The sequence below is a fragment of the Anaeromassilibacillus sp. SJQ-1 genome (assembly GCF_046693725.1).
GTDB lineage: Bacteria > Bacillota > Clostridia > Oscillospirales > Acutalibacteraceae > Anaeromassilibacillus.
The window spans coordinates 107,002-162,486 of record NZ_JBKEIV010000010.1 but is presented as its reverse complement, the minus strand read 5'-3'; the positions used below and the strand labels follow the sequence as shown (position 1 = coordinate 162,486).

Genomic DNA, 55,485 nt, shown 5'->3' with positions numbered 1-55,485 from the left:
TCTGCAATGAATTTGATGAGGTCATCCGATTTGTTCACATTGTACTCTGCAACGTATCTGGACATAGTCTCCCTCCCATTTTTAGATATTAGCATTATATCTGATAATTTATAATTTGTCAAATAATTTCTTGTGAATTTGCACATTTTTTATGTTGATAGGTGGGGGTTTACACCGAAAAATGAAAAAGTATAGCATCGGTTATCTTTTTTAACTGTTACATTTTACAGGTAGGATGGCGACTTTTTTTACAAATCGACGTATAATTTGAAAAAAATGGGACAATACTCCCGACATCAAACATAAAGAGGGATGTTCCATGAAAAGACTTGAAAAGGCGATTTGTCTTGCCATGATTTTTACGGTGTTGTTTTCCTTTACAGGATTTGCTGCACAGTGTGAAGATATCCCAGAGCATGTTCTACGGCTGCATGTTCTGGCAAACTCGGATTCGAAAGAGGACCAGACGTTAAAGCTCCAAGTGCGTGACCGCATTTTACAGGAAAGCGCTGGGATGCTCGATGATGTTCAGAACAAGGAGGATGCGGAACAGTGCATTCGAGAAAAGCTGCCGGAGTTACAGCGAGCTGCTGCGGATGAAATTGCAGCGCGTGGATATGACTATCCGGTTACAGTGGAATTGGAACGCACCTATTTCCCAACAAGAGAATATGAACAGGTTACATTGCCAGCGGGAATGTATGAGGCTCTACGGGTTTGTATCGGGAACGCAGAAGGGCATAATTGGTGGTGTGTGATCTTTCCTCCTATGTGCCTTCCAGCCGCAGAGGAATCGCAGGAGTTGGAAGATGTCTTGGACGCCCAACAGCTTCAGATTGTAGAGGGACAAAACCGGTATATCATCAAATTCAAAACCTTAGAGTACTATGAACAAATAAAAGCATGGCTGGCCGGCTTTTAAAAAATGTACACAGGAAGGGAACCCGTGTAGGGTTCCTTTTTTTATATGCGGAATTATTCTTGCGTAGAAAGAACGTATAATGAATAGGAACGAACGATCGGAGGGGTTCATATTGCTACATTTACTTCTTGGACGTGCAGGAAGTGGAAAGACCACATATCTGCGCAATTTGTTAAAGGAAACACCTGTAACCCGACAGCCGATTTTGCTTGTACCAGAACAGGGGTCCTTCCAGAATGAACGGGCAATGTTGCGCCTTTTGGGACCAAAAGATGCACAACGTGTTTGGGTGCTCAGTTTTTCTCGACTGGCGGATCGGGCGTTTCGCACATATGGAGGTGTGGCGGGCCGGCGTCTGGATGACGGTGGACGCAGTATCTTTATGAGCCTGGCGCTGGAACAAGTGAAGGACCAGTTGGATTTTTACCGGAAAAGTGCAGAGGATACAGAACTGGTTCGCTTGCTTCTGGAAGCAGCAGCAGAATTAAAGATGTGTGGGATTCATCCGAAAGATCTGTCCGATGCGGCGGAGATACCGGCAAGTCCATTGTCCAGTACACTGCGGCAGAAGGCGAAAGAGCTCGCCTTGATCTTCGCGGCATATGATGCCCTGGTAGCGCAAAGTTATGTGGACCCCCTGGATGATCTTACCCGATTAAAGGCCCTGCTGGAAGAGCATGCCTTTTTCAAAAATTGTGTGGTGGCGCTCGATTCTTTTCAGAGCTTTACGGTTCAAGAATATCAAATCCTTGCTTCCATGCTGGAACAGGCGGACGAAGTGTACGTCTCCCTGTGTGTCGATCAGCTGGATGATCCGGAACGGGGGATGGGATTGTTCTCGCTTGTGCGCCATACGGGAAACACGTTGATCCGGATGGCCAAAGAGCGAGGGGTTAAAGTGGCTGCCCCGGAGCTTCTGGAGCCAGGAAAGCGATTCCGGTCAAAAGGGCTTTCTGCTCTGGAAGCGAATGTATTCCGGACGACTCGCCGTGCTTCGTGCCCCGCCTCAGGAGCGGTTCTCTATGAAGCGAAAGACTTGTATGATGAAGCGGAATATGTAGCAGCTACGATTCGCAATTTGGTGATGGAGCGCGGATACCGTTATCGAGACTTTGCAGTCATCGTTCGTACGCCAGAGCAGTATAGGGGAATCCTGGATGTGGCTTTGGAACATCGGAATATCCCATATTTTATGGACAAGCCACAGGCGATAGACGCTGAACCACTGATGCGGTTGGTTCTTTCTGCCTTTCAGGTGGTGCGGTCAGGTTTTGCCTCTGGGGATGTATTTACGTTTTTGAAAAACCGGCCTGGTGGGGCTGTCCACAGAGCAAATTTCCGAACTGGAAAACTATACATATCTTTGGAATCTCTCCGGACGAAAGTGGAAAGAAGAATGGACGGATCATCCACAGGGATTTGCAGAGGAATGGACCGATCATGACCAGCAGCAGTTGGAATCTTTGAATCAGAACCGGAGAACGATCGTAGAACCGCTGCTCCGTTTTTCAAAGCGTGTGGTAGAGGCGGACGGAGAAGGAATGGCTTTGGCGGTGTACCGGCTTTTGTCCGATCTACAGGCTGCCGAACATCTGAAAGCATTGGCGGGTCGGCTTGCTGCAAATGGTAGGACAGAACTCGCGGAACGACAGCTTCGCCTGTGGGACATACTGATGGCGATTCTCGACCAAAGCGCTCTGGTGCTCAAGGGATGTTGCCTACAGTACACGCGGTATGCGGAGTTACTGCGCTTTGGTGATCCTAGCGAATGACATTGCGAGCATTCCAGAGGGGTTGGATGAGGTGACCGTTGGCGCAGCGGACCGTATCCGAACAGAAGAACCCAAGGTGGTTTTTCTTTTAGGGGCGACCCAGGGGGATTTTCCCCTTTCTCCCAGTGCGAACTGTGTATTTAGCAACGGAGAACGTCGGGAATTGATTGCCTTGGGGTTGCCGCTGAACGATACCTTAGAGGGGATTGCTGTGCAGGAGCGGTTTTTGGCCTATGCGGCTATGAGTGCAGCTTCTGAACGCCTTTATATCAGCTTCCCGGCTGCTGGAATAGAGGGGGAACCGAAGCACGCATCTCCGATTGTCACAGAATCACTGGCAATTTTGCAGGATTTGCCGGTATATACTCCTTACAGTATTCCTCAGACGTGGATGGCCAATGCAGAACAGCCTGCGTTTGCTTTAGCGGCTCAAAACTGGAACGATAATACGCCGCTCTCCGCTACGATGCGGAAGCTCTTCACCGAACGCCGGGAATACGAGGCGCGTATAGCAGCCTTGGACCGCGCTGCAAAGAAACGGGTGGTTACCTTTGCAGATGAGCGAAAGGCGCAAAAGTTATTTGGCGTAAATATGAATGTTTCAGCAACTCAAATTGAAACGTTCTATCTCTGCCGGTTTCAATATTTTTGCCGGTATGGGTTGCGGGCAAAGGAACGCCGTACCGCCGAGATGGACGCCTTGGAATATGGAAGCTTGATGCACTATTTACTGGAACATCTCTTCCGCGATACAGGTGCTCAAAAGCTCCACGCAATGAAACAACAAGAACTCGAAAGAAGAGATTGGCAGCCTTTTGGAACAGTATCTGGAGTACCCGCTTGGGGGGATGCAGAATAAAACGCCGCGGTTTACCTATCTTTTTGCGCGGTTATCCGAGGCCGCATTGGTGATCGTTGCCCACATTGCAGAGGAACTTTGCCAGAGCCGGTTTGAGCCGGTCGATTTTGAATTGCCGATCGGCGGCGATGGAATCCCTCCGCTTGGCGATCTCTGTCGGATGGAGGAATGGTATCTATCAATGGAAAAGTGGACCGGGTGGATCTGTTTGATCGGGACGGCGTGCAGTATCTGCGTGTGGTGGATGATAAAAAACTGGAAGAGAGAAGAGTTCAAACTGTCCGATGTGATCTATGGCGTCAACATGCAGATGCTGATTTATCTGGCTACTCTCAGTGAAAATGCAGAAGCACGTTATGGTGGCAAACTTGCACCTGCGGGAATCCTTTATGTCCCAGCTTCCCGGCCGAACCTTTCTGCCGCGCGCGATGTTTCTAAAGAAAAAATCCAGAGGGAAGAAGCCAAAAAGCTTACGCATGAACGGCTTGCTGATCGATGACCCAGACATCTCTGACCGCGATGGAGCCCGATGCTGCTGGGACCTATATCCCGGTAGTCCTGAAAAATGGCGTGCCTGCGAGGCGGGATAGCGTGGTATCTCCGCGGGAAATGAATGCCATTCTGCGCCGGGTGCGGGACTTAGCAGCTTCTATGGCGGAAGAACTTCACCGCGGCCATTTGGCAGCTGTGCCCCTCAAGGGGGATACGGACGCCTGCAACTGGTGTCCCTATTTTGCGGTTTGTTGCAGGGAACAGGAGGATACAGCAAGACAGATGAACAAATGGGATCGCGATGCTGTGATCGCAGAATTGACGGAGAGGGAGGAAGAACCGGATGGGGCCGAAATTGGACCCCCAGCCGAGCGGGACGCCATTGAGGCGCGCGGCGGAACCCTATCGGTTTCTGCTGCTGCTGGTTCGGGGAAAACCGCTGTTTTGGTGCAGCGCGTGATGGAGCGGTTCGACGGATGAGCAGCATCCCACAGATGCAGACCGCCTTTTGGTGGTTACCTTTACAAAGGCGGCAGCGGCCGAAATGCGCGACCGTATAGCTGCACAAATTTCCCGTCTGTTGGAAGAGGACCCATATAATGTTCGCCTACAGCGCCAACAGATTTTATTGGCGCGGGCACAGATCAGCACCATACACAGTTTTTGCAGCGAACTGGTGCGAGAAAACTTTTATAAGCTCGATGTATCGCCGGATTTCCGCATCTTAGACGATGCGGAAATGACGTTGCTGCGGCACGATGCGATCACTCAGGTGTTGGACGAATATTATGCGTTGGGAGACGCGCTATTCTTTCAGTTAGTGGATGCTTTTTCTGCTGGACGCGATGATGCACAGCTCGTATCGACTGTGGAAACACTCTATGAATTTGTTCGTTCGCATCCGTTTCCAGAGCGCTGGTTGCGTGAGAAAGCCGCGCTTTACCGGGAGGAACTCCCTGCCTCTCAGACGGTTTGGGGGGAAACCGCTCTGCATTATGCGCAGGATGCCATAACATATGCGGTCGCGTTGACGCAAAATGCGTTGTCTTTGATGGAACAGGAGGCGGCCATCCAGAAAGCCTATCACGATGCATATGCTTCGGATTTGGCCGGATTGCTTGCATTGCAGACGTACGTACAAGAGAAGAATTGGAACGGACTTGCTTTTGCATGCCGGAATTTTTCCTATGAGAAGCTGAAACCTTTGCGTGGCTATGGAGATGACCCGCTCGAATGAGTTGACCGCATCCCGCAAAGAAGTCAAAGCGACCGTCGAAAAACTGACGGGGTTATTCCATGAGAGCGAGGAGGAATGTGCAGAGGACATCGCACAATTGGCTCCATTGGTAGCCAAACTATTTGAAGTCACCCTTCGCTTCGGGGAAGCACTTGACCGGATGAAGCAGGAGCGCCGTGCAGCCGACTTTGGGGATTTGGAGCATTGGGCGCTAAGGCTTTTGGTCCGCGATACGCCGGAAGGTGTGGTCCGTACTTCGGATGCCGAGGAGTTGGCTGCCCGCTTCGATGAGATCATGGTGGACGAGTACCAAGATACCAACGAGGCACAGGATATGATTTTTCGCGCAGTTTCCCGGGAGGAATCCAATCTCTTTTTTGTAGGCGATGTTAAGCAGAGCATTTACAGTTTCCGGCAAGCCATGCCGCAAATTTTTCTGCGCCGTCGGGCTGCTTACCCGCCCTATGACCGAACATTGGACGCCTATCCGGCAAGCATTGCCCTGGATCGGAATTTCCGGAGCCGGGTGGGGGTCACAGGCGCAGTCAATTTTGTTTTTCGCCAACTGATGAGCGTCCAAACAGGCGACCTTGATTATGGAGAAGGGGAAGAGTTAGTTCCCGGTGCAGCGTATCCACCTTCCTCTGGGGCGGATACAGAATTGACGGTCCTCGACCTCTCCAAAGGGGACGAAGAGGAGATGGTGCGCGCAGAGAGCCGTTATATTGCACAACGGATTCATCGAATGTTGGCGGAAGGCTTGCAGGTCACAGAGGACGGCGTTCAACGTCCGGCAGGGTATCACGATTTTTGTATCCTGCTGCGCAGTGCAAACCGCTATGCCAAAGAATACGCCAAGGAATTGCAGCGATTGGGGATTCCCGCTTGGGCGGATACCGGCGGGGGATTCTTTGCCGCTCCAGAGGTGGCCGTAGCGGTGTCGTTGTTGCGCGTCATCGACAATCCCATTCAGGATATTCCACTTTTGGCGGTACTGATGAGCCCTATCTATGGATTCACTCCGGATGATCTGGCGGATATTCGTGCGAAGGAGCGAAAAGAACCGCTCTACGTTGCCCTGGTACGGGCGTCTCAGGACGGGAATGGGCGTGCGGAGCAAGTTCTGCGGGATATTGAAGAATATCGCACGTTGGCCGCTACACTGCCTTCGGACCGTTTGATTCATCTTGTTTACGAAAAGAGCGGATATCCCGATCTGGTACAGGCGATGCCCAATGGGACGCTTCGATTGGCGAATGTACGCCTACTGATGGAATACGCAAAAAAATATGAGAGTTCTGGCTTCAATGGTCTGTCCGGTTTTGTGCGTATGCTGGATCGCTTGGAGCAGCAAGATGCAGACCTCGCCTCGGCGTCCTCTGTGAGTGGAGCCGAAGTCGTACAGATTATGAGCATTCATCGAAGCAAAGGTCTGGAATTTCCCGTGTGTATTTTGGCTGGATGTTCTCGCCGTTTCAATAAGGAGCGCGGCGATGTATTGCTGCATCCGGAATTGGGGTTGGGGGTAAAACTGAGGGACTCGGAAACCGGTGCACGGATGACCACGCTTCCGCGGGAAGCAGCTGCTTTGGAGATCGACCGCGGAGAGATGAGCGAGGAGTTGCGCGTATTGTATGTGGCAATGACACGCGCAAAAGAAAAGCTTCTTCTGTTGACTACGGTCAAGGATGCAGAAAAGACACTGGGAAAGTTGGCCTCCCGTTTGACGGAAGAACCGAGGCTACAGCCCTATGTGGTGCGCAGTGCTTCCTGCATTTCCGACTGGCTGCTCCTATGTGCGATGCGCCATCCGGATGGAGGAGTATTGCGCGAGATGGCTGCCGCTTTGCCGGGGATTACATTGCCCTGCGATACTCCATGGAAAATCGGTGTGGTTTATCCGGAAGTACAGGAAGAATCTTTGCCCATTGAGGAGGAAGGGCAAGCGCTTCCGGACATAACCCTTCAGAAAGATTTGGAACAGAAACTAAACTATGTTTATCCATACGATGGATTGCGCGGTGTGCCAACCAAGGTGGCTGCCAGCGATTTGGCGGCAGAACCGTTTTCCTTTCAATATGCTGCTACGGCACGGCCAGCCTTTTTAAGCGAACAGGGGTTGACTCCCGCAGAGCGCGGGACAGCCTTGCATCATTTTATGCAGTTCTGCGACTTTGCGGTGGCGCGTGTTGATCCTGCACAAGAGAAGGACCGTTTGGTAAAGCAGGGATTCCTTTCTCGGGAAGAGGGGGAGGCTGTAGAGATCAGACGTGTACAAGCATTTTTTGCTTCCTCTTTGGCACAGAGAATGTTCCAAGCAGACCAGATCCTGCGGGAATACCGATTTACAGTGGAAATTACTGCGGGCGAGGTACAGCCCGGATTGCCCCAAACGCTCGCAAATGAAGCGGTTGTAATGCAGGGGGCAGTGGACTGTGCTTTTGAGGAGGACGGCAAATGGGTGGTGGTAGACTTTAAGACCGACCATGCCAAGGATGAAGAAGCCCTTTGGAAGCGATATGCGGCCCAGCTCGCCCTGTACCGCCGGGCACTTGTGGCTTGCACCGGCATTCCGGTCAAGGAATGCCTGCTGTACTCGTTCTTCTTAAACCGGGAGATTCGTGGAAAGGAGTTGCCTGAATATGCAATTAAAGCTTTTGAATGAGGAGTTCGCCGTCTGTAAACTTGCTCGTGCGGAACAAGTTCCGTGGGAGGCCCAATTTGTGTTTGTGGGAAAGACAGATGAAGAACTGTCGCTAGTCTGTCCAGTAGAGTCGGTCCCAATGGAGTGCCTCCAACAGGAGAGGGGATGGCGGTGTTTCCGCGTGGAAGGCCCCTTGAATTTTACACTGGTTGGCATCCTTTCAAAGATAACCGGGGTGTTGGCGGAGAGACAAATCCCGGTGTTTGCCGTATCGACATTTGATACGGATTATCTCTTGGTGCGTACCGACCACCTCTGCCAAGCCAGGAAAGCGTTGGAATTGGCGGGATATACCTTTGTTTAACAGGATGTTTTTTCGTACGTGACCAGCATTTTCTACATTTCTACAAAAGTGGTTTGACCGTATGGATGCAGGGAATATCGGAAAAATGAAAAACGGGGAGACAGCGTGTAGCTATCTCCCCGTTGGCGCACGAGTGCGTAAGACCTATTATTTAAACTTTACGGCTGTACCGTATGCGATGACCTCAGCAGCGCCCTGCATGACAGCTGCTGAAGCATAGCGGATATTGATGACCGCGTCCGCTCCCAATTGCTCTGCTTCTTCCACCATACGTTTCGTGGCCAGTGCGCGGGCTTCATTCATCATATCCGTATAGGCTTTTAGTTCACCGCCGATGATGGTTTTAAAACTCTGCGTGATGTCGCGTCCGATGTTCTTTGACTGGATGGTACTTCCTTTTACAAGACTGAGCATTTCCAGTTCTTTGCCCGTGATATAATCAGTATTTACTAAGATCATTTTCTTCACCGCTCCTTATTTCTTTGATTCGTTGAACCAACACATATACCGATACGCCGATCCATGCAGCGGACACGAGGATTCCGATTCCCTTCCAAAACCAAGGGATAGGCAGTAGGGCACAACCAATCAACCAGACTGCAAACCAGGCGACTAAAAGGACAGTAATCAGAATCGGTGCCAGCATCTTTTTCCACATGGCGCTCATCCCTTTCGCGCTCATAGTAGTACAGGGAACCGATAAAATAGTTTTAATAAAGAATATTACACAATTTTTATCTTCTACCCAAATGGATGAAATAATCCTTGACAAATGAAGGATGGAATGATAAAGTTAATAGGTAAAAACAAAGCGGGGCATTGCCCACACCTGTGTGGTTCCGTCCGTCATGGGTCAATACGTACACAGAAGCGGTTTGTAACTGTGGTATTGATGCGCGAGCGGAGGAATTCTGCCCGCGTTTTTTGTTGAATTGCAGATAACGTGATTTGGAGGTGCTTAACCATTAGCAACAAGGAACTACAGATTAACGAAGAAATTCGTGACAGAGAAGTGCGTGTCATCGGTTCGGATGGCAACCAGCTTGGGGTGATGCCCACTGCAAAGGCGCTGGAGATGGCGTTCGGACAAAATTTGGACCTTGTAAAAATTGCACCGCAGGCAACGCCCCCGGTATGCAAGATTATCGATTACGGAAAGTACCGGTTTGAACAGACGAAACGTGAGAAGGAAGCCAGAAAGAACCAGCGTGTCGTCGAGATCAAGGAAATCCGCCTGTCCCTCAATATCGACACCCACGACTTTGAGACGAAGGTTGGCCATGCCACCCGATTCTTGAAGGAAGGCAATAAGGTCAAGGTTTCCATCCGCTTCCGCGGCCGTGAGATGGGGCATCCCGAGCAGGGCCACGAGATTATGCGGCGGTTTGCAGAGGCGCTCAGCGAGATTGCCAATGTGGAGAAACCGTCGAAGCTGGAAGGACGCAACATGCTGATGTTCCTTGCATCCAAACCCGCTAAATAATCATTTTTAAGGAGGAGCATACCATGCCCAAGATTAAAACACACAGCGGCGCGAAAAAGCGCTTCAAGCTTTCTAAGAACGGAAAGGTCATCCGCGCCCACGCCAATAAATCTCACATTTTGAACAAGAAGACCACCAAGCGTAAGAGAGGCCTGCGTCAGACCACTGTGGCGGATAAGACGAATGTACGCCAGGTGAAGCGCCTGGTGCCTTATAAATAAGCACAGGCAACGCTTCGTTTTTCACAAAATTATAACCATTACTGGAGGTATATAAAATGGCACGTGTAAAAGGCGCGTTGATGACACGCAAAAGAAGAAAAAAGACTTTGAAGCTCGCAAAGGGCTACTTTGGTGCAAAGAGCAAGCACTTTAAAATGGCCAAACAGGCCGTTATGAAATCCGGCAACTATGCATACATCGGCCGCAAGCAGAGAAAGAGAGATTTTCGCCGCCTGTGGATCACCCGCATCTCCGCCGCCTGCCGCATGAACGATATCAGCTATTCGGTGTTCATGAACGGGCTGAAGAAGGCAAACATCGCCCTCAACCGCAAGATGCTCGCTGAAATCGCTGTGAGCGACGAGGCCGCATTCAAGGCGCTGGTCGAGAAGGCAAAAGCAGCAAGATAAAAAAGCTGGAATTGCGCCCGGAACAGAAACCGGGCGCAACTTTTCGTTATAGGTGAATTTATGCCGGATGTGATTACAAGCCGAAAAAATGAATGGGTGCGCTATGCCGCAAAGCTTGCCTCCTCCGCGGAATTTCGCCGGAGCGAGGGCCTTTTTATACTAGAGGGCGCTCGTCTGTGCGCCGATGCGGCGGACAGCGGCATAGTGATTCAAACACTGTTTTACACAGAACAGGCGGCACAGCGTTATAAGCCTTACCTTGAGCGGATCATGCCCCTTGCGGCACACCGCTGTTTCATTGTCCCGCATGTGGCAGAGCTGTTAGCAGAGACAAAGACGACGCAGGGAATTTTTTGCGTGTGCCAAAAACGGCCGGGGACCGTAGGGCTGGAAGATCTTCCAGTAAAAGGCCATCTGTTGGCTGTGGAGAATCTGCAGGACCCGGGCAATATGGGGGCGGTATTGCGTACAGCGGAGGCCTTGGGTTTAGCCGGTGTGTTATTGGCAGGGACTTGTTGCGACGTATACAGCCCAAAGGTATTGCGTGCCAGTATGGGAGCGGTGTTTCGTCTGCCCTTTCGCTTCGTGGAAAGTTTGGCAGGTGCGGCGCCGGTTCTTCGGAACCGCGGATTCGCATTATATACTGCGGTGCCAGATCGCACAGCAAAGCCAGTAACCGAGCTTTCCTTTGAAAAGCCTGTTATCATCGCTGTGGGCAATGAGGGGAACGGACTGGATGCAGATACTGTGGCGGCCTGGGACCAAGCTGTGACGATTCCCATGCGAGGGCGTGCGGAGTCGCTCAATGCAGCGGCTTCTGCGGCGATCCTGATGTGGGAAATGATGCGAATTTGAAAGGAGAAAGGACAGGATGGCTATCGACCAGCGTGCCTATTGGGTTTGGTTGCAGCATGCCTTACAAGCGGGCAGCAGTAAGACGCGCCACATCCTGGAATCCTTTGAGAATTTGGAGGCATTCCATCGTGCGGGGTTACGGGAATGGAGCTTAATGGGAATTTTTACCCAGCGTGAATTGGCTGCGTTGCGGACCTACACGTTACAAGATGCGTTGGCGCAGATCGACCTTTGCCAGAAGTTGGGGCAGCATATTTTGACGCCAGAAGACCGGGACTATCCCTTTTTGCTCCGGCAAATCCACAACCCGCCAGCTGTTTTATATGTACAGGGAAGGCTTCCAGATTTTTTGGAATTTCCGTCCGTTTCCATTGTGGGAACACGTAAGGCGACGCTGGTAGGAAAGCGTGTTGCCCATAGTTTGGGATATGGACTGGCCAAAGGCGGCGCAATTGTTGTCAGTGGCGGCGCGTTGGGCATTGATACAGCAGCACATAAAGGCGCGCTTCTCGCAGGAGGGAAAACCGTTTGCGTTCTCGGATGCGGCATTTCCCATCCGTATTTATTGGCCAATGCCGATCTCCGCGATTCGATTGCGCAAAATGGTGCGCTGCTTTCGGAATATCCTCCCCATACGCCCGCTCTACGCAACCATTTTCCGGTGCGCAACCGCTTAATTTCTGGGCTTACTTTAGGGACAGTGGTAGTGGAAGCCACAGAAAAAAGCGGCTCACTGATTACCGCAAACGAAGCCATCCATCAAAACCGCGATGTTTTTGCCGTGCCCGGCTTGGTGGGGAGCCGCGCTTCTCAGGGGCCGAACAACCTTTTGCGTGAAGGAATGCGGGCAGTCAGCTGTGCGAATGATATTTTGCAGGAATATCTTTTCCGATTTCCAGGAAAAATCCACTTGGAGGAATCGACGGAAAGTGTTATGCTGATAGAGACCGCTCAAAAAGAACAGAAGACGGTACAGGGGAATACGAAAGACAGAGAAGAACCCGCCGGGCTTTCCCCTTATGCAGCGGCGTTGTTTCGTGTGCTCACCTGTGAGCCGCGTCCTTTTTTGGAGTTATGCCAGGAAGCTGACATCCCCACAGTTTGTGCGCTGCCAGCTGTCACAGAATTAGAGCTTGCGGGGATTATTCAAGGGTATTCCGGAAGGCGCTATTCCTTAAAAGAATCTTAGGCTTTATGAAAGCCTGCCCAATGGGTGTTTATGGAAAGGGCAGGTTTTCACAAGGTCTAAAAGACTTTGCATTTTTTAGAGATCAACATTGTTTTATGTGACATAGATATATAGGAAGGTTGTTGTGCGGGGAAATGGAGCGCCCGCAATGGTATGGCCTGAGCGCTATACGACATGAAAGAGGTGTATGGATAGATGTCGAAATTGGTGATTGTGGAATCGCCGGCAAAAGCGAAGACGATTAAGAAATATTTAGGTCCCGGGTATGATGTGATAGCGTCTATGGGACATGTGCGCGATTTACCGGAAAACCGGTTGAGCGTTGATATTAAAAAGGATTTTAAACCGAAGTATGAAGTGATTAAGGGCAAGGAAAAGCTGGTAGACGAATTAAAGGAAAAAGCGGAGAAAAGCGACTACGTGTTTCTGGCGACTGACCCGGACCGTGAGGGGGAGGCAATTTCTTGGCATTTGGCCTATCTGCTCGATTTAAAGACAGAGGACGAAAACCGTGTGACATTCAATGAGATTACAAAGACGGGTGTCACCAATGGGATGGAGCATCCCCGCAGCATCGATATGGATTTGGTCAATGCACAACAGGCGCGGCGTATTTTGGACCGGCTTGTAGGCTATAAACTCAGCCCATTTCTTTCCCAAAAGATTCGACGGGGCCTCTCTGGGGGGCGCGTACAGTCCGTGGCGGTCCGGCTGGTAGTGGACCGCGAGGAGGAGATCCGCAAATTTGTTCCAAAAGAGTATTGGACCATTGATGCGAAGATGATTCCCAAAGGTTCCCGTAAGGCTTTCCCTGCTACATTCTACGGCGATGAAAATGGAAAGATCGAGATTGAAAATAAAGAGCAGGCGGACCGTATTCTCGCAGAACTGGAAGGAGCGGACTATAAAATTTCCAAACTCAAAAAGGGAACGCGCCGCAAATCTCCGGCGCCGCCGTTTATCACCTCTACGTTGCAGCAAGAGGCTTCCCGCCGCCTGGGTTTTCAGGCCCGCCGCACCATGAAGGCTGCGCAGGAACTCTACGAAGGTGTAGAAATCGAAGGAATGGGAGCGGTCGGTTTGATTACCTATATGAGAACCGACTCTCTGCGTTTGTCGGAGGATGCGCTCAAGGATGCTGCCGACTATATTTTGGAGCGATGGGGAAGAAGTATCTGCCGGATACGCCGCGCCATTTTAAAACAAAAAAGAATGCGCAGGATGGGCATGAAGCCATTCGTCCGACAATGCCGAGTCTTTCTCCGGATCAGGTAAAGGAAAGTTTGAGTTCCGATCAATATAAGCTCTATAAACTGATCTGGGAGCGTTTCATTGCGTGCCAGATGGCCAACTGTTTGCAGAGTACGACCCAGGCAGAGATTTCTGCGAAAAACTATGTCTTCAAGGCGTCTGGATATACCGTCACATTTGATGGCTTTACAGTCCTTTATGAAGAGAAAAAGGACGAAGACTCTGAGGACAGCGGCGCTTTGCCGCCTCTGGAAAAGGATATGCCTTTGCGTTGTAAGGAAATCGCTGGAAACCAGCATTTTACCCAACCGCCGGCTCGGTATACAGAGGCGTCGCTGATTAAGGCACTGGAGGAAAATGGCATTGGCCGCCCATCCACCTATGCGACGACGATCTCGACGATCACAGGGCGGGAATATGTGATTCGGGATGGAAAGGCGCTCAAACCCACCGAATTGGGCGAGGTCATTACCAAGCTGATGAAAGAGCGTTTTCCGAAAATCGTGAATGTCAAATTTACCGCCCAGGTGGAAGAAGAACTGGATGAAGTTCAAAGCGGAAAAATCAATTGGGTTGAGACCCTGCATGATTTTTATGGGGACTTTGAAAAGACATTAAAAAAGGCCAAGGAAGAGATGCAGGGTGTCAAAATCCAGTTGAAAGAGGATGAAACCGATATAATTTGCGAGAAGTGCGGCCGTAAAATGGTGGTCAAGATGGGGCGCTACGGAAAATTTATCGCCTGTCCAGGATACCCGGAATGCAAAAACGTCAAGAAGTTGGTGCAGGAGACAGGAGCGGAATGCCCAAAATGTGGCGGTAAGGTGATTGTGAAGAAATCCAAAAAGGGCCGTATCTTCTATGGATGTGCAGAATATCCCAATTGTGATTTTATCTCTTGGGATGAACCGAGTATGGAAAAATGCCCCCGTTGTGGAAAAACGCTGTTAAAGAAAAAAGGCAAGCATCCCAAGTACTACTGTATTACTCCCGACTGTGGCTATGAGCGGGTGGAACATCCAGATGAGGAAAATAAAGACGAGGCTTAAAGGAGACATCGATGAAAATACGAGTGATCGGCGCTGGGCTGGCTGGTTGTGAAGCTGCGTGGCAGGTAGCCCGTGCAGGAGTGGAAGTGGAACTCTGGGAGATGAAGCCGCAAAAGTACTCCCCAGCGCACCACAGTCCTGGCTTCGCGGAATTGATCTGCTCGAATTCGTTGAAGGCAGAACGTGTGGACAGTGCAGCTGGCCTTCTCAAAGAGGAGATGCGGCGTCTGGATTCCCTTTTGATGCAATGCGCAGATCTCTGCCGTGTGCCGGCAGGCGGAGCGCTTGCCGTTGACCGGCATGCGTTTTCTGCGGCAGTGACCAAAGCGATACGGGGGAATCCGCTGATACAAATTTGTAATGAAGAGGTCACCGAGCTACCAACCGATGGCATTCATGTGGTCGCCACAGGGCCGTTGACGTCCGACGCGTTGGCGGGGCAAATCGCCGCCCTCTGTGGAGGATGTCTGAGTTTTTTTGATGCGGCAGCCCCTATCGTCACTGCCGAAAGCTTCGGGCCGGGAGCGGATTTTTGCCGCCTCACGCTATGGTAAGGGGGAGGACGATGCCTATTTAAATTGTCCGATGAATAAAGAGGAATACGAGCGTTTCTACGAGGCGTTGGTTCACGCGGAGCGGGCGCCAATCCATGACTTTGATGTGGCAGACCCAAAGGTTTACGAAGGATGTATGCCCATTGAAGTGATGGCACAGCGCGGACCGGATACCATTCGTTTTGGCCCGCTCAAGCCGGTCGGACTTCGCGATCCGGCCACAGGACACAGGCCTTGGGCGGTGGTGCAACTGCGGCGCGAGGATCGAGAGGGGACTCTTTACAATTTGGTCGGTTTTCAAACGAACCTCAAATTTGGAGAACAAAAACGGGTGTTTGGCCTGATTCCTGGCTTGGAACAGGCTGAATTTGTGCGCTATGGCGTGATGCACCGCAACACGTTTCTCAATTCCCCAATGGTATTGAACAGCGATTTTAGCCTGCGGTCCCACCCGAATCTATTCTTTGCGGGACAGATCACCGGTGTGGAAGGCTATATGGAGTCCGCTGCAAGCGGAATAATGGCTGGACGAAATGCGGTGCGTAGGCTACAGGGAAAGCATACGATCACGCTTCCGCCTGAAACGATGATCGGTGCGTTGAGCCGTTATGTACAAGATGGAGGGGACAGCGACTTTCAACCCATGGGGGCTAACTTTGGCGTGATTCCCCCGATCGTTCCACATATTCGGGACAAGCATTCCCGTTATGCTGCATTCTCAGAGCGTTCGTTACAAAGCTTAGATGCGTTTCTAAAACATATATAGAAAATTAGTAAAACAAAGTAATAGCCGCGACTGCGGCAGGAGGTAATCGCGATGAAGATTATAGTGGATGCTTTCGGCGGCGACAATGCGCCCTTGGAAATTTTGAAGGGTTGTGCGGAAGCTGTAAACGAGCTGGATATCGACATCCTGCTTACTGGTAGCGAAGCGGAGATCCGCCGTGTGGCGAACGAGAACAACATTTCGCTGAACCGCATGGAGATTGCAGATACCCCGGATGTGATTACCATGGAGGATCATGCGGGCGATATTCTGAAGGAAAAATCCAATAGTTCCATGGCTTTGGGATTGAAGCTTCTTGCAGAGGGCAAGGGCGACGGTTTTCTCTCGGGCGGCAACTCAGGAGCCCTTGTAGTCGGTACAACCATGATTGTCAAGCGTATTAAGAACATCAAGCGAGTGGCTTTTGCGCCAGTTTTGCCGAAGGAAAAGGGATTTTTCATGTTGATTGACAGCGGGGCCAATGTCGATTGTAAGCCGGAGATGTTGCGTCAATTCGGTGTGATGGGCTCAATTTACATGAACAAGGTAATGAACGTCTCCAATCCGCGTGTGGGCTTGGCCAATATCGGTACGGAGGAACATAAGGGCGGCGATTTGCAGCATGAGGCCTATGCGTTGTTGAAGAGTTCCGGGTTGAACTTTGTTGGGAATATTGAAGCGCGCGAGGTACCGCGCGATGCCGCCGATGTGGTTGTGACGGATGGTTTTACCGGGAACATGCTGCTCAAGATGTATGAGGGTGTGACCACGGTCATGATGCAGTTGTTCAAGGGAATTTTCTTCAAGAATTGGAAAAATAAGCTGGCGGCCTCCGTGCTTTTAGGGGATATTAAAGATCTCAAAAAGACCATGGATTATAACGAATACGGCGGGGCGCCGATCATGGGAGCAGCAAAGCCGGTGTTCAAGACCCACGGAAGTGCTAAGGCAAAGACCGTGAAAAATGCACTTCGTTTGACAAAGTCCTATATCGCTGGAAATGTTGTGGATGAAATCGCCGCTGCCGTGGCAGCCTATAAGGAGAGCCAGACGAAGGAGAATCAGGCGGACTAATTGGCAGGAGGCCGAGAGATGGACTATAGAGCATTTGAAGAAAAGTTAGGGCATCATTTTCACAATAAGAAGTATCTAGTCACAGCGTTGACCCACTCCTCCTATGCGAATGAAGCAAAAGGGAAAGAAGAAAGCAATGAGCGCTTGGAATTTTTAGGAGATTCTGTTTTAGGGTTTGTTGTGGCGGATTATTTGTTTAAAAACTACACGGAATTTCCAGAGGGCGATCTCACCAAAAACCGCGCTGCTTTGGTATGTGAAAAGGCATGCTGTGGATTTGCAAAACAGATTGATCTTGGAAATTACCTGCGGTTGAGCCATGGAGAACAGAATTCTGGCGGACGCACCCGTTCCTCCATTTTAGCGGATGCTTTCGAAGCCGTAATTGCAGCGATTTATCTGGATGCGGGGATGGAGGAAGCTCGCAGCTTTATCCTGCGTTTTGTGTTGCCCATGCTCAAAACCCAGAAGCCCAAAGCTTTTAAGGATTATAAAACCGCATTGCAGGAGATCATCCAACAGAATCCGGAAGAGCATCTGGAATATGTGCTCACAGGGGAAAGCGGTCCCGACCACGACAAGCATTTCACTGTAGAGGTACACCTCAACAGCAATGTGATTGGCAAAGGCGGCGGACGTAGTAAAAAAGAAGCGGAGCAGCAGGCTGCCCGCGAGGCATTGGAGCTGATGGGCTATTGAGACATGCCAATGTGGCGATTTTTGTACCGCACAACGGCTGCCCGCACCAGTGCAGCTTTTGTAACCAGCGGAGCATCACTGGCCAGCGGGAACAACCAACACCGGATGATGTACGTAGAGTGGTCCAAAAAGCCAAGGAATGCCTGAACGGCGAAGAGCAGGCGGAAATTGCCTTCTTTGGGGGAAGTTTTACGGCAATCGACCGGGGATACATGGTTGCCCTTTTAGAAGCAGCCGTACCGTTTGTGCGGGAGGGGTCCTTTATGGGAATTCGGATTTCAACCCGTCCGGATGCGATTGACCGTCAAATTCTCGCCCTGTTGAGGACATACGGCGTGACCTCGATCGAACTCGGTGCACAAAGTATGGACGATTGTGTGCTTGCCTGTAACGGAAGGGGGCATACAGCCGTACAAGTGGAGGAAGCCGCCGCATGTATCCGTTCGGAAGGATTTTCTCTGGGGCTACAGATGATGACCGGTCTTTATGGCGACACGCCTGCAGGAGCAAAACAGACAGCACACAGGCTTGCGGCCTTAGAGCCCGATACGATGCGAATCTATCCGACAATTGTGATGCGCGGTACGGACTTGGAAAGGAAATATCGCGCGGGTGACTATTTGCCCATGCCGTTAGAAGATGCAGTGAACCTTTGTGCGGAACTGTTGGAGGGGTTTGAGCGCCAGGGAATTCGTGTGATTCGTTTGGGATTGCACAGTACGCCCGAACTTGAGAGAGATCGTGTAGCAGGTCCGTGGCATCCAGCCTTTCGGGAGCTCTGTGAAAGCAGGCGCATCTTCAATGGCCTTTTAAGAGCGTTGGAAGAAAATCTTATTTACAATGCAACTATTAAAATCAAAGTAAATCCAAAATGGCGATCAAAAGTTGTCGGCCAAAAACGCGCAAATGTAATGGAGCTGCTTAAAAGAGGGTATACCGCTTATGTGGTGGAGGCCCCCACCGTGTTGGAAAATCAATTGGTTATTGCCTCTTCGAAGAAGGATGTGACAGTTTGCTTTTAAAATCGTTGGAAATACAAGGATTTAAGACGTTTTCCGGATAAAACGACCCTTCGGTTCGACCGCGGTATCACGGCGGTGGTGGGGCCGAATGGAAGCGGCAAAAGCAATATCAGCGATGCGGTAAGATGGGTGCTGGGAGAGCAATCCACCCGTACTCTGCGTTGTACCCGGATGGAAGACGTGATCTTCAACGGGACGCCAGCGAGAAAGCCCCAGGGGTTTGCCGAAGTGACGCTCACCATTGACAACGCCGACCGGCGTTTGGACTTTGACAGCGATACAGTAGCGGTGACGCGCCGGTATTACCGCTCCGGCGATAGCGAATATCTCATCAATAAAGTGGCTGTTCGTCTGCGCGATATCAATGAACTGTTCATGGATACCGGTTTGGGCCGTGATGGATATTCGATAATTGGGCAAGGGAAGATCGATAGCATCGTTGGCGCACGCAGTGAAGATCGGCGTGAAATCTTTGAAGAAGCAGCGGGTATTTCCCGCTTTCGCTATCGGAAAGAAGAATCCGAACGCCGTCTGAATCAGGCGGAGGAAAATCTGTTGCGCCTGCGGGACATTCTCGCCGAACTAGAAGACCGTGTTGGGCCTTTGAAGGAGCAAGCTGAAAAGGCGCAGCGTTATTTGGAATTTGCCTCTGAAAAACGTACACTCGAAATTGGCCTGTGGCTCAATACACTGGAACGTTCCGGACATGTCCTTCGGGAACACGACGACCGGATTGTGATTGCCAAAAGCCACTATGACGAATTGGAGACACAGCTGGCAGCGATTGAGCAGCAAATCGAGGAAGATTTTACGCAGGCAAATGCCTGTACTGCGCGCGTGGACGAGGCCCGTCAAGAGGCTGGCACACTTGGAAGAAGCAGCTGTTGCCAAAGATGGGGAGGCTTCCGTCCTTGCAAACGACATTTTACATAACCGCGAGAATATTGCCCGCATAGAACGAGAGATTGCGCAGTCTGACCAGTCTGGCAAGGACATGGAGGAGGAGATTGCGCGAAAATCTGCGGAAATTGCGGAAAAGACTGCGTTTATTGAGGCAAAAGAGGCGGAGAGCGCTGCCTGTATGAAGCGGTTGGAAGAGATCCGCAAAGGAATGGGAGAGACGGCGGCGAAAAATAGACGACTATTCCCGACAGATTCGTGCATTGTCCGCAGAATCGACACAACAAAAGTTGGCTTCCATGACAGCTGCGTCGACCATTGCGGAGATTCAGCTGCGGATGCAAACCGTCGACCAAACGCTTGCGGAAAAGCACGAACGTGCAGAGGCGTTAGAGCAAAGTGATGCGGATTTTACAAAGATGCTGGCGGATAGCCAGGAGCGCATACAAGCGCTCTCCAATGCGGTAAAAGGTTATGAACTGCGGCTCAATTCCCGCCGGCAACGCGCTGAAACGGCCAAACAGCAGAGTGAAAAGCTCAATTTAGATGCCAATGAATGTGCGCGCCGTGCACGCCTGTTGGAGGATTTGGAGCGCAATTTGGAAGGTTTTTCCCAGAGCGTCAAACTTGTGATGAAAGAGGCAAAGCATGGGACGCTTCCGGGAATTCATGGGCCGGTTTCCCGCCTAATTAAAGTGCCACGTGAATATGCGGTGGCAATTGAAACCGCTTTGGGCCCGGCCATGCAAAATGTCGTGGTGGGCAGCGAGCAGGATGCAAAGCGCGCCATCGGCTTTTTGAAACAGAGAGACGGCGGACGTGCGACCTTTCTGCCGCTATCCAATATCCATGGGAATGTGCTCAACGAACCGGGGTGGAGGATTGTCCAGGCGTAGTTGGAATTGCAGGAAAGCTTTGTACCTGTGACGAGCAATACAATGGGATTTTGCATTCCCTCCTGGGGCGGATTGTAGTGGCTGAAGATTTGGATGCTGCCACTGCGGTTGCTCGGCGCTATCGTTACCGTTTCCGCATCGTTACCTTGGATGGCCAGGTAGTCAATACAGGCGGTTCCTTGACCGGCGGTTCTTTGGCCCGAAATTCCGGTCTGTTGAGCCGCGCTTCGGATATTGAACGGATTCGTGCGCAAGCAGATCAGCTCCGTGAAAAAGCGGAGGAGGCCGCTGCTGCTTTGCGCTCTGCCAATGAGGAGGCCAGCGCAGCGGAGGCGGCTCTTGCCGGTGCGCGTGGGGAGTTGGCAACGGCACAGGAAGAGCGCATTCGCATAGAAGCAGAGCATGACCGTGCAAAGGCGGACCGGCGAAACGATTGCGGCAGATCTTGCATCCTTAGCGCAGGAAAAAGCGGTTGCTTCAGAACGTCTGGAGGAACAGCGCGCTGTGCAAAAACAGGCAGAGCAAAAGCTGGAAGAAATGACGATCGAGATTTCCGTGTTACAGGGAAAGATGAACGAGGTCAGTTCCAGCCGCAGTGAACAAAACCAAATCTGTGATGCTCTGTCCGTTGACGTACAGGAGTTGCGCATTGAAAGCCTTTCTGCGCAAAAGGACATTGAATCTCTGCGTGCTGCAATTGCAGACATCGAGCGCAGAAAGGAAGACCGTGTGGGTCACGTGGAGGCATTGCGCCAAGAAATGCAGCGGGTTTATGCTTCTATTGCCAGCTTGCAAGAGCGTATCGAGGACTTGAAACAAGAGGCGGCCTCTCTCCGGGAACAGGCAAAGGCCTCCATTGCGCGAATCGAAGAGCTCAATGCGCAAAGAATGGCCTTTGAAAAACGTCCGCGGAGTTGCGCGCCAAAGAGCGTGAACAGTCTGGCGCGCGGGAGAATGTTGGCCATGAATTGGCCCGTTTAGAGGAACGAAAGGCAAGCCTGCAAAAGGAATACGATGAAATTATCAGCCGCTTGTGGGAAGAATACGAATTGACCCGGCGGGAGGCAGAAGAAATCGCTGGACCCATTGATGATGAGGGGCAAGCGCAAAAGCGTTTGAATGAATTAAAGGGGAAGATCAAGTCTCTGGGAATCCGTCAATGTAGCGGCTGTGGAAGAGTACAAAGAGGTTAGCGAACGATATGCATTCCTGAATTCGCAAGTAGAGGATGTTGAGCAAAGCCGTGACGAGTTGAAGCGTTTAATCGGGGATTTTACCCGTCAGATGCGGGACCTCTTTATAGAACGGTTTCAACAGATCAACACGAACTTTTTGCAGACCTTCAAGGAATTATTCGGAGGTGGAACGGCGGGCCTCTCCCTGACCGATCCGGAGGATATTCTCCGGTCCGGCATAGAGATTTCGGTTCAGCCTCCCGGAAAAATTGTCACCCATTTGGAACTCTTATCCGGCGGGGAAAAAGCGTTGGTGGCGATTGCGCTCTATTTTGCGATTATGAAGGTGAGTCCTCCTCCGTTTTGTATGCTGGATGAGATTGAGGCTGCATTGGACGATGTCATATGTCGACCGTTTTGCGGCCTATCTACGGCGTATGACGGACAATACGCAGTTTATTGTCATCACACACCGCCGCGGAAGTATGGAAGAAGCGGATGTTTTGTATGGCGTTACCATGCAGGACGAGGGTGTGTCGAAGCTCTTGGAGTTGCGTGCGAGTGAAATTGAACAAAAACTGGGGATGGATGCTGCAAAGTAAGCAGCTGTCGTCCTTTGAATTTTTCAGATAGGCAGGTGTAATCATCATGGGTTTATTTTCAAAAATTAAAGAAGGCTTAAAAAAGACCAGGGAAAGCTTTAGCGCATCTTTGGATACGATGCTTGGCTCTTATACAGAAATCGATGAATCTCTCTTTGAACAGCTGGAAGAGTTGCTTGTCATGGCCGACACGGGCGTTCCAACAGCGGAACGTATCTGTGATGAGGTCAAGAAGCGCGTCAAGGAACAGAGGATTACCGATCCAACGCAAATTTTTGAGATGCTGCGGACGACGGTGGCAGAGATGATTGCCGGAGATGAGGAGCTGCATGTCCACACAAAACCTTCGGTGATTTTGGTAATTGGCGTAAACGGCGTGGGAAAAACCACCACAATTGGAAAGATTGCTTCTCGCCTGCGCCAAGAACGAAAACACGTTCTCTTGGCAGCTGCGGACACCTTCCGTGCAGCGGCAATTGAGCAATTGGAGGTCTGGGCAGATCGCAGTGGCAGCGACATTGTGAAGCATCCGGAGGGTTCGGACCCGGCGTCCGTGGTGTATGATGCAATTGCAGCGGCCAAGGCCCGTGGTACGGATGTGGTGATTTGTGATACAGCAGGGCGTCTGCACAATAAGAAAAATTTGATGGATGAATTGGCAAAAATCAACCGCATTATCGACCGTGAGTTGCCCGATGCGGACAAGGAAGTTTTATTGGTTTTGGATGCAACAACCGGCCAGAATGCCGTCAACCAGGCGCGAGAATTCCAAAACGTCGCCAACCTCACCGGGATTGTGCTGACCAAGCTGGACGGTACCGCGCGCGGCGGTGTTGTATTGGCCATTCGTGAGGAGCTCAAGTTGCCGGTGAAGTTTATCGGTGTGGGCGAGCAGGTGGATGATTTGCAGCCATTTGATGCAAGAGCGTTTTCAGAAGCTTTGTTTACACGATAAGGAGGGGCGGCTTGTGAAATATGTAATGGCGACGCACAATCCCAACAAATTGTTGGAGTTGCAGCGAATTTTGGAACCCCTGCATATTGAGGTGACAACAGCCGATTTGCAGGATGTGGAGGAAACCGGCGAGACTTTTGCAGAAAATGCATTTTTGAAGGCAAAGGCAGCCTGTGACCAGACCGGCCTTCCAGCCGTGGCGGATGATTCCGGGCTAGAGGTAGACGCCCTGCATGGAGCGCCGGGAGTGTACTCCGCACGCTATGCCGGACCGGATGCTACGGATGCACAGCGAATGGAGAAGTTGCTGGGGGAGTTGGAAGGGATTCCCGCCGGACAGCGAACAGCGCGATTTGTCAGTGCTATCTGCGTGGTTTATCCGGATGGAAAACGGATCGATGTAGAGGGAACCTGCGAGGGGAGCGTGGCTTTTGCGCCGCGCGGTACGGACGGTTTTGGCTATGATCCGATTTTCCTTGTGGGGGAGAAAACATATGCGGAGTTGACACCAGCGGAAAAGGATGCGGTCAGTCACCGTGGAAAGGCGCTGCGGGAACTAGCTGTACGATTGGAGACGCACCATGGCATTTGAATATTCCATCCACAAGGCCACACAGGAAGACCTGGAACATGTGGCAGAACTATACGATGCGATTTGCAATTATTTGGAATCGACATACAACTATCCCGGCTGGAAACGTGGAGAATATCCTGCGCGGTGGACGGCGGAAGAAGGCCTAAAAAATGGTGAGCTTTATATCTGCACCGATGGGGAAGCCGTTTTAGGAACCTGTATTCTCAATGGTGTACAGCCCGATGGGTATCAGGACATTTGTTGGCAAGAAGGGATTGCGCCCAATGAAGTATTGGTGGTGCACACCTTGGCCGTACATCCGGCTCATTTGCGCAAGGGAGTCTCCGGGCAGCTGCTGCGATTTGCGGAACAGTATGCGCGTGAGCATGGAAAACACAGCATCCGGTTGGACGTATATGAGCGGAATATCCCCGGCGTACAGTTATATGAACAGAACGGATATAGGGTAGCGGGAAAAACAGATTTACATCAGGGGAACAATGGCCCGCAGATTTCTCGTTGTTACGAAAAGATTGTATAAAAGGAAAAAGGAGAACCCGATATGTTGACCAGTAAACAGCGCGCTTATCTCCGCTCGTTGGCAGTGGACATCGATACGATTGTAATGGTAGGCAAGTCAGGGATGAGCCCGGAGCTGACTAAGCAGGCGGATGATGCCCTGACAGCAAGAGAACTCATCAAAGGGAAAGTACTTGAAACGGCTCCTGTGTCTTCGCGCGAAGCAGCAGAAGAGATTGCCGCAGAGGTACACGCCGACGTGGTACAGGTGATTGGCTCAAAGTTTGTTTTGTACCGTAAAAATGAAAAGGAACCGAAAATCACTCTTCCCAAACCGGCAAAAAAGTAATAAAATAGTGAGGAATAGAGCAGCATGAACCGGATTGCGATATTTGGCGGTACCTTTAACCCTATTCACAACGGCCACCTGCATATTGCACAGCAATTTGAAAAGCAATTGCATGTGCAGCGGCTGCTGTTTATTCCGACCTTTGTGCCTCCGCATAAGCAGATATCCGATTTAGCGCCGGCTGAGGATCGACTGGAAATGTGCCGTTTGGCCTGTTTAGGGACATCCTATGAGGTGAGCGACTTAGAAATCCGTCGTGGTGGGCCGAGCTATACAGCGGATACGCTCGCGGAGTTAAAACAGAATAACCCTGGGACAGAGCTCTATTTTATCACAGGGGAGGATATGTTTCTCACATTGGAGCAATGGTATCAGCCGGAGTTGATCTATTCATTGGCGACTATCTGTGCGGCACCGCGCAGTACAGATGGAGTGGATAAGCTTCATGCATATGCAAAGCGGCTTGCTGCGCATGGAGCGAGGGTGATTTTGCAGAATATCGATTATTTGCCGGTTTCCTCGACGATGGTCCGCGATGCGGTGCGTCAGGGGCGATCGATTGATGCGCTGGTCCCACCGAGGGTAGCACATTATATCCAGGAAAACGGCCTGTACCAGCGAAACTGAATCGAAAAGGAAGCGGTAAAATGAGCCATAAGGATTATAAAGCGGTCATCAAACCGTTTTTAAGTGAAAAGCGTTATCGCCATTCTTTGGCAGTTGCAGAAGAAGCGGTACACTTGGCAAAAAAATATGGGGCGGATGAGGAGAAAGCCTATACAGCGGGAATTCTGCACGACATCATGAAAGATATGGACCCAGAAGAACAGCTCAAGCGTATGACACGGTACGACATCATACTGACCGAGGTCGAGCGCAGCGGCCAGAAGCTTTGGCATGCCATGCTGGGAGCAGCCTATGTGGAGAATGAGCTGCACATCGACGACCCGGAGATTTTAAACGCCATTCGGTATCATACCACTGGCCGCGCCCATATGACGTTGTTAGAAAAGGTACTGTTTGTGGCTGATTTTACCTCTTCTGACCGGGACTATCCCGGCGTGGAGGACATTCGCAAAGCGGCCCGAAAGAGTTTGCTGGAGGCCATGCTGTCCGGCATGACTTATACCATCCAGGACTTGACGGAACGCCGTTTAGCAATTCATCCGGATACCATCGCTGCTTACAACGAGGCAGTGCTGGAAGCCCGGGCTATTTAACGCCGATTAAAGGGGAGAAGGATATGACATCATTGGAATTGGCCAAGGCGGCCGTTCAGATACTGGACAAGAAAAAGGGAATGGATCTCAAGCTGATTGGAATTCGGGATATTTCGGTTTTGGCAGACTACTTCGTGATTGCCACTGGTACAAGTAGCACCCACGTAAAGGCGCTGGCAGATGAAGTGGAATTTCAGTTGAAAGAGCAATATGGGGTTTCGACCGAGCACACAGAGGGCTATCGTTCCAATTCCTGGATTCTGTTGGATTACGGCAATGTGATCGTCCATGTCTTTACAGAGGAATCCCGTGCGTTCTACGATTTGGATCGTTTGTGGCAGGACGGCGAAATCGTAGATATTCAGGAGATCCTGAAGGCAAATGAAGAATAAATTTTGGGAGCGAAACAGATCATGAACAAATACGACCATAAGCCAATTGAGAAGAAGTGGCAGGACAAATGGGAAGAGGCGGGAGTTTTCCACGCTTCCAATACGGATACACATAAACCCAAGTATTATGCGTTGATCGAATTCCCATATCCGTCCGGGCAAGGACTTCATGTGGGACATCCGCGTTCTTATACCGCGTTGGATATTGTGTCGCGCAAGCGTCGCTTGCAGGGCTACAATGTTCTGTATCCGATCGGCTGGGATGCGTTTGGCCTGCCGACGGAGAATTATGCGATTAAGAATCACGTTCATCCGGCTATTGTAACGGAAAAGAACATTGCGCGGTTTAAGCAGCAGCTTCAGTCGCTCGGAATTTCGTTTGACTGGTCCCGCGAGATCAATACGACGGACCCGGATTATTACAAGTGGACACAGTGGATTTTTCTCCAGCTTTTCAAGCATGGATTGGCCTATAAAAAGGAAATGTCCGTCAACTGGTGTACCTCCTGCAAATGTGTATTGGCCAACGAAGAGGTGGTTGAGGGCGTCTGCGAGCGCTGTGGCAGCGAAGTGGTGCACAAGGTAAAATCCCAGTGGATGTTGAAAATCACAGAGTATGCACAGCGTTTGATCGACGACCTGGAACTCGTCGACTATCCGGAGCGCGTCAAGGCACAGCAGCGCAATTGGATTGGGCGCTCTACAGGCGCAGAGGTGGACTTTTCCACCACGGCTGGTGATAGACTGACCATCTACACGACACGCCCGGATACGCTTTACGGGGCAACTTATATGGTGATTTCTCCGGAACATCCGCTGATTGAGAAATGGGCGGATCGGATTCAAAATATGGAAGAGGTCCGCGCTTATCAGGCGGAGGCTGCTAAAAAGTCTGACTTTGAGCGAACCGAAGTCGCCAAGGAGAAGACGGGCGTACGTCTGGATGGCGTCATGGCGATCAATCCGGTCAATGAAAAGGAGATCCCGATCTTTATCTCCGACTATGTACTTGTCTCTTACGGCACGGGCGCGATCATGGCCGTACCGGGACACGATACCCGCGACTGGGATTTTGCCAAGAAATTTGGCCTGCCGATCATCGAGGTGGTCAAGGGCGGCGACGTGGAAAAGGAAGCCTTCACAGACTGCGCCACCGGTATCATGGTCAATTCCGGCATTCTGGACGGACTGACCGTCGAAGAGGCCAAGAAAAAGATCATTGCTTTTTTGGAGGAAAAGGGTATTGGCCATGCAAAGGTCAACTTCAAGCTGCGCGACTGGGTATTCTCCCGCCAGCGCTATTGGGGCGAGCCCATCCCGATTGTATATTGCGAGAAGTGCGGCTATGTACCGCTGCCGGAGAGCGAGCTTCCGCTGCGCCTGCCGGACGTAAAATCCTATGAGCCGACGGACAACGGCGAATCCCCGCTGGCCCATATGACGGACTGGGTGAACACAACCTGCCCGCATTGCGGCGGCCCGGCCAAACGCGAGACGGACACAATGCCGCAGTGGGCGGGGTCTTCCTGGTATTTCTTACGGTATATGGACCCGCATAACGACCAGGCATTGGCCAGCCCAGAGGCACTCCGGTACTGGTCCCCGGTTGACTGGTACAACGGCGGAATGGAACATACGACTTTGCACCTGCTGTACAGCCGTTTCTGGCACAAGTTCCTCTACGACATCAAGGTAGTCCCGACGCCGGAACCGTATGCCAAGCGCACCAGCCACGGGATGATTCTCGGGGAAAACGGAGAGAAAATGAGTAAGAGCCGTGGCAATGTAGTCAATCCGGACGATATTGTAAATGAATATGGCGCGGATACGATGCGTCTCTATGAGATGTTTATCGGTGACTTTGAAAAAGCAGCTCCGTGGAGCACGTCCAGTATCAAAGGATGCCGCCGCTTTATCGAGCGCTATTGGAACTTGCAGGGCGTTGTCTGTGATGGAGAGGGAATTCGGGCGAAGATGGAAACGCCTTTCCATCGTACGATCAAGAAAGTCAGCGAGGACATTGAAAACCTGAAGTTTAACACCGCAATTGCGGCGTTGATGAGTTTGCTCAACGACATTGCGGCAGAGAGTTCCATCACCCGCGAGGAGCTGCGTATCTTTACGTTGTTATTGAATCCTTTCGCACCGCATGTAACCGAAGAAGTCTGGAATGCCATGAATTTTGGCGGTATGGTTTGCGAGCAGGAATGGCCAGCCTATGACGAAGCGAAATGTACGGAGGATACGGTCGAGATTGCAGTGCAGATCAATGGCAAGGTGCGTGCGCGTTTGCGTATTGCCGCGGATTTGGCAAAGGACGATGTGTTTGCAGCGGTCAAGGCAGACGAGAAGGTGGCGGCTGAGATTGCCGGGAAAAATATCGTCAAGGAAATCTATGTGCCGGGCAAGCTGGTCAACATTGTAGCGAAGGGCTAATTGGACGATTTAGAATAATTGCGACTCTGTGTGGAGCATTCCATACAGAGTCGTTTTGTATTGTGGGATGTATAAAGGAGCTTGACAAAAGAATAAAATAGCTGAAAACACAGGTGCCAACTTACGTTAAAAACGCTGCCATTGGAGACGATAGGCGGCGTTTTTGCGTACGAGCAAGATACTGACTCATATCAGCTCATTTCGTGCACTTCCAAATATTTTTGCCCGGAAGGAATGGGTTAGGGCAGGTTTTCAAAACCGTGAGCGTATAACGCTTGTCCAGTTTACCGGTTAGCGAAAGAAAAAACGTACGAGAAAGACGTTGACAAGCGTATAAGACAGATGTATTATATAATTAATAATACATCTGTCTTATTGGAGGTGAAAATTTTGGAGACAAGGGTTGATAAAATCTCAGATACGGAGGCGGAAATTATGAAAGTGGTTTGGAACAAGGGGGGACCTACCACATACGCTGAAATCCGCTCTGCGTTGAGCGTGAAGTTTGATATAGGAAATCAGAGTATCCAGACATTACTAAAACGTCTGGTTCAGAAAAAAGTTTTGAAGCAGGAAAAGCGTGAGGTATATTACTATTCTACACTTGTTTCAGAAGCCGATTATGTAAAATCTAAGACTATGGCGCTGCTCGAAAAAGTCTTTGATGGTGACGCAAAGGGCTTGTTATCTGCCCTCGTTAGTTATAAGGAAGTTACCCCGGAAGATTTGGAGGACTTATATAGGTTTTGGCAGAAAGGTAGGGAGATAGATGAATGAGATATTTTTAATAATCCTTTCCCTTTCCATATCCGGCTCTTTAATAGCATTACTCTTACTTTTGCTAAGGCCAATTATTAAAGATCGTTTGAGTAAAATATGGCAGTATTATATTTTTTTGATTGTAATTATTCGGCTTTTGCTTCCATTTGGGCCAGAATTTAGCCTAATGAGAATGATTTTTAATCAGTTTGAAAGCCATATAACAACAACCGATGTCCCTACGTCTGCTTCAGATACGGTTCATTTTTTACGGTTGCCGGACGAAACACCACAAGAGCAAACAAATAATGAGTCTGTTTCCATGGTAACTGCTCAGGAAGATAGGAAAGAAACACTGTTAGGATGGTGGTGGCTTGCGTGGCTCGTTCCTGCCATTTTACTGTTGATCCGGAAGTTGGTCCGTTATTATCGTCAGACACGTTTTATCAAAAATAGTTCGGGTTTAATTGATGATATTCACTTGCTCAATATGTATCGCGAAACTTGCAAAATAATGGGTATCAAACACGCACCAAGCCTCGCAAAAAATGAACGGGTGCCCGCTCCTATGATTGTCGGAATCGTTCAGCCGATGGTTATTCTGCCAGACACAAGCCTAAAAGACACGGATATAAGACTTGTTATGCAACATGAGCTAACCCATTATAAACGGTTGGATATTGTGTATAAATGGCTTGTACAGATTGCACTTTGTATCCATTGGTTTAACCCTGTTGTATATTGGGTCAGTCGTGAGATTAACCGCAACTGCGAGTTATCTTGCGACGAAGCGGTTATTAAGTGTCTAGACAAAAAAAGTAGGTTTGATTACGGAGATATGTTGCTTAACGCAATCAAGATTGACAAAATGCCGTCCCATACAACAGTCTCCCTTCTGTTGAGCGATGATGCAAAACGAATCAAAGAAAGATTAAAAGCGATCATGACATATAAAAAACAGTCGCACAAATTGGTTATGGTTTCTGTGTTATTGGCAGTCTGTTTGCTTTTTGGTGCCGTTTGTGTAGGCTCATATACATCATCGGCGCCTAATTCTGTGCAACAAATACCGACTGATGTCGGTACCCCTAGTGCCAACAACATTACCGGAACACAGACTCAGACAACTCCTTTAGAAGTAGCGAAAAACCCAGCAATCATTGAGGAAATGGAAATGCGGTATTATGAGGACGACGATCCGGACGGTAGATGGCCTTATCTCCACTGGATCATTACCAACAATTCAGATAAGACAATAACCGATTACGAAATGGCCTGTCTTGCATATGACAAAGACGGAAATCCATTAGAACTTATTTGGCAACAAATTGCATTGACAGATGGAAACAAGGTTACTGGATTTACATCTCAAAGTGACGAATCATATGAATGGATCATTACAGAAGCGGAAAAACCATTACTACCGGGTGAAAAAGAAGATTTGAATGGTGGCTGGTCTTTATGGGATGGATGGAACCAGTCGGACGGATCCCATGAAGTAGCTTATGTGCTAGCGTGTATGAAGCAAATCACCTTTGATGACGGGACTGTATGGGAAAACCCGGAGTATCAGAATTGGTTGTCAACATATAAGGCACAAAGTATAGCGCCGGAAATCCTTCATACTTTTTATGGTGCATAATATTCCCATTGGTGATCTCAATGAAAGCGGTGGTTTTATTGGGCACCGCGATTGTACTGTTAATCAAGCGAATCGATAAGATAAAATGAGCCATTGGACGTCGAAAGAACATCGGCGTCCAATGGCTCTATTTTGGCAATTATCAATTATAAAGAGGATTGTTCATGATTTCTGCTACAAAGACGTTCACTTCAATAAAAAGGGACATATCGAATGACTAGAAAAAATATTACCAATTGCCCCACAAAGATCGCCGGAATTCCCCACATGAATTTGCGGTGTTGCGTCTTATGATGGATCAAACGCATGGTTGTATACATTCCCAGGGAACCGCCGAGGATGGATACCCACAAAAGCGTCGGCTTCTGGGACACGCCAACGATGCTGTTGGGCAGCGTGTTTGTCGCGGATTGTCAAAATGATAGCAATCAAATTGATGAAAACCAAATAGTATATAAAACCATATCTCATGGCTTTCCTCCTAAAAAAGTGCCACACTGGGGGCAGTACCGGCTGTTCCACTCCACATTGCATCCACAGTACGGACAACAATGTCGCCCATTTTGCCGCACAAAACGAAGTGTAGTAGGATCTGCCTGGGCATGTGGTTCCCGCTCTAGGCGCCGCCCTTCCTCCTTCGAAAGCTCATAGATGGAGCCACAATAGGGACAGGTCAAAAAATATCGCCTTCGAAATCGAAACAGCGGGATGAAAAAAAGTGTGAACTGATGGAAACTACAGGTGAGAATAGCCCGATACAGTTCCACAGCAGGGAAGTGTACAACACCGAATACCCAGATCGCGCAAACCGCTGACAACACCAAAAATAAAAAACATCCGCCACACCTCTTTTTCACCGCGCAAAATGCTATAGCTGTATCCTACATGATTTGCGCGTTTCTGTCAAACGCTTTGGGGTACAATGGAAATCGGAAGCGGTAGACCCCTTTCGGATGCGCCTCTGATTTTTATTCCTGCCTTTAATGATGAGGACTACACAATCCGGCAAGTTGTGCATCCGAACCTTTAAAAGAGAAAGGATGAACAATCGATGGTAATCAAGCTCTTTCACCGCCATAGCCTACTGGTGTGCATTGGACTTTTGGCAGGGGTTGTAGCTCTTTGCATGGCGGTCAACTTTTTTGGCAAAAAGGAGGATGTTCCAGCACAATCCCCTATGGGGCAATCAAGTCATGTTTCAGACCTTCAAGAGACTTCCTCTTCATCAGAAATCCCAGTAGAGCCCGCCTCAAAAGATGAAATGCGTGCAGTATGGGTTCCTTATATGAGCTTGGATATGAGCAAAGAGGTGGACAAAAGCGCCCAAGCCTTTCAAAAAAAATTTGATGCCATTGTAGAAGAAGCAAAACAGTGTGGAATGAATGCACTGGTTGTCCATGTGCGTCCATTTGGAGACGCCTTGTATCCATCGCAATATTATCCATGGTCACATATTGTCAGGCGGCACCCAGGGGAGGGACCCCGGTTATGATCCATTGGAATACATGGTGGAAGCTACACACAAGGCCGAGATGGAATTCCACGCGTGGCTCAACCCGATGCGTATTCAGTCCGGCGGAGACACTCCTTCGACGTTAGCTGAGAACAACAACTACAATGTTTGGCAAGGGGATTCCAGTAAAGCAGGCTGGACAGTTCAAACGGCATCGGGGTAAATATTACAACCCTGCTTATCCAGAAGTCCGAAAACTGGTGGCAGATGGTGCAAAGGAGATTGTAGAACATTACGATGTCGATGGCATTCAGTTTGATGACTACTTCTATCCCTCAGAGGACCCAGCATTTGATGAAGCAGCGTATAATGCTTATGTGGAATCCGTCTCCACTGGCGGAAAACCCCTGTCTCTGTTGGAATGGCGTCGGGCAAATGTGAATGCAATGGTATCCCTTACATATAGTGAAATCAAGGGAGTAAATCCGGACGTACAGTTTGGAATCTCACCGCAGGCCAATGTTTCAAATGATCTGAAAATGGGCGCGGACGTAGAAGCCTGGTGTTCGGTGCGCGGGTATGTGGATTATATCTGTCCGCAACTTTATGTCAATTTTGAGAATCCCGTACTTCCGTACGATGTAGCCGCAGAGCAATGGCGCGAGATGACAACCGCTTCCAATGTAAAATTGTATTTTGGATTGGCAGTGTATAAAGCTGGTTCAGATGCGGACGAAGGGACATGGAAAAAAGCGGACAATATCCTGGCACAGCAGGTTTCTCTAGGGCGCCAAGTGGAGTGCGATGGATTTATGTTCTATAGCTGGGAATATTTGAATCACGATCAGACCAAAGAAGAGGTTGAAAATGTCATGAAACAATTCGCCGGTTAAATCCCCTCAGTAAGCTTTCCATAACAACAGTCCCGATCGGCTTCGGTCAACCGGACGGGGAGAATTTGGCCTCGAAGATCTTTTGCGCTGGAAACCCTGACTGGAGTATAGTTGGCGGTGTAACCATCGTAGACGTTCACAGCGGTCTCCTGTTCGAAAAGCACGGGTGCGATGCATCCCAACTGCTTCTCGAAAAAGGCTTCTTTCGTTTGCTGGGTGACAGCAATCATTTGCCGGCTGCGTTCTTCCTTAACTCGTTGCGTGATTTGATGGGGCGCATCGTTGGCCCTTGTGCCGGGACGCCGCGAGTAGGCGAATACATGCGCCTTTGCAAAACCGATTTCCCTTGCAAAGGCCAGGGACTGGGAAAATTCTTCCTCCGTTTCCCCGGGAAAACCAACCATAATGTCCGTTGTAATGGAACAATCGGGAAAAGCTGTTCGCAAATTTTGCACGATCGTTCGATATTCCGCTGTGGTGTAGTGGCGATTCATGCGTCGAAGGGTGGCATCACAGCCGCTTTGTAGGGAGAGATGAAACTGTGGGCAAAGTTTTTTCTGTTTGGCCAGGCGGGCGATTACGTCCGCACTGAGTTGCTCCGGTTCAAGGGAACCAAGGCGTACCCGTGCAATTCCATCCGGCCCGCATGCAGTTTCTACAGCATCGCAGAGATGCAATCCCAATTCCTGTCCGTAAGCGGAAAGATTGATGCCGGTTAAAACAATCTCCCGGTATCCGTTGGCAGCGATTTGGGCAACCTCTTCACGCAGTTCTTCCAAGGGTTTGGAACGTACTCGGCCACGAGCATAAGGAATAATACAATAGGAGCAAAAACGATTGCATCCGTCTTCGATTTTAATAAATGCACGGGTACGTTCAAAGAAATGCTCGACCTGCATTTTTTCAAAGGTTGCGGTGTTTTCATGCGGAACAATATCCACAATGCGCTGACGCGAAGAGAGATATTGTAGAATATCTGGAACCAGTGCATGGCGGTTGGAATTCCCAAGAACAACGTCCGCATCGGTCAGTTGCGCAGCTAGCTCTGGAAAAGCCTGCGGCATACAGCCAGTCAGTACGATCACTGCGTTGGGATTTCCGCGCCGAGTGCGGTGTAGCGTTTGGCGAACCTTGTGATCGCTCGTCGAAGTGACTGTACAAGAGTTGATGAGCACAACATCGCTTTCTACTGTGCTGTCGCATGCAGTAAAGCCAGCGCTGGCCAGCTGCTCCAACATAGCCTGCGATTCATATTGATTTACTTTACATCCCAGGGTGATGACGCTTACTTTCATTTTATCGCTCCTAAAAATTTACAAATTTTGTATTGACCGATCGGTATGTGTGCGATATGATGGAAAAATAGAGAATAAAAGAATGGAGGTTTTTGCAATGAAGCAGATACAAGTGATGCTGACCAGCATCGAAGAAGTCAAGAATTTTGTTTCCCTAACCAACAAATACCCGTTTCCTATCCAGATGACAACGGAAAAATATAAGATTGATGCAAAGTCCATTATGGGAGTGTTCAGTCTGGATCTTTCCAAACCGATCAACATTGTCGTGGAAAGCGATGCGCCGGAGGCACAGGACTTCTTGACACAGGCGGCACAGTTCCAGGCGCATTCTTAAAGGATATTGAAAAGCTCAGCCAACCGGCTGAGCTTTTTCTTATAAGGGAGCTCTATTCCCCCAATTTCTCACTCAAGGTACTCCATTCGAGAAATAGCTCATCATTTTTCACGCGCAATTCTTCCAATTTTTGCGCAAGCTCAATGGTAGCCTGATAATCGCTTGCTACTTCTGGATTCTCAAGTTCTGCCTCTGTGTTTGCAATGGCCTGTTCGGTTTCCTCAATCTGTGTTTCCAGGCGGCGCAAAGCCGCACGATCTTTGCGAATAGCAGCCTCCCGCTCTTTGCGAAGTTTATACGCGTTTACTTTCGGAGCGGCTTTTTGGGTTTCCTGAACGGCAGTAGCCTTGGCTTTTTCCAGATAACTGTCATAGTTTCCGATGTATTCCTTCACACCTGTTTCGTCTAAGAAATAGACGCGATCTGCTATTTTATTGATGAGATAACGGTCGTGCGATACAATCAACAATGTGCCCTCGTAACTTTGCAAAGCGGTTTCAAGCGCTTCACAGGAACCGATGTCCAAATGGTTGGTCGGTTCGTCAAGAAGCAAAAAGTTATCGCGCGAGAGCATCAAACGAAGCAATAACACACGCGCACGTTCGCCGCCGGAGAGCGAGGCAACACTTTTGAATACATCTTCTCCTCTAAAGAGAAAGACTGCCAAAGCGTTTCGGATTTCTGTCTGCGTCATCTGAGGATAGCTATCCCATATTTCATCCAATACGTTCTTTTCGGGATGAAGGCCTTCCTGAATCTGGTCGTAATATCCCGTCTCGATTCCTGCGCCAAAGCGAACTTCTCCCTTTGTAGGGTGATTTATCCCCAAAAGGGTCTTGAAAAGGGAGGTTTTTCCGCAACCATTGGGGCCGATTAAAAAAACCCGTTCTCCGCGGCGAATATGCATATTGACGTCTTGGAAGAGCTTTTTCTCTCCAAAAGAAAGGGACAAATTTTCCACCGAAAGCACATCATTGCCGCCACGCTGCCGGATTCCAAAATCAAAGTGGATGGATTCGACTTCTTCATCTGGACGCTCCAATGTACTTTCCAGTCGTTCGATCATCTTCAATTTGCTTTCTGCTGTCTTGATATTCTTTTCCCGGTTCCACTGCCGCTGTTGTGCGACAATCCCTTCCAAACGGTGAATCTCGCGCGTTGTATTCTCATATTTGCGCTGGACCGCGAGGTTGTCCTCTTCCTTTTGGCGGAGATAATTGGTATAGTTCCCCTTATAGAGGGTTAGTTTGTGATTTTCCATCTCGAAGGTACGGTTTGTAATGCGGTCCAGAAAATATCGATCATGTGAGATAACGATAAATGCGCCTGAATAGGCGCGAAGAAAATCTTCCAGCCATTCCACGGATGGAATGTCCAGATGGTTGGTTGGCTCATCCAGAAGTAGGAGGTTGGCGCCACAGAGCAACATTTTAGCCAACTGCAATTTTGCTTTTTGGCCGCCACTCAGCACACCGATCGGCATTCCCATTTGCTCATCGTCAAAACCAAGGCCCAAAAGAGTAGAACGTGCCCGTGCCCGGCAGGTGAGCCCTCCCTGGCGGACAAATTGGTCGTTGAGGAGCGCTTGCCGGTCAATCAGTTCGTCGGAAGGATGTGCTTGCAATGCATGATTGATTTCTTCCAGTTCCTTTTCCATTGCCAGAAGGCTGGAAAAAACCGTGAGAACCTCACTATATGCACTGCGTTCCAAATCGCGACAGACATGCTGCTCCATATAGCCCAACACGGTGGCGTTTGCCTGATAGATTTCGCCACGATCCGCGTCAATCTCCCCAGTTAGAATCTTAAACAGCGTTGTCTTTCCTGAACCATTGACGCCCACCAAACCGACACGGTCATTTTCCTGGATTTCAAAGGAGGCATTTTGAAATACTAAATCGGTTCCATAGGATTTATTCAAATTGCTTGCACTCAGCAAAGCCATGAAAATTCTCCTTTTGCAGGCCAGGTGGCCTGGCCATAAAAATAGGGAACGCCAATGGGCGTTCCCTACCATTATAAAGAATTCAAAGCGTGAAATCAAGATAGATGCTGCTTTAATACTTCAATCGATTTCTGCTGTCCACGAATAAATTCTTCTGCAAGTTTTTTTGCGCCGGCATCGGCTTCATCGAGCTGATTGAGTTTTTTGGTCATATCTACAATTCCCATAGTTGTCCCATTGATCATCATTTCAGCAATATGAGTTGGAGAGGAATCCATAAGCGTATTCATTTGAACGGAACCCCAGAGCATCGCTTTTTTCATGGCGGATTCGGGGTCCGGGGTTTCTCCGGCCTCTGCCAGCATACGTTCTGTTTTGACCGCAAGGCCTTTGTAAGTCTGACGCTGCCGTTCAATCTCTTCGCGAAGGCCTTCGTCCTTTACTTTGGGAGTGACCAGATTGGCCGCCTCGATCCCCATATGAGAAGCCTGATATAACTCTTTTAAAAGTTGAACATTTTGATTTTGTACCATCGTTTTATGCCGCCTTTCTTTTTTTCATTAGTATGTGCGGACTTCTATACGATTAACCTGGCTTTTTTGAAGGACGAATGGTATAATAAACATCGCAGTGTAAGCATAGGCTGACAAAATATGAACGGGTATTTTTAGTTGACCAATCCTTTAAGGAATCAAAATTAGATGAAAAATTACTTTATATTTTCGAAGGATACAGTAGTTTCTTGTAAAGTATGGCTCATAGTTAGCAGTAGGAAGATGAGGTGTATCAATCATGCGAATGGGAATTTCCACGGCCTGTTTATATCCGTTGGAATTGGAACGTTCCTTTCAGACATTGCTTTCAATGGATTTCCGGTTGTTTGAAGTGTTTTTAAATACCTTTTCAGAGTTTACGCCAAATTATCTGCGTGAATTGCGAACAATGGCAGATGTTTATGGGGCAGAGATCAAGTCGGTACATCCGTTTACATCTGGTTATGAAGGCTTTTTGTTATTTTCCGAATATGAACGGCGTTTTCAGGATAGTTTGGAGTTTTATAAGCATTATTTTGAAGCAGCAAACCACTTGGGGGCATCCATCGTTGTGCTACATGGCCAGCGGGACTATGCCAGCGCCAACATTTCGGAATCGACCTATTTTGAGCGATATGCAGCCCTTTTCGAACTGGGGCAGAGCTATGGTATCACAGTAGCGCAGGAGAATGTCAATAAATTCCGCAGTGAGTCGCCAGGATTTATCCGCCGGATGCGCGACTATCTTGGAGAGGAATGTGCCTTTGTCATCGATTTGAAACAGGCTGTGCGGGCAGGGCAAGACCCTTTCACGATGTGTGAAGCCATGGGAGAACGGATCATCCATGTGCACATCAACGACAACGCACCCGGCTATGACTGTTTGCTTCCCGGACGGGGGACGGTTGATTTCCAGCGGTTTCGCAATCTATTGCTGGAGTTTCATTACCAAGGCGATCTGATTATCGAGGTTTATCGGAAAAACTTTTCAAACCTTACAGAGTTACAGGAAGCGAGAGAGATTGTCCAACAGCTGACATGAAGGAAAAATACACCATATTCATATAAAACGGCTTGCATTTTTTCTTACAAATATGCTACAATTTGATAAAACCATACAAAATTTGTTGTGGAGGGGTTATAGCTGTGAAATGTCCGTATTGTGGTTATGATGAAAGTAAAGTGATCGATTCTCGCCCTACGGACGAAGGAGAACGCATTCGGCGGCGTAGGGAATGCTTAAAATGTGGCAAACGTTTTACGACCTATGAGGTGATTGAAACGGTTCCCATCATTGTGATTAAAAAGGATAAATCCCGTGAAAGTTTTGACCGCAATAAATTGTTGAATGGTCTTCTACGTGCTTGTGAGAAACGACCGGTTTCCATCGATACTTTGGAACGGCTGGTGGATGAGATCGAGGGGAGTTTACAAAATTCATTGGATCGAGAGGTTCCATCCAGCTTGATTGGAAAATATGCGATGGAAAAGCTAAAAAATATTGATGAAGTAGCTTATGTACGCTTTGCTTCTGTGTACCGGGAATTTAAAGATATTGCAACATTCAAGGAAGAACTGGATCGCATGTTAAAAGCGCGTAGAGCACCATGAAAAATCAAAAAGGATGGCGCTTTTCGGTAGCTACTCATGACAAGTATCAACAAACGGATAAAAGGGTAGCAGCCATACAGAGTGCAAAGAAAGACGGGTAAGAAGTAATTGCTTTTTGCCTGCCTTTTCTTTCCTGTTACGCAATAGAAGCCGATTTTTAAGGGCAGACAAAAAACTTACTCTGTTATTTTAACGTTCTGAATCCCCCATAAATCAAAGGAAAATCAATCTCTACTGCGTAACAATCCCATAATAAATTGAGGGCGAAAGCAGTTTACTGATTTCGTCCTCTTGACATCCCAAAAGCAAAGACACAAAAGCTGTCAAGGGTATGAGTTTACCCTTGATAGCTTTTTCTGTTTTTGCTACCTCCTATCGGTTGAAGCGAAACTTCAATAAGGTTTCAACCGGTTTAACCTTTAACCTGTTCTGTATATCATCGTTGATATGATGCCCTTGATAGGTTGACAGATATTTGATACGTTTGGCATAGCGCTGCAATACTGCGTCTACCTCTTCCCCTTCTCCGTCAAGGGCTTTTTCGATTACCTCAAAGGGTATCAGCTTCTTATTCCTCATGCTCGGTTTTCTCCTATTCCTTTCTTAGCCATTTTGATACCACCAACTTCTAGTAATTTGCTGTGCTTCTGTTGTGCCCATGCATGTTCCCAACTTTTTCGTCCGTATAGCCAAGAAAAAAGTAGGACAATGTGTCTTTGCACCGGAAATCTGCATAATGTGTTTGCTAATCTTCTGCTTACCGTCATAACTTCTTGTCCTTGCACGACAAAGGCGGTCAGTTTATCGCACGATTAAAGTAGTTGTCTGTTGTAAAAGGTTTAAAAGGTGTTTCAGACATTAGATAATCAAAAGATACTTCCTGCTTCTGCTTCCGTCCAAAATCCCGATATGCGCTAAATGCCGCTTTGCAGAGAACGACTTTACAAAAGGCGGGAAACATATTCTCGATCGCTCCTTATATTCTGCGGAATGGTTCATTTTCGCCTTTTCTTCTCAGTAGGGAGGTAAGGGAATGTTGCCCCCGAAAAAATAAACATAGGGAAATACACAATACAGGCAATTCCACTTGCATTTTTTGTGTTTTTAGCAATTCCCCAAACGAATAGACCGATTTTTTAACATCATAAAGAAAATTGTTGTTGGGAAAAGGGCTTCCTGCGATTCGATATTTTGAGGAGCCATCTTGCGCGAAGTATGTTGAAGCCCACCCGTCAGAACCCATCTTGAACAAATGATATGCAAAGATACAAGCAAGAAAATCCGCGCTGTGATAAAGGCAAAAGGGGAACTGGGGGAACACCTCTGCACCAATTCGTCCTAGGTCGTAAATTTTTGTAGTGTTTTTCATGGTTTTCTCAATTCCAGTTTTGATGCTGTTTATAAGTGAAATCAATGCATAAATATATAAAAATAGAATGCATTATCGGTGATATTTATAAATATCAGAAAAAAGACTGTCTTGCTGATAAATATACAGCAGGACAGTCCTTTTTAGGATAGGATGAAAAAGAAAGGAGGAAAAACTACAAAATATTCTCTAAAATAGGCATTTCGGCCTCTCTCAAGCTGGCAATTTGTGCGGCAGTACGAGCACACTCGGAACTGAACGCATCCACGGCTCCATGTTGTAACAGTGGGGATAAAGATGCAAGGGATAGATCGATTTCTTCTAAACGTGTGTGCTGAATATATGTGGACAGAATCCGATGGAATTTCTTCCAATGGGTTTGTGCTTCATTACTCAACTCTTGCGCGCGGACAAGATTGCCTTCCTCTGCGGCGGTATAAGCTTCCTGTAACGTGTGATTCAATTCATCCGATAGGCTCATGGTTGTGCTCAATCCCCAGGTACAGAGGGCAAGCAGAATCACTAATATAATTGCTGCGGCCCAGAGCCGTCTCATGATACCGCCTCCTTTTCTTTCGGAATGATATTGTAATCTCCTTTTGTGTTGGCTGTCATGATGAACACATCTTCCAGCTTGATATTCTTGGCGTGAAGAATACCAAGAATCCATTCGGAACTTTTATTACAGAGTTTGGTCGCAAATTCAGAGATAACTCCATCGCTGATCACTACGGTTTCAATCCCCGTATTTGGGAGGGCGACTCCCATCATGCCGGCGGTTGGAGTCTCCTTGTCCGGCTTTTTGATTACACTAAGCTTGCCGTTCGTTTCGATGATGGCATAAGCAACATCCTCCAAGCTGAAAACACTTTTTTGACGAAGCTGCTCGCCTAAATCTTCCGTAGACATACGCAGGCGTTTCATCTCTGATTGAATCAACCGTCCATCGCTAATAACAACAATCGGCCTTCCACAGACCAAGCGACGGAATTTTGGAATCTTAAGCATGAGAACAGAGACGGCAATTTCACACATCACCAACACTGCAATGGGGATAAAACCACTCACCAATGGTTGTCCGGTATCCTGCATAGGAATTGCCGCAATGTCGGAGATCAGGAGGGTTACCACCAGCTCGCTGGTCTGTAGTTCACTGATCTGGCGTTTGCCCATAAGCCTCACTGCTATAATAATCACTATGTATAGCAGCAGGGTACGAATAAGAGAAATAATCATTGCAATGCCACCATTCTCTCGAAGTTTTGTTTCCATATTCAGTATGGACTGATTCAAACGATTTATGCGAAGCATTTGGCCAAAGGATTCTCATGCATAAATAGAAGCAAGTTTGGCAAAGTTAACCGTGATGAGGTGATTGCGATGATGACAGCTTCTCTAAAAGAAAACTTATCCTATTTTAATCAGCAGTTTGATGGAAGCGCTGACTTTATTGTGCGCCAATTTCAAATCACCGGAACAGATGCGGCTCTTCTTACCTTGGAAGGGATGGTTAATAAGCAGGTGATTGTACAAGGAATCATGAATCCAATCATGCATGCAACCATACTGGACCAAGACCCGGTCAAAAAATTTGAGTACATTCGTGACAATACATTGGCGACAGTGGATCAGGCAGAGGTGGACACATACGACGCTGCGATGCAGAAATTGATGAATGGTTTCGCTCTGCTTGCAATCGACGGATGTATCCGTATGATGGCTTTTAGTGTACAGGGTTTTTCCTTCCGAGGGATCTCCGAACCACAGAACGAAGTGACGCAACGTGGATCACGGGAGGGATTTGTAGAACCGTTTTTGATCAATATGTCCATGATCCGCAGGAGAATGCACACCCCAAAACTCAAATTTGAGATATTTACGGTGGGAAAAGAAAGCAAAACCAATATCTGTCTGTGCTATCTGCGGGATTCAGTGTCTCCAGGAGTTCTTAGCAAGGTACGAAAGCGATTAAACGATCTACAGATCGATACGGTGTTGGCTGCGGGGTATATTTCTCCACAGCTGGTACGGCGAAACAGCCATTTTATTTTCAGCGGAGTCGGACTGTCGGAGCGGCCGGACACAGTATGCGGAAAGATCAATGAGGGCCGAGTGGCGGTTATTATCGATGGAACTCCCAATGTTCTAATCGTTCCACATCTGTTCATCGAAAATTTTCAGAGCTTTGATGACTATGCGTTCCGTCCTTTTTACGCCACATTTACTCGTTGGCTAAAGTTTTTTTCATTCTTTTTGGCGGTATTTTTACCGGGATTTTATGTTTCCGCAACAACGTTCCACCCAGAATTGCTTCCAGAAGCGTTGATGCTCAAGATCGCGCAGTCCGAAGCAACAACCCCTTTCCCTGTGATGTTGGAAGCGATTGTAATCCATTTTCTCTATGAGATTATGCGTGAAGCTGGTTTACGTGTACCGCAACCGCTCAGCAATGCAGTAAGTATTGTTGGCGCACTGGTCATCGGGGAAACGGCGGTGACCTCCGGCCTAGTAGGGGCTCCTACCTTGATGGTGATTGCATTGACGGCTACAGCATCCTACGTAACGCCCAACCTCTACGGACCGGTTACGATTATGCGTTTCATATTCATTATAGTAGGCGGTACCCTGGGCTTCTGGGGATTGGCGTTGTGTCTGATGGTATTGTTGGTCAACATTTGTGCGGAGATGGTCTATCGGATTCCATACAGCGCTCCGATCTCACCTTTCCATCTTCGCAGTATGCGCGACGTCCTTATCCGCGCAAGCTGGCGTGTTCTTGCCAGGGATGTTGAAATGGTACAAAACATGCCCGGTTCCGAAATTAAAAATTCAGATCAAAAAGGGAAGCAACTATGACGCAGAAACGATATTGTATCAGTGCAGGACAGCTCTTTGCCATCTTATTTGTCAATCGAAGTGTAATTATGCTTACGCATAACACTTTGTTAGGTGGTGGAGAGAATATGATGGATAATATTCTTTCCGCCCTGTTGGCGTTAGGACTGAATTTTGTCCTGATTCTTCCGCTTTATTTTTTGCATCGCCGGAATCCACAGGAAAACATTTTGGACAGCGGAGAACGGCTGGTAGGAAAGCCGGGATTAATTCTGCTGGCCGTATTTTACGGGCTATACTTCATGGCGATCGACAGCTATTATCTCTCCTTTTTCCAGATTTTTTTAAACAATATCATGGAACCGCTGATGCCGGTTTGGTTAATCGCCTTGACGTTTATCGCAGTAGTGTGCTATGCGGCATATCAAGGGATTGAAGCCGTAGCGCGCACCGCGGGTTTTGCATTGGCAATTATCGTTATCGGGATGGTATGGATCGGCGTGGCCTTACTGCCCAAAATTCAGATGATTAACTATGATCCCTTTCTATATAATGGCCCTAAGCAGACGATCGTTGGAACAACACTCTTTCTGGCACGCAGCACAGGATTTACCACGATGGCCCTGTTGCTTCCGCGGGTGAATGGAAAGAAAAAATTAAAGTTTTGCATTTGGAATGTTAGCATCTATGGTTTGATGATTTTCCTACTGTTGGGAATGATTGGCGTAGGGGGAAGTTACCTGAAGAACCAGTTGTTCCCGGTCTATACAGCCGCCTCTCTGGCGGATGCAGGTGTATTAGAGCGTCTGGATGTGGTATTTATCACTATCTGGGTTGCAGGGCTTTTTATCCAGATGTCTACAGATGCCTATCTGTTTATGGCATGCTTGCGAAAAGTAGCCAATAAGAAAGTTAGCCGGATTGCTTTGCCTATAGCTGCTTCACTGGTAGCAATTCTTTCAATAACTGTGACACGATCGTTGCCGTTACAAAAAATCTTTTATGGGGTTCCTCTTCTGTTTACAATCACGGTTACAGCAGCGGTTGGGATACCATTGGTTCTATTACTGATTGATTTGGTACGGAAAAAGAAAAGAATTCCTGCAAAAACGCAGGAAGGGGAGGGAGAAGCGTGAAAAAGTCCATTATACGGACAGCGGTGGTGGTTCTCATGCTGACATCGTTCCTCTTCCTACAGGGATGTAGTTATCAAGTACAATTAAGTCAACGTTCACTGATACAGGGAATCGGTATTGACTATGAATCTGGGACGTACCGGGCAACCGTCCAAGTAACACAGGTAAGCAATCAGGAAGAGAATGTGGTAACCATTATAAAGGGCGAGGGAGATTCCGCAATGGATGCACTCAATGCGGTTACGCTGTTTAATGGGAAAAAACCGCTGTATAGTCACAGTTTGATTCTAGTGTTGGGACGCAGCTGTGCAGAAGAAGGGCTCAGCCATGTGATGGACTTTTTTATCCGTTATCCGGAGTCCCATCCTACGGTCAATATTTTAATGGCAGACCATCTTGCAGAAGAAATCCTCAGTACCAAACAAGAGGATGGCAAGTACATGCAGGCTCGTGATATTGCGGAACTTGCCAAGGGCGGGAGGTACAATGGGGAGACTGTTCAGACAGAGACTTTGGATGTCATCAATCAGCTGCGTGGCGAAGGGTCTTCTCCCTATCTTCCCATTGTCCGGCAAGAAGGCGAGGCGGTGGTTTCCAGTGGTACAGCAGTGTTTTCCGGAGATCAGCTGGTTGCAGATTTAGATGAGCGGGAAACCAGAGGCCTGTTGTTGTTAAATGGAAGATTGCGCAATGGGACTGCAGTGGTCGAGTCACCGGAGATTGGACGGGTTACATTGGAGCTGGAAGAAGCAAAGACCCAAATTACGCCCCAAGTTGCAGGAGAAACTCTGCATTTTCTGATTGAGGTAAAAGGTGGCGCGACCATTGGCGCAGCAGATATGCCGAGTGGCAGGTCGTTGGATAATAAAATGTATGAAGAGGTAGGAGAACTCCTGGAAGAGCAGCTCAAGCAGAACTGCGAAGAGGTCATTGCTGCATGCATACAGGAAAATCACAGCGATATCTTCAATTTTGGCCGTCGTGTGTATCAAACGTATCCAAGCTATTGGAAACAACATGGGACAAATTGGAATGAAGAAATGGCTGAAGCAGGTTATGAAGTGCATGTAGAAATTCAACTACGGCGTGGTGGACAAGAGATTACCGGACTACAGAGTGATGTGAATATGTAAAGGGGACAAAGATTGTTGGGTACTTTCAAAATCCTTTTACCTTCATTGTCTCCGAAAAGATTTCGTCGATTTTACTGATTTGTATCTGTTGAAATACGTCAAATTGAATTGTATAATAAACCTAACACATTTCAATTTGTGAGGGTAGTAGTCGTGAAAGTTGGAATCGTATGTGCTGGAGATGTAGAGCTTGAGCCATTCTTGCCAATATTAAACGTTTGTAAAGTGACTGAAAGGGCCATGCTGAGGTTCTATGAAGGACAGGTAGAAGGAATCAAAGTTGTTGCTTTGTTTTCGGGGGTATGTAAGGTAAATGCCGCCATAGCGTCACAAATTTTAATAGACCTATTCGGTGTAAATATGATTATTAATTCTGGGACAGCGGGCGGAATGGATCCTAAACTTGAAATATTTGATACAGTGATTTCTACGGAAGTTTGCTACCATGATGTTGCCGCCGACATTTTGACGGAATTTCATCCTGGGATGAAGTCGATTTTTTTTCAAGCAGATCGTGAACTGATAGAACTAACTAAAGTTGCCGTCAAAAAATTACGACAAGAAGGACATGTGTTTTGGGGACGGATGGTTACAGGGGAATCCTTTATAACCGATGAGGGAAGGCAAAAAATCAATAGTGAATTCACCCCTTTAACGGTGGACATGGAAACTGCAAGTATTGCTCATGTGTGTTACGTGAACAGCATACCGTTTATTTCAATCAGATGTGTTACGGACACAGCTGCATATAGTGGAATTGACAATTTTGAAGAAAACTGTGCCAAAGCCTCAATGATTGCAAAAGATATTACTGTGGCTTTATTAAATGAACTTGGTAGTAAGTAAAACCAGGGAGATAGTCATGGGAATTTTGGTTTTGTCCCTTCTTGCTCGGTTCGGTGAAGAACTCTTAAAATAGGCATTGGTGTGTATGGAAGCTGAAAAGAGCGTCCATTAGAGTATCAGGATTTTGAAAGTAGTAAGGGATTAACAGCAAAAAGCAGCAAACGAAACTCGTTTGCTGCTTTTTATCTTTTTGCTTGAATAAAAGGATACTATTTAACCATCTTTTGCCCCTGTTGGGCTGCTAATTTTTCGCGGGCCACCGCAAGCATCAACTTAATGCGGTTTTCTTGGTTGACACGGGTGGCACTGGGATCATAATCAATCGGAACAATGTTGGAATTTGGAGCCACTTCGCGAAGACGATGGATCATCCCTTTCCCACAGATATGGTTGGGCAGACACCCAAACGGCTGTGCACAAACGATGTTTTCATATCCAGCTTCTGAAAGCTCCAACATTTCTGCCGTGAGCAGCCAGCCCTCGCCCATTTTATCTCCGTAGCCAATTATACCCTTAACAAGGCTTTTGATATGCTCATAAGAGGCAGGAGCGTAAAACTTTGGCTCTGTCTTGACGGCGCGAATTAGTGCGTCCTGCATCTTAGTAGCGTATTCCATCAGAAGGTTGACCACAGCGTACTTTGCTTTACTACCGCCATAGAGTTTGATGTCCTCCAAACGATTGTCCACTTTAAACTGAACGAAGGACATCAAGCCAGGGACATTGACCTCACACCCCTGTTCTGCTAGAAAATCCTCCAGATGGTTGTTGGCAAATGCAGCATATTTGACGTAGATCTCTCCGACAATCCCCACCTTGATCTTTGGAGTTTTTTTGATCGGAATGGAGGCAAAATCTTTTACAATGCGCAGAAGGTTCGCCTCTTCTTTTTTCAATCCCATACCTTCGCTTTGCCGGAACTGTTTACAAAGTTCTGCCGTCCACTTTTGCACCATACGTTTGCTGGCGCCAGGTTCAACTTCATAGGGCTTTACTTGGTTGTCCAGAAGCATCAGCGCGTCGCCATAGATGACAGCAGCGACCATCTTTCGGATCATCGGGAGCGTAATGGAAAAGCCTGGATTATGTTCCAAACCGGATAGGTTCAGGGAGATAACCGGAACCTGATCGAACCCAGCCTTGTGCAAGGCTTTGCGCAACAGATGGATGTAATTGCTGGCGCGGCAGCCGCCGCCAGTCTGAGTGATGATAAGTGCTGTGCGGTCCAGATCGTATTTTCCACTTTTAAGCGCATCAATGAACTGTCCAATGACCAATAGAGCGGGATAGCAGGTATCATTATGCACATACTTGAGCCCTTCTTGTACGATGTTGGGACCGCTGGTGGTCAGTAGTTCTGCTTTATAGCCATAGCTCCGAAATACGTCCACAAACAATTCAAAATGAATGGGCAACATCATCGGGCACAGAATGGTGTATTCCTTTTTCATCTCCTTCGTAAATAGGAGACGACCATTTTTATCGAATTTTAATTCTGCCATTGTATTCTCCTTTCGGATGGGTCCTAGCCCTCCAGAGCGGCGAACAGGCTGCGCAGTCGAATTTTCACTGCGCCAAGGTTCGTGATTTCGTCAATCTTAATCTGCGTATAAATCTTTCCGTGGGATTCCAAAATACTGCGTACTTCATCCGTCGTGATGGCGTCCACACCACAGCCAAAGGAGACAAGCTGTACAAGATTCATATCCTTTTGGTTGCCGATGTATTCGGCAGCCGCATACAAACGCGCATGATACGTCCACTGGTTTAGAACACCAACTGGAAATTTTGTTTCTTTGGCGCTGATGACATCCTCCGAAATGACGGCGGCGCTCAAACTGGTGATGAGCTTGTCAATGCCATGATTGATTTCCGGGTCCAAGTGGTACGGGCGGCCGCTTAGAATAATGATTGGCTTGCCCTCAGCACGTGCCTGTGCAATCATCTCATCGCCCTTATTGCGGATTTTCTGCATATATGCATCATACTCCGCATAAGCGGCCTTGGCTGCTTGCTTTACCTCGGATAAGGAAATCCCCTCAAAATATTGGGCTAAAATGGCATGCATTTTCTTGGGAAAATCACGCTTTCGGTGAATCCCAACATAATCATGGATAAAGTTTAATCCGCGCAAGTCTGCCATATTGGCTGCGATTACCTCAGGATAATAAGCTACAACTGGACAATTGTAGTGGTTGTCTCCCAACTTCTCATCAAAATTGTAGGACATACACGGATAGAAAATCGTCTGAATGCCACGCTCAATCAATGCATCGACATGTCCATGCATCAGTTTAGCAGGGAAACAGACGGTATCGCTCGGAATGGTACTCTGTCCCCGGATATATAATTCACGAGAGGAAAGGGGGGAGGTGACAACCTCAAATCCAAGCTTTGTAAAGAAGGTGTGCCAGAATGGCAGCAGTTCATATAAGTTTAATCCCATAGGAAGACCGATCTTTCCGCGAGGTCCCTCCTGTGGATGGTAGGAACGAAGGGTTTCCAACTTAAAGGCATACATATTTTGTTCGCTTGTGTTGGCCCGTTTTGTTACAGGCTTTTCACAGCGGTTGCCGCCGATGAAACGGCGGTTTCCACCAAAGACATTGATGGTCAGACGGCAATGATTGTTGCACAGTCCGCAGGAAGTTACGCGGACCTCGTGTGTAAAGTTTTCCAGTTCTTCTAACGAGAGCAGCGAGCTGGCTTTTCCCGCTTTCTTCATAGAATAAAGCGCTGCGCCATACGCACCCATCAGTCCGGAGATGTCCGGGCGAACCACATTGACGCCGAGTTCCTTTTCGAAGACACGCAGAACCGCGTCGTTCAGGAATGTCCCTCCCTGAACAACGATGTTCTTTCCCAATTCTTCCGCAGAAGAAGCGCGGATAACCTTATAAATTGCATTTTTGACCACACTGACGGAAAGGCCTGCGGATATATCCTCTGTCGTTGCACCGTCCTTTTGTGCCTGCTTGACCGACGAATTCATAAAGACTGTGCAGCGGGAACCCAGGTCTACCGGATGCTTTGCGAATAGACCGAGCTTTGCAAAATCTTGGATACTATAACCCAAAGTATTGGCAAAAGTTTGCAGGAAGGAACCGCAGCCGGAGGAACAGGCTTCGTTTAAGAAGATGTTGTCAATAGCGCCTTTCCGGATTTTAAAGCACTTCATGTCCTGTCCACCGATATCAATGACAAAATCGACATCGGGAAGAAAATGCTTGGCGGCTGTAAAGTGTGCGACGGTTTCCACGATTCCCCAATCGATGCCAAAGGCATTTTTTAAAAGTTCTTCTCCGTAACCAGTGACCGCAGAAGAGCGAATTTTTATATGGGGATGATCGTGGTATAGTTTCAATAGATATTCCCGGATAATTGGCACTGGATTACCAGAATTGCTCTGATACATAGAATCCAGAATTTCGCCGTCTTTTCCCAGCAAGACTGTCTTTACCGTCGTTGAACCGGCGTCTACACCGAGATAGGCTTCCCCCATATACGTGGAAATGTCCCCCCGTTGTGCTTGGCACGCTTCATGGCGTTTCCGGAATGCTTCATACTCCTCTTGGCCGTTGAACAGAGGGTCAATGGATAAAAACGCCGCCTTGGTTCCATAGTTGGCAATATTCGCCAAAGCCGTTTCCAGATCAATAGAGGTTGCGCTGCTGAAGGCGGCGCCGAGCGCTACATAGTACAAAGAATTCTCCGGACAAAGCCCTTTTACCTTCAACGCGGCGTCAAATGCATCGCGTAGCCCGGATAAAAAGGTAAGAGGTCCACCCAAATAGACTACATTGCCCTTGATTTGCCGTCCTTGAGCGAGGCCGGCGATCGTCTGGTTGGCCACGGCGGCAAAAATACTGGCAGAAATATCGCTCTTACGCGCCCCTTGATTCAGAAGTGGCTGAATATCCGACTTGGCAAATACGCCGCATCGGGAGGCAATGGTATAAATTTTTTCATATTGAGCGGCAAGCTCGTTCATCTCATCTAGGGAGATATTCAGCAAGGTGGCCATCTGGTCGATGAATGCTCCGGTACCGCCGGCACAGGAACCGTTCATGCGGACCTCCATTCCGCCGGATAAAAAGAGGATCTTGGCATCCTCGCCACCCAATTCAATGATGACATCTGCATTCGGAATCAGCTTTCCGATGGCGATGCGTGTAGCATACACCTCTTGCATAAAGGGGAGATTGCAGGTTTCCGCAACTCCCATTCCAGCAGAACCGGAGACGGTGATTTGCGCTTCTTCGCCATGGATGACCTCATCGCGTATTTTGGTGAGCAATTCGCTCATCTTCTCCGTAATCTGTGAAAGATGGCGTTCATAGGACTTATAAACGATATTGTTCTGGTCGTCGAGAACGACACACTTTATAGTGGTGGAACCGACGTCTAAACCGACTTTCAATATGACACCCTCTTCTGGCTTTTTAGCCGCTTTGTAGCCACAGTCTCCATGCGGCTACCACTCGTGAAAATGTTAACTATATTAAATATCTGATAACACATTTTACGAAAAAGCAGGGGAATTGTCAAGAGACGTTCTGTGAAATTCGGCCTGTCAATATCTGGCCATGCTGTGCGCTTTGACGGGAAGACGCTTGTAAAATACGGGAAAGGGTGATAGAATGGTAAAAATAAGAATGGGGTGGTATGCTTGGATATCAGCAAATTGCGCGGTGAAGTCAAACTCAGCAAACTAGGTGGTATTGTACAGATCAGCAATATGATTGATCTGGATCAATCCAGCTTAGCAGAAATCGGGGAAATGATCGCGCTGGCCAATCAGATCCGAAATTATCCAAAGGAATACTGCGAATCGTGCCGTGGAAAGATCATGGCGACCTTGTTCTATGAACCCTCCACCCGGACCAAGATGTCTTTTCAGACAGCGATGCTCCGCCTAGGGGGCGAGGTCATCGGCTTTGACAATCCTCAGAGTTCCTCTGTCAGCAAGGGGGAGAGCTTGAAGGAGTACCGTGACCGTGGTGAGTGGTTATGCGGATATTTTGGTGATCCGCCATCCGTTGGAGGGGGCAGCAGAGGCTGGAGCGATGTATTCGCGTGTTCCAGTAATCAATGCGGGGGATGGAGGGCACCTGCATCCGACGCAAACATTGACCGATCTGGTTACCTTATATAATGAAAAGGGAAGGCTGGACAACCTTTGTATCGGTCTCTGTGGCGATCTCAAGTATGGACGTACCGTGCATTCGCTGATTAAAACCATGACGAGGTATCACAACAACTCCTTTGTACTGATCTCAACCCCGGAATTGGCCCTGCCCAATTATGTGAAGGACTTTATGAATGCCGCGGGCTGTAAATATGTGGAGGTTCCAAGCCTGAGCGAGGCCATGCCGATGTTGGACGTACTTTATATGACGCGCATTCAACAGGAACGTTTTGCCAGCCGGGAGCAGTATGAAGCGCAAAAAGGCGTCTATGTGTTGGACCGGGAAAAGCTGAATATGGGTAAAAAGGATTTAAAGGTGCTGCATCCGTTGCCGCGTGTGGATGAAATCACGCCGGATGTGGACGACGACCCACGTGCGGCATATTTCAAGCAGACAGTCTATGGTATGTATGCACGCATGGCACTGATTTTCAGCATGTTGATGAATCCCCAGTATAAGCGTAAAAAGCCGCCGACCCAATCCTCCCATCCTGTGGAATGTTCCAATTCAAAGTGTATTACTAAAACAGAGCCCTATCTGCCCAGACTCTTTTTTGCCGCAGGCGATATGTTAGAATGCAAGTATTGTGATGGTAGGACGCTGATATAAAGGATGGGTTTTGTTCTCAAATCCTATGGATAGAATTCCTTCATCAGTTGTGAATATCTTGTCAGATAGGGAAAAATATGATATGATAAAAAAGTATTGTAAACGTGTAAAACATAATGGGCTGGAAGCCTTCTTAAGGAAGGCGGTTTTCTTGCCAGCCATTTTGAAGAAGCAGGAGGATTTGCTATGTCAGGCCATTCGAAGTGGAACAACATCAAACGGAAAAAGGAGAAGACAGACGGTGCAAAGGCAAAGATCTTTACAAAGATCGGCCGCGAGCTGGCTGTGGCAGTGAAAGAGGGCGGTGGCCCAGACCCGGCTTCCAATTCCAAATTGAAGGATTGCATTGCAAAGGCAAAGGCGGCCAACGTACCGAATGAAAATATTGAGCGTATCATCAAAAAGGCAGCGGGAGAAGGGGACGACTCCAAATACGAGAACATTACATACGAGGGGTATGGTCCGAGCGGTATTGCTGTCATTGTGGAGACTCTGACAGATAATCGCAATCGTACAGCGGGAGATGTGCGCCATTATTTTGACAAATTTGGCGGAAACCTGGGCACGAGCGGTTGCGTTTCCTTTATGTTTTCCCAGAAGGGCGTGCTGGTAATTGAGCGCGAGGGACTGGAAGAGGACAAGGTAATGGAGGATTGCCTCGAGGCGGGCGCTGCGGATTTCCAGGCAGACGAGGATGTATTTGAGATTTATACCGAGCCGGATGACTTCAGTGGCGTATTGGACGATTTGACGCAGAAGGGCTATGAATTCGTTTCGGCTGAGGTGGAGATGGTGCCCAGCACCTATACGACGTTAACGGATGAAGATGCGATCACGAAGATGCGCCGTCTGCTGGATGCTTTAGAGGACAACGACGATGTGCAGAATGTGTGGCACAACTGGGAGAACGCAGACGAAGACGACGAGGAATAAAAACGGTTTCTTTCAGCAACAATAGATGGTATAAAGTTTAGGAACCGTTGGGATGGGTTAAAACCTTTCCGTAAATCTTTCTCAACAAACAGTTGAAGGGGATGAAAGACCGGGCGGCAATGTTTGGCTGCCCGCCCATGCGGTTTCGTGAAAAGTGGAGGAAACGACATGGCTGGTTACGAGAACCTGTGCATGAACTGTATGTCTGATACAGCCGGAAAAAGTGAATGTCCCAATTGCGGCTGCCAGGCCGGTGAGCCACAGGCGCCGCATGCTTTGCCTCTGCGGGCTGTATTGCAGGATCGATATATTGTTGGGTGCGTGAAAACCAACAATGGTGAAGGCATGACCTATATTGGATATGATATGGTATTGCGTATTCCTGTAGAACTGCGAGAGTTTTTTCCACAGAGTTTGTGCGAACGTGTGGAAGGAGAAGCCGAAATTCGAGTCCAATCAGGGAACGAAGTGGCCTTCAATGAATACTTGGCGGATTTTTTAAGTTGCGCTCGTGAGATTGCTCATTTGCGGGAGTTGTCTACGATTATACAGATCTATGACATTTTTGAAGAGAACCACACAGCCTATACGGTATCGGAGTGGCATGAAAGCATCCCTCTTCGCTATTATGTGGAGCGCAGTGGAGGAAATCTCAATTGGAATGCTGCGCGGCAGCTCTTTATGCCGGTTCTTTCCGCACTAAGTACCATGCATGCGGCCAAGGTCAGCCATTTAGGAATTTCTCCGGATACATTGCGCATTCTCAAGGATGGGAGAATGGTTTTAGGGAGCTTTTCCATTGCAGCAGTTCGAAGGGCAGACGCCGATTTGCCCGCTGACCTGACGCCGGGGTGTGCAGCTATAGAGCAGTATGTGATGGGATACGTGCCGGATGAGTCGACGGATGTCTACGGGTTTGCAGCTTCGCTTTTCTTTGCTTTGACTGGAGAGCTGCCACAGGATGCGCTTAAACGGCGCACAGACCCACGGCTGTTGATCCCCACCAATATTTTGCGGACAATTCCTCCGCATGTGGTGACTGCGTTGGCAAACGCATTACAGGTGATGCCGGATAAACGTACATCTACTTTTGAACGTTTGCGTGCGGAACTTTCCGCTGCTCCGACTATTACAGCCACGATCGAAGGGCCTGAACTTTTGGGAGGAATGGAACCTACGGAGCCTCCTAAGAAGAAGGAGCATACTGCTGCGTGGGTGTTGGTTCCCTGTGTGTTGGCGTTGGTTCTTTTCACAGCGGTTGGAGTGCTTTGGCTTTCCTATGGAGGACCTTTTTCACAAAGCCAGGTTTCTGCCGAAGTTGATATGGAGACGGAGTCCAGTGATCCCGTTGCTTCAAACAACAGCGAAGAAGCGGCAATGTTGCGGATGAGTCCCGGCGATTCCGCCTTGCAGAATGAAAAGATGGAGGCGCCGAATCTGGTTGGTCAAAGCTATGCGTCTTTGGTAGAGGTCACCTCTTCTGGTGCAGATTATCAAATTCTCCGTTCATCGGAGGAGTTCAGCGATGCAGTTCCAGAGGGGGAAGTGATCTCACAATCGCCTGCCCCCGGCGAGGAGATGGATCGGGGAGGCTCCATCGTTGTAGTGGTAAGCAAAGGGCCGGAGATTCGAGCGCTTCCCTCAATTATCGGAAAAACGCTTGCAGACGCCTCGACAACGGTCACAGCTGCGGGATTTGTCCCAACGAAGGCGGAAGCGTACAGCGATACGATACCAGCGGGTTATGCAATTGGCTATCAGGGCAAGGAAGAGGGAGAGGAACTTCCTTATGGGGCCCAGGTTGTGATCGTAATCAGCGAAGGGCCAGAAAACCCGGAGTTACTGTCTGCTGAATCATCGGAAACATCTTCTCAGCAAGATGCTTCGATTTCACTTGTAGAATAAAAATGGAAAATAGAAACAGACAAGCTGAAACAAATTTCATTTCAGCTTGTCTGTTTCTATTTAAGCCCTTATACAGTTGAGCGGAGGGAAACAGAGAACCCTGGATACGGATGTGAGATACACGGTCATGCAAAAACTCACCAAACACTATAATAGGGTTGTTAAGTCCTATTGCAACAAG

At 48.5% G+C, this 55,485-nt stretch carries 60 protein-coding genes and 5 pseudogenes (1 of these 65 only partly in view); 50 read left to right on the top strand and 15 right to left on the bottom strand.

What is annotated here, in order from left to right:
- Window positions 1–65, bottom strand: partial view of a DUF4190 domain-containing protein gene (locus tag ACGCCZ_RS03835; protein WP_411655322.1) — the 5' portion only. It extends 577 nt beyond the left edge of the window; only the first 65 of its 642 coding nucleotides appear in the window; the start codon lies at window positions 63–65; the stop codon falls past the left edge of the window.
- 254 nt (window positions 66–319) lie between these two features.
- Between ACGCCZ_RS03835 and spoIIR the strand changes: the two genes are divergently transcribed.
- The 9 genes from spoIIR (at window position 320) to ACGCCZ_RS03790 (ending at window position 8,290) form a co-directional block, all read left to right on the top strand.
- Window positions 320–922, top strand: a complete 603-nt coding sequence (gene spoIIR / locus ACGCCZ_RS03830; RefSeq protein ID WP_085531893.1) for a stage II sporulation protein R — start codon at window positions 320–322, stop codon at window positions 920–922.
- A gap of 112 nt (window positions 923–1,034) precedes the next feature.
- The gene (locus ACGCCZ_RS03825; RefSeq protein ID WP_411655321.1) at window positions 1,035–2,366 is read left to right on the top strand and encodes a PD-(D/E)XK nuclease family protein; all 1,332 of its coding nucleotides are present in this window, start codon (window positions 1,035–1,037) and stop codon (window positions 2,364–2,366) included.
- 19 nt (window positions 2,367–2,385) lie between these two features.
- Window positions 2,386–2,694 (top strand): hypothetical protein, encoded by a 309-nt coding sequence (locus ACGCCZ_RS03820; RefSeq protein ID WP_411655320.1) that lies wholly within the window; start codon window positions 2,386–2,388, stop codon window positions 2,692–2,694.
- A complete protein-coding gene (locus ACGCCZ_RS03815; RefSeq protein ID WP_411655319.1) occupies window positions 2,657–3,553 on the top strand; it encodes a PD-(D/E)XK nuclease family protein in 897 nt (298 codons plus the stop codon). Before ACGCCZ_RS03820 ends, ACGCCZ_RS03815 begins: the two co-directional genes overlap by 38 nt.
- Window positions 3,510–4,052: a hypothetical protein gene (locus tag ACGCCZ_RS03810; RefSeq protein ID WP_411655318.1), complete on the top strand. Its 543-nt coding sequence runs from the start codon at window positions 3,510–3,512 to the stop codon at window positions 4,050–4,052. The genes ACGCCZ_RS03815 and ACGCCZ_RS03810 overlap by 44 nt, the downstream gene beginning before the upstream one ends.
- The gene (locus tag ACGCCZ_RS03805; protein ID WP_411655317.1) at window positions 4,049–4,525 is read left to right on the top strand and encodes a UvrD-helicase domain-containing protein; all 477 of its coding nucleotides are present in this window, start codon (window positions 4,049–4,051) and stop codon (window positions 4,523–4,525) included. The genes ACGCCZ_RS03810 and ACGCCZ_RS03805 overlap by 4 nt, the downstream gene beginning before the upstream one ends.
- Window positions 4,526–4,556: 31 nt before the next feature.
- The gene (locus ACGCCZ_RS03800; RefSeq protein WP_411655345.1) at window positions 4,557–5,282 is read left to right on the top strand and encodes a UvrD-helicase domain-containing protein; all 726 of its coding nucleotides are present in this window, start codon (window positions 4,557–4,559) and stop codon (window positions 5,280–5,282) included.
- The gene (locus ACGCCZ_RS03795) at window positions 5,260–7,947 is read left to right on the top strand and encodes a 3'-5' exonuclease (RefSeq protein ID WP_411655344.1); all 2,688 of its coding nucleotides are present in this window, start codon (window positions 5,260–5,262) and stop codon (window positions 7,945–7,947) included. Before ACGCCZ_RS03800 ends, ACGCCZ_RS03795 begins: the two co-directional genes overlap by 23 nt.
- The gene (locus ACGCCZ_RS03790) at window positions 7,925–8,290 is read left to right on the top strand and encodes an ACT domain-containing protein (RefSeq protein ID WP_054323674.1); all 366 of its coding nucleotides are present in this window, start codon (window positions 7,925–7,927) and stop codon (window positions 8,288–8,290) included. Before ACGCCZ_RS03795 ends, ACGCCZ_RS03790 begins: the two co-directional genes overlap by 23 nt.
- Window positions 8,291–8,437: 147 nt before the next feature.
- On the opposite strand, the gene ACGCCZ_RS03785 is transcribed toward ACGCCZ_RS03790, so the two are convergent.
- Window positions 8,438–8,749 (bottom strand): YbjQ family protein, encoded by a 312-nt coding sequence (locus tag ACGCCZ_RS03785; RefSeq protein WP_054323673.1) that lies wholly within the window; start codon window positions 8,747–8,749, stop codon window positions 8,438–8,440.
- Complete coding sequence (locus ACGCCZ_RS03780; protein ID WP_054323672.1) at window positions 8,730–8,948, bottom strand: hypothetical protein; 219 nt, start codon at window positions 8,946–8,948, stop codon at window positions 8,730–8,732. The genes ACGCCZ_RS03785 and ACGCCZ_RS03780 overlap by 20 nt, the downstream gene beginning before the upstream one ends.
- A 285-nt stretch (window positions 8,949–9,233) precedes the next feature.
- On the opposite strand from ACGCCZ_RS03780, the gene infC reads away from it, so the two are divergent.
- The 28 genes and pseudogenes from infC (at window position 9,234) to ACGCCZ_RS03640 (ending at window position 31,282) form a co-directional block, all read left to right on the top strand.
- Entirely contained in the window at window positions 9,234–9,773 is a 540-nt protein-coding gene (gene infC, locus ACGCCZ_RS03775; protein WP_198945593.1) for a translation initiation factor IF-3, read from the top strand.
- Window positions 9,774–9,796: 23 nt separating this feature from the next.
- A complete protein-coding gene (gene rpmI, locus ACGCCZ_RS03770) occupies window positions 9,797–9,994 on the top strand; it encodes a 50S ribosomal protein L35 (protein ID WP_085531901.1) in 198 nt (65 codons plus the stop codon).
- A gap of 56 nt (window positions 9,995–10,050) precedes the next feature.
- The gene (gene rplT, locus ACGCCZ_RS03765) at window positions 10,051–10,404 is read left to right on the top strand and encodes a 50S ribosomal protein L20 (protein ID WP_054323670.1); all 354 of its coding nucleotides are present in this window, start codon (window positions 10,051–10,053) and stop codon (window positions 10,402–10,404) included.
- Window positions 10,405–10,464: 60 nt separating this feature from the next.
- A complete protein-coding gene (locus ACGCCZ_RS03760; RefSeq protein WP_411655316.1) occupies window positions 10,465–11,259 on the top strand; it encodes a TrmH family RNA methyltransferase in 795 nt (264 codons plus the stop codon).
- Between the two features lie 16 nt (window positions 11,260–11,275).
- Window positions 11,276–12,448 (top strand): DNA-processing protein DprA, encoded by a 1,173-nt coding sequence (gene dprA, locus ACGCCZ_RS03755; RefSeq protein WP_411655315.1) that lies wholly within the window; start codon window positions 11,276–11,278, stop codon window positions 12,446–12,448.
- A 195-nt stretch (window positions 12,449–12,643) separates the two neighbouring features.
- Window positions 12,644–14,524: pseudogene (locus tag ACGCCZ_RS03750) on the top strand (DNA topoisomerase); the annotation flags it as partial.
- Between the two features lie 5 nt (window positions 14,525–14,529).
- Window positions 14,530–14,748, top strand: a complete 219-nt coding sequence (locus tag ACGCCZ_RS03745; protein ID WP_411655343.1) for a topoisomerase DNA-binding C4 zinc finger domain-containing protein — start codon at window positions 14,530–14,532, stop codon at window positions 14,746–14,748.
- A gap of 11 nt (window positions 14,749–14,759) precedes the next feature.
- Window positions 14,760–16,068 (top strand): annotated as a pseudogene (gene trmFO / locus ACGCCZ_RS03740) (methylenetetrahydrofolate--tRNA-(uracil(54)-C(5))-methyltransferase (FADH(2)-oxidizing) TrmFO).
- Between the two features lie 51 nt (window positions 16,069–16,119).
- A complete protein-coding gene (gene plsX / locus ACGCCZ_RS03735) occupies window positions 16,120–17,142 on the top strand; it encodes a phosphate acyltransferase PlsX (RefSeq protein WP_054323665.1) in 1,023 nt (340 codons plus the stop codon).
- Between the two features lie 18 nt (window positions 17,143–17,160).
- Entirely contained in the window at window positions 17,161–17,841 is a 681-nt protein-coding gene (gene rnc, locus ACGCCZ_RS03730) for a ribonuclease III (RefSeq protein ID WP_085531907.1), read from the top strand.
- Window positions 17,838–18,863, top strand: coding sequence for an elongator complex protein 3 (locus tag ACGCCZ_RS03725; RefSeq protein WP_411655314.1), 1,026 nt, complete (start codon window positions 17,838–17,840; stop codon window positions 18,861–18,863). Before rnc ends, ACGCCZ_RS03725 begins: the two co-directional genes overlap by 4 nt.
- Window positions 18,854–19,721 (top strand): annotated as a pseudogene (locus tag ACGCCZ_RS03720) (chromosome segregation SMC family protein); the annotation flags it as partial. The gene ACGCCZ_RS03725 and the pseudogene ACGCCZ_RS03720, both read left to right, overlap by 10 nt.
- 10 nt (window positions 19,722–19,731) lie before the next feature.
- Window positions 19,732–20,166, top strand: a complete 435-nt coding sequence (locus ACGCCZ_RS03715) for a hypothetical protein (RefSeq protein ID WP_411655313.1) — start codon at window positions 19,732–19,734, stop codon at window positions 20,164–20,166.
- On the top strand, window positions 20,063–20,659 hold the full coding sequence (locus ACGCCZ_RS03710; RefSeq protein ID WP_411655312.1) for a hypothetical protein: 597 nt from the start codon (window positions 20,063–20,065) through the stop codon (window positions 20,657–20,659). Before ACGCCZ_RS03715 ends, ACGCCZ_RS03710 begins: the two co-directional genes overlap by 104 nt.
- Complete coding sequence (locus ACGCCZ_RS03705; protein ID WP_411655311.1) at window positions 20,638–21,258, top strand: hypothetical protein; 621 nt, start codon at window positions 20,638–20,640, stop codon at window positions 21,256–21,258. Before ACGCCZ_RS03710 ends, ACGCCZ_RS03705 begins: the two co-directional genes overlap by 22 nt.
- Window positions 21,230–21,640 (top strand): hypothetical protein, encoded by a 411-nt coding sequence (locus ACGCCZ_RS03700; protein ID WP_411655310.1) that lies wholly within the window; start codon window positions 21,230–21,232, stop codon window positions 21,638–21,640. Before ACGCCZ_RS03705 ends, ACGCCZ_RS03700 begins: the two co-directional genes overlap by 29 nt.
- Window positions 21,628–21,852, top strand: a complete 225-nt coding sequence (locus tag ACGCCZ_RS03695) for a hypothetical protein (RefSeq protein ID WP_411655309.1) — start codon at window positions 21,628–21,630, stop codon at window positions 21,850–21,852. The genes ACGCCZ_RS03700 and ACGCCZ_RS03695 overlap by 13 nt, the downstream gene beginning before the upstream one ends.
- Window positions 21,830–22,399: a hypothetical protein gene (locus ACGCCZ_RS03690; RefSeq protein WP_411655308.1), complete on the top strand. Its 570-nt coding sequence runs from the start codon at window positions 21,830–21,832 to the stop codon at window positions 22,397–22,399. Before ACGCCZ_RS03695 ends, ACGCCZ_RS03690 begins: the two co-directional genes overlap by 23 nt.
- An 83-nt stretch (window positions 22,400–22,482) precedes the next feature.
- Window positions 22,483–23,391 carry a signal recognition particle-docking protein FtsY gene (ftsY, locus tag ACGCCZ_RS03685; protein WP_085531913.1) on the top strand — a complete coding sequence of 303 codons (909 nt, stop codon included), beginning with the start codon at window positions 22,483–22,485 and terminating at the stop codon, window positions 23,389–23,391.
- Window positions 23,392–23,404: 13 nt separating this feature from the next.
- Window positions 23,405–23,983, top strand: coding sequence for an RdgB/HAM1 family non-canonical purine NTP pyrophosphatase (gene rdgB / locus ACGCCZ_RS03680; protein WP_085531915.1), 579 nt, complete (start codon window positions 23,405–23,407; stop codon window positions 23,981–23,983).
- Window positions 23,973–24,506: a GNAT family N-acetyltransferase gene (locus ACGCCZ_RS03675; protein WP_054323664.1), complete on the top strand. Its 534-nt coding sequence runs from the start codon at window positions 23,973–23,975 to the stop codon at window positions 24,504–24,506. The genes rdgB and ACGCCZ_RS03675 overlap by 11 nt, the downstream gene beginning before the upstream one ends.
- 21 nt (window positions 24,507–24,527) lie before the next feature.
- On the top strand, window positions 24,528–24,833 hold the full coding sequence (locus ACGCCZ_RS03670; protein ID WP_054323663.1) for a YhbY family RNA-binding protein: 306 nt from the start codon (window positions 24,528–24,530) through the stop codon (window positions 24,831–24,833).
- Window positions 24,834–24,857: 24 nt separating this feature from the next.
- Entirely contained in the window at window positions 24,858–25,460 is a 603-nt protein-coding gene (nadD, locus tag ACGCCZ_RS03665; RefSeq protein ID WP_054323662.1) for a nicotinate (nicotinamide) nucleotide adenylyltransferase, read from the top strand.
- Window positions 25,461–25,480: 20 nt separating this feature from the next.
- Entirely contained in the window at window positions 25,481–26,053 is a 573-nt protein-coding gene (gene yqeK, locus ACGCCZ_RS03660) for a bis(5'-nucleosyl)-tetraphosphatase (symmetrical) YqeK (protein WP_085531919.1), read from the top strand.
- Between the two features lie 23 nt (window positions 26,054–26,076).
- Window positions 26,077–26,445, top strand: a complete 369-nt coding sequence (gene rsfS / locus ACGCCZ_RS03655; protein WP_054323661.1) for a ribosome silencing factor — start codon at window positions 26,077–26,079, stop codon at window positions 26,443–26,445.
- Between the two features lie 21 nt (window positions 26,446–26,466).
- The gene (gene leuS / locus ACGCCZ_RS03650) at window positions 26,467–28,881 is read left to right on the top strand and encodes a leucine--tRNA ligase (protein WP_054323719.1); all 2,415 of its coding nucleotides are present in this window, start codon (window positions 26,467–26,469) and stop codon (window positions 28,879–28,881) included.
- Between the two features lie 390 nt (window positions 28,882–29,271).
- Window positions 29,272–29,658: a BlaI/MecI/CopY family transcriptional regulator gene (locus ACGCCZ_RS03645; protein WP_054323660.1), complete on the top strand. Its 387-nt coding sequence runs from the start codon at window positions 29,272–29,274 to the stop codon at window positions 29,656–29,658.
- Entirely contained in the window at window positions 29,651–31,282 is a 1,632-nt protein-coding gene (locus ACGCCZ_RS03640) for a M56 family metallopeptidase (protein ID WP_411655307.1), read from the top strand. The genes ACGCCZ_RS03645 and ACGCCZ_RS03640 overlap by 8 nt, the downstream gene beginning before the upstream one ends.
- A 191-nt stretch (window positions 31,283–31,473) precedes the next feature.
- Here ACGCCZ_RS03640 and ACGCCZ_RS03635 read toward each other — a convergent pair whose 3' ends face one another.
- The 3 genes from ACGCCZ_RS03635 to ACGCCZ_RS03625 are packed head-to-tail and all read right to left on the bottom strand — an operon-like array spanning window position 31,474 to window position 32,049.
- The gene (locus tag ACGCCZ_RS03635) at window positions 31,474–31,602 is read right to left on the bottom strand and encodes a hypothetical protein (RefSeq protein WP_411655306.1); all 129 of its coding nucleotides are present in this window, start codon (window positions 31,600–31,602) and stop codon (window positions 31,474–31,476) included.
- Window positions 31,571–31,753, bottom strand: a complete 183-nt coding sequence (locus ACGCCZ_RS03630; protein ID WP_411655305.1) for a DUF1294 domain-containing protein — start codon at window positions 31,751–31,753, stop codon at window positions 31,571–31,573. The genes ACGCCZ_RS03635 and ACGCCZ_RS03630 overlap by 32 nt, the downstream gene beginning before the upstream one ends.
- Window positions 31,750–32,049 carry a zinc-ribbon domain-containing protein gene (locus ACGCCZ_RS03625; protein WP_411655342.1) on the bottom strand — a complete coding sequence of 100 codons (300 nt, stop codon included), beginning with the start codon at window positions 32,047–32,049 and terminating at the stop codon, window positions 31,750–31,752. Before ACGCCZ_RS03625 ends, ACGCCZ_RS03630 begins: the two co-directional genes overlap by 4 nt.
- Window positions 32,050–32,333: 284 nt before the next feature.
- Between ACGCCZ_RS03625 and ACGCCZ_RS03620 the strand changes: the two genes are divergently transcribed.
- The 3 genes from ACGCCZ_RS03620 to ACGCCZ_RS03610 are packed head-to-tail and all read left to right on the top strand — an operon-like array spanning window position 32,334 to window position 33,628.
- Window positions 32,334–32,774, top strand: coding sequence for a hypothetical protein (locus ACGCCZ_RS03620; RefSeq protein WP_411655348.1), 441 nt, complete (start codon window positions 32,334–32,336; stop codon window positions 32,772–32,774).
- On the top strand, window positions 32,665–32,958 hold the full coding sequence (locus ACGCCZ_RS03615) for a family 10 glycosylhydrolase (protein WP_411655304.1): 294 nt from the start codon (window positions 32,665–32,667) through the stop codon (window positions 32,956–32,958). Before ACGCCZ_RS03620 ends, ACGCCZ_RS03615 begins: the two co-directional genes overlap by 110 nt.
- Window positions 32,900–33,628 carry a glycoside hydrolase family 10 protein gene (locus ACGCCZ_RS03610; RefSeq protein WP_411655303.1) on the top strand — a complete coding sequence of 243 codons (729 nt, stop codon included), beginning with the start codon at window positions 32,900–32,902 and terminating at the stop codon, window positions 33,626–33,628. Before ACGCCZ_RS03615 ends, ACGCCZ_RS03610 begins: the two co-directional genes overlap by 59 nt.
- Here the strand turns inward: ACGCCZ_RS03610 and mtaB are convergent.
- A complete protein-coding gene (gene mtaB / locus ACGCCZ_RS03605) occupies window positions 33,625–34,923 on the bottom strand; it encodes a tRNA (N(6)-L-threonylcarbamoyladenosine(37)-C(2))-methylthiotransferase MtaB (RefSeq protein WP_054323654.1) in 1,299 nt (432 codons plus the stop codon). The two genes, ACGCCZ_RS03610 and mtaB, sit on opposite strands and share 4 nt — an antisense overlap.
- Window positions 34,924–35,020: 97 nt before the next feature.
- On the opposite strand from mtaB, the gene ACGCCZ_RS03600 reads away from it, so the two are divergent.
- Complete coding sequence (locus ACGCCZ_RS03600) at window positions 35,021–35,260, top strand: HPr family phosphocarrier protein (RefSeq protein ID WP_054323653.1); 240 nt, start codon at window positions 35,021–35,023, stop codon at window positions 35,258–35,260.
- A 52-nt stretch (window positions 35,261–35,312) separates the two neighbouring features.
- On the opposite strand, the gene ACGCCZ_RS03595 is transcribed toward ACGCCZ_RS03600, so the two are convergent.
- The gene (locus tag ACGCCZ_RS03595) at window positions 35,313–37,205 is read right to left on the bottom strand and encodes an ABC-F family ATP-binding cassette domain-containing protein (RefSeq protein WP_085531932.1); all 1,893 of its coding nucleotides are present in this window, start codon (window positions 37,203–37,205) and stop codon (window positions 35,313–35,315) included.
- 95 nt (window positions 37,206–37,300) lie between these two features.
- On the bottom strand, window positions 37,301–37,738 hold the full coding sequence (locus ACGCCZ_RS03590; protein WP_054323652.1) for a hypothetical protein: 438 nt from the start codon (window positions 37,736–37,738) through the stop codon (window positions 37,301–37,303).
- Window positions 37,739–37,997: 259 nt separating this feature from the next.
- Here ACGCCZ_RS03590 and ACGCCZ_RS03585 point away from each other — a divergent pair, with 259 nt between their 5' ends.
- Both ACGCCZ_RS03585 and nrdR read left to right on the top strand, forming a co-directional pair.
- Complete coding sequence (locus ACGCCZ_RS03585; RefSeq protein ID WP_152918319.1) at window positions 37,998–38,780, top strand: sugar phosphate isomerase/epimerase family protein; 783 nt, start codon at window positions 37,998–38,000, stop codon at window positions 38,778–38,780.
- Between the two features lie 104 nt (window positions 38,781–38,884).
- Window positions 38,885–39,349, top strand: a complete 465-nt coding sequence (gene nrdR, locus ACGCCZ_RS03580; RefSeq protein ID WP_054323650.1) for a transcriptional regulator NrdR — start codon at window positions 38,885–38,887, stop codon at window positions 39,347–39,349.
- A gap of 372 nt (window positions 39,350–39,721) precedes the next feature.
- Here nrdR and ACGCCZ_RS03575 read toward each other — a convergent pair whose 3' ends face one another.
- The 4 genes and pseudogenes from ACGCCZ_RS03575 to ACGCCZ_RS03560 form a co-directional block, all read right to left on the bottom strand.
- Window positions 39,722–39,928, bottom strand: a complete 207-nt coding sequence (locus tag ACGCCZ_RS03575) for a helix-turn-helix domain-containing protein (protein WP_054323649.1) — start codon at window positions 39,926–39,928, stop codon at window positions 39,722–39,724.
- Window positions 39,929–40,365: 437 nt separating this feature from the next.
- Window positions 40,366–40,482 (bottom strand): annotated as a pseudogene (locus ACGCCZ_RS03570) (ABC transporter permease); the annotation flags it as partial.
- A 411-nt stretch (window positions 40,483–40,893) separates the two neighbouring features.
- A complete protein-coding gene (locus ACGCCZ_RS03565) occupies window positions 40,894–41,274 on the bottom strand; it encodes a DUF4363 family protein (protein WP_054323647.1) in 381 nt (126 codons plus the stop codon).
- Window positions 41,271–42,011 carry a DUF421 domain-containing protein gene (locus ACGCCZ_RS03560; protein ID WP_411655302.1) on the bottom strand — a complete coding sequence of 247 codons (741 nt, stop codon included), beginning with the start codon at window positions 42,009–42,011 and terminating at the stop codon, window positions 41,271–41,273. The genes ACGCCZ_RS03565 and ACGCCZ_RS03560 overlap by 4 nt, the downstream gene beginning before the upstream one ends.
- A gap of 87 nt (window positions 42,012–42,098) precedes the next feature.
- Here ACGCCZ_RS03560 and ACGCCZ_RS03555 point away from each other — a divergent pair, with 87 nt between their 5' ends.
- The 4 genes from ACGCCZ_RS03555 to mtnN all read left to right on the top strand — a co-directional run bounded on the left by ACGCCZ_RS03555 (window position 42,099) and on the right by mtnN (window position 46,668).
- Entirely contained in the window at window positions 42,099–43,574 is a 1,476-nt protein-coding gene (locus ACGCCZ_RS03555; protein WP_411655301.1) for a spore germination protein, read from the top strand.
- Window positions 43,571–44,689, top strand: coding sequence for a GerAB/ArcD/ProY family transporter (locus ACGCCZ_RS03550; RefSeq protein ID WP_054323644.1), 1,119 nt, complete (start codon window positions 43,571–43,573; stop codon window positions 44,687–44,689). The genes ACGCCZ_RS03555 and ACGCCZ_RS03550 overlap by 4 nt, the downstream gene beginning before the upstream one ends.
- The gene (locus tag ACGCCZ_RS03545) at window positions 44,686–45,822 is read left to right on the top strand and encodes a Ger(x)C family spore germination protein (protein ID WP_085531940.1); all 1,137 of its coding nucleotides are present in this window, start codon (window positions 44,686–44,688) and stop codon (window positions 45,820–45,822) included. The genes ACGCCZ_RS03550 and ACGCCZ_RS03545 overlap by 4 nt, the downstream gene beginning before the upstream one ends.
- A 153-nt stretch (window positions 45,823–45,975) precedes the next feature.
- The gene (mtnN, locus tag ACGCCZ_RS03540; protein WP_411655300.1) at window positions 45,976–46,668 is read left to right on the top strand and encodes a 5'-methylthioadenosine/S-adenosylhomocysteine nucleosidase; all 693 of its coding nucleotides are present in this window, start codon (window positions 45,976–45,978) and stop codon (window positions 46,666–46,668) included.
- 209 nt (window positions 46,669–46,877) lie between these two features.
- On the opposite strand, the gene ACGCCZ_RS03535 is transcribed toward mtnN, so the two are convergent.
- Together ACGCCZ_RS03535 and ACGCCZ_RS03530 are read right to left on the bottom strand one after the other, a co-directional pair.
- Window positions 46,878–48,170 (bottom strand): 2-hydroxyacyl-CoA dehydratase, encoded by a 1,293-nt coding sequence (locus ACGCCZ_RS03535; protein ID WP_085531944.1) that lies wholly within the window; start codon window positions 48,168–48,170, stop codon window positions 46,878–46,880.
- 23 nt (window positions 48,171–48,193) lie between these two features.
- A complete protein-coding gene (locus tag ACGCCZ_RS03530; RefSeq protein WP_411655299.1) occupies window positions 48,194–51,088 on the bottom strand; it encodes an acyl-CoA dehydratase activase-related protein in 2,895 nt (964 codons plus the stop codon).
- Window positions 51,089–51,406: 318 nt separating this feature from the next.
- Here ACGCCZ_RS03530 and pyrB point away from each other — a divergent pair.
- The 3 genes and pseudogenes from pyrB to ACGCCZ_RS03515 all read left to right on the top strand — a co-directional run bounded on the left by pyrB (window position 51,407) and on the right by ACGCCZ_RS03515 (window position 55,304).
- A pseudogene (gene pyrB / locus ACGCCZ_RS03525) lies at window positions 51,407–52,466 on the top strand (aspartate carbamoyltransferase).
- A gap of 186 nt (window positions 52,467–52,652) precedes the next feature.
- On the top strand, window positions 52,653–53,399 hold the full coding sequence (locus ACGCCZ_RS03520) for a YebC/PmpR family DNA-binding transcriptional regulator (RefSeq protein WP_054323640.1): 747 nt from the start codon (window positions 52,653–52,655) through the stop codon (window positions 53,397–53,399).
- 168 nt (window positions 53,400–53,567) lie between these two features.
- Window positions 53,568–55,304: a PASTA domain-containing protein gene (locus ACGCCZ_RS03515; RefSeq protein WP_054323639.1), complete on the top strand. Its 1,737-nt coding sequence runs from the start codon at window positions 53,568–53,570 to the stop codon at window positions 55,302–55,304.
- Window positions 55,305–55,485 lie beyond the last annotated feature (181 nt).

What these genes read in the sequence shown, in the direction of transcription:
- spoIIR (WP_085531893.1), top strand. Translation starts at nt 320, where the DNA reads ATGAAAAGACTTGAAAAGGCGATTTGTCTTGCCATGATTTTTACGGTG.
- ACGCCZ_RS03815 (WP_411655319.1), top strand. Translation starts at nt 2,657, where the DNA reads ATGCGGAGTTACTGCGCTTTGGTGATCCTAGCGAATGACATTGCGAGC.
- ACGCCZ_RS03805 (WP_411655317.1), top strand. Translation starts at nt 4,049, where the DNA reads ATGACCCAGACATCTCTGACCGCGATGGAGCCCGATGCTGCTGGGACC.
- ACGCCZ_RS03795 (WP_411655344.1), top strand. Translation starts at nt 5,260, where the DNA reads ATGGAGATGACCCGCTCGAATGAGTTGACCGCATCCCGCAAAGAAGTC.
- ACGCCZ_RS03790 (WP_054323674.1), top strand. Translation starts at nt 7,925, where the DNA reads ATGCAATTAAAGCTTTTGAATGAGGAGTTCGCCGTCTGTAAACTTGCT.
- ACGCCZ_RS03785 (WP_054323673.1), bottom strand. Translation starts at nt 8,749, where the DNA reads ATGATCTTAGTAAATACTGATTATATCACGGGCAAAGAACTGGAAATG.
- ACGCCZ_RS03780 (WP_054323672.1), bottom strand. Translation starts at nt 8,948, where the DNA reads ATGTGGAAAAAGATGCTGGCACCGATTCTGATTACTGTCCTTTTAGTC.
- rpmI (WP_085531901.1), top strand. Translation starts at nt 9,797, where the DNA reads ATGCCCAAGATTAAAACACACAGCGGCGCGAAAAAGCGCTTCAAGCTT.
- rplT (WP_054323670.1), top strand. Translation starts at nt 10,051, where the DNA reads ATGGCACGTGTAAAAGGCGCGTTGATGACACGCAAAAGAAGAAAAAAG.
- ACGCCZ_RS03760 (WP_411655316.1), top strand. Translation starts at nt 10,465, where the DNA reads ATGCCGGATGTGATTACAAGCCGAAAAAATGAATGGGTGCGCTATGCC.
- dprA (WP_411655315.1), top strand. Translation starts at nt 11,276, where the DNA reads ATGGCTATCGACCAGCGTGCCTATTGGGTTTGGTTGCAGCATGCCTTA.
- plsX (WP_054323665.1), top strand. Translation starts at nt 16,120, where the DNA reads ATGAAGATTATAGTGGATGCTTTCGGCGGCGACAATGCGCCCTTGGAA.
- rnc (WP_085531907.1), top strand. Translation starts at nt 17,161, where the DNA reads ATGGACTATAGAGCATTTGAAGAAAAGTTAGGGCATCATTTTCACAAT.
- ACGCCZ_RS03710 (WP_411655312.1), top strand. Translation starts at nt 20,063, where the DNA reads ATGACAGCTGCGTCGACCATTGCGGAGATTCAGCTGCGGATGCAAACC.
- ACGCCZ_RS03700 (WP_411655310.1), top strand. Translation starts at nt 21,230, where the DNA reads ATGAACGAGGTCAGTTCCAGCCGCAGTGAACAAAACCAAATCTGTGAT.
- ftsY (WP_085531913.1), top strand. Translation starts at nt 22,483, where the DNA reads ATGGGTTTATTTTCAAAAATTAAAGAAGGCTTAAAAAAGACCAGGGAA.
- ACGCCZ_RS03675 (WP_054323664.1), top strand. Translation starts at nt 23,973, where the DNA reads ATGGCATTTGAATATTCCATCCACAAGGCCACACAGGAAGACCTGGAA.
- ACGCCZ_RS03670 (WP_054323663.1), top strand. Translation starts at nt 24,528, where the DNA reads ATGTTGACCAGTAAACAGCGCGCTTATCTCCGCTCGTTGGCAGTGGAC.
- nadD (WP_054323662.1), top strand. Translation starts at nt 24,858, where the DNA reads ATGAACCGGATTGCGATATTTGGCGGTACCTTTAACCCTATTCACAAC.
- yqeK (WP_085531919.1), top strand. Translation starts at nt 25,481, where the DNA reads ATGAGCCATAAGGATTATAAAGCGGTCATCAAACCGTTTTTAAGTGAA.
- rsfS (WP_054323661.1), top strand. Translation starts at nt 26,077, where the DNA reads ATGACATCATTGGAATTGGCCAAGGCGGCCGTTCAGATACTGGACAAG.
- leuS (WP_054323719.1), top strand. Translation starts at nt 26,467, where the DNA reads ATGAACAAATACGACCATAAGCCAATTGAGAAGAAGTGGCAGGACAAA.
- ACGCCZ_RS03640 (WP_411655307.1), top strand. Translation starts at nt 29,651, where the DNA reads ATGAATGAGATATTTTTAATAATCCTTTCCCTTTCCATATCCGGCTCT.
- ACGCCZ_RS03635 (WP_411655306.1), bottom strand. Translation starts at nt 31,602, where the DNA reads ATGTATACAACCATGCGTTTGATCCATCATAAGACGCAACACCGCAAA.
- ACGCCZ_RS03630 (WP_411655305.1), bottom strand. Translation starts at nt 31,753, where the DNA reads ATGAGATATGGTTTTATATACTATTTGGTTTTCATCAATTTGATTGCT.
- ACGCCZ_RS03620 (WP_411655348.1), top strand. Translation starts at nt 32,334, where the DNA reads ATGGTAATCAAGCTCTTTCACCGCCATAGCCTACTGGTGTGCATTGGA.
- ACGCCZ_RS03615 (WP_411655304.1), top strand. Translation starts at nt 32,665, where the DNA reads ATGCACTGGTTGTCCATGTGCGTCCATTTGGAGACGCCTTGTATCCAT.
- ACGCCZ_RS03610 (WP_411655303.1), top strand. Translation starts at nt 32,900, where the DNA reads ATGTTTGGCAAGGGGATTCCAGTAAAGCAGGCTGGACAGTTCAAACGG.
- mtaB (WP_054323654.1), bottom strand. Translation starts at nt 34,923, where the DNA reads ATGAAAGTAAGCGTCATCACCCTGGGATGTAAAGTAAATCAATATGAA.
- ACGCCZ_RS03600 (WP_054323653.1), top strand. Translation starts at nt 35,021, where the DNA reads ATGAAGCAGATACAAGTGATGCTGACCAGCATCGAAGAAGTCAAGAAT.
- ACGCCZ_RS03595 (WP_085531932.1), bottom strand. Translation starts at nt 37,205, where the DNA reads ATGGCTTTGCTGAGTGCAAGCAATTTGAATAAATCCTATGGAACCGAT.
- ACGCCZ_RS03590 (WP_054323652.1), bottom strand. Translation starts at nt 37,738, where the DNA reads ATGGTACAAAATCAAAATGTTCAACTTTTAAAAGAGTTATATCAGGCT.
- ACGCCZ_RS03585 (WP_152918319.1), top strand. Translation starts at nt 37,998, where the DNA reads ATGCGAATGGGAATTTCCACGGCCTGTTTATATCCGTTGGAATTGGAA.
- ACGCCZ_RS03575 (WP_054323649.1), bottom strand. Translation starts at nt 39,928, where the DNA reads ATGAGGAATAAGAAGCTGATACCCTTTGAGGTAATCGAAAAAGCCCTT.
- ACGCCZ_RS03565 (WP_054323647.1), bottom strand. Translation starts at nt 41,274, where the DNA reads ATGAGACGGCTCTGGGCCGCAGCAATTATATTAGTGATTCTGCTTGCC.
- ACGCCZ_RS03555 (WP_411655301.1), top strand. Translation starts at nt 42,099, where the DNA reads ATGATGACAGCTTCTCTAAAAGAAAACTTATCCTATTTTAATCAGCAG.
- ACGCCZ_RS03550 (WP_054323644.1), top strand. Translation starts at nt 43,571, where the DNA reads ATGACGCAGAAACGATATTGTATCAGTGCAGGACAGCTCTTTGCCATC.
- ACGCCZ_RS03535 (WP_085531944.1), bottom strand. Translation starts at nt 48,170, where the DNA reads ATGGCAGAATTAAAATTCGATAAAAATGGTCGTCTCCTATTTACGAAG.
- ACGCCZ_RS03520 (WP_054323640.1), top strand. Translation starts at nt 52,653, where the DNA reads ATGTCAGGCCATTCGAAGTGGAACAACATCAAACGGAAAAAGGAGAAG.
- ACGCCZ_RS03515 (WP_054323639.1), top strand. Translation starts at nt 53,568, where the DNA reads ATGGCTGGTTACGAGAACCTGTGCATGAACTGTATGTCTGATACAGCC.